The 45,545-nt window shown below is 67.1% G+C and carries 41 protein-coding genes and 1 tRNA gene; 18 read left to right on the top strand and 24 right to left on the bottom strand.

The features are described from left to right. Positions 1-221: 221 nt before the first annotated feature. The 4 genes from JE033_RS14535 to speB all read right to left on the bottom strand — a co-directional run bounded on the left by JE033_RS14535 (position 222) and on the right by speB (position 3,795). Complete coding sequence (locus tag JE033_RS14535; protein ID WP_200332574.1) at positions 222-872, bottom strand: cyclase family protein; 651 nt, start codon at positions 870-872, stop codon at positions 222-224. 1 nt (position 873) lies between these two features. Then, positions 874-2,298 (bottom strand): cytosine permease, encoded by a 1,425-nt coding sequence (locus JE033_RS14530; protein ID WP_200332572.1) that lies wholly within the window; start codon positions 2,296-2,298, stop codon positions 874-876. A gap of 2 nt (positions 2,299-2,300) precedes the next feature. Beyond that, entirely contained in the window at positions 2,301-2,759 is a 459-nt protein-coding gene (locus JE033_RS14525; RefSeq protein WP_200332570.1) for a nuclear transport factor 2 family protein, read from the bottom strand. Between the two features lie 88 nt (positions 2,760-2,847). Then, positions 2,848-3,795: an agmatinase gene (gene speB / locus JE033_RS14520; protein ID WP_090151492.1), complete on the bottom strand. Its 948-nt coding sequence runs from the start codon at positions 3,793-3,795 to the stop codon at positions 2,848-2,850. 114 nt (positions 3,796-3,909) lie between these two features. Here speB and JE033_RS14515 point away from each other — a divergent pair, with 114 nt between their 5' ends. Next, the gene (locus JE033_RS14515; protein ID WP_090151495.1) at positions 3,910-4,491 is read left to right on the top strand and encodes a helix-turn-helix domain-containing protein; all 582 of its coding nucleotides are present in this window, start codon (positions 3,910-3,912) and stop codon (positions 4,489-4,491) included. A gap of 285 nt (positions 4,492-4,776) precedes the next feature. Here the strand turns inward: JE033_RS14515 and JE033_RS14510 are convergent, their stop codons facing one another. From JE033_RS14510 to JE033_RS14500, 3 genes are read right to left on the bottom strand one after another with little or no spacing between them, the layout of a single operon-like run. After that, positions 4,777-5,895 (bottom strand): zinc-binding dehydrogenase, encoded by a 1,119-nt coding sequence (locus tag JE033_RS14510; RefSeq protein WP_200332568.1) that lies wholly within the window; start codon positions 5,893-5,895, stop codon positions 4,777-4,779. Positions 5,896-5,897: 2 nt separating this feature from the next. Beyond that, complete coding sequence (locus JE033_RS14505; RefSeq protein WP_200332566.1) at positions 5,898-7,406, bottom strand: cytosine permease; 1,509 nt, start codon at positions 7,404-7,406, stop codon at positions 5,898-5,900. Continuing rightward, a complete protein-coding gene (locus JE033_RS14500) occupies positions 7,403-7,573 on the bottom strand; it encodes a hypothetical protein (RefSeq protein ID WP_200332564.1) in 171 nt (56 codons plus the stop codon). The genes JE033_RS14505 and JE033_RS14500 overlap by 4 nt, the downstream gene beginning before the upstream one ends. A gap of 212 nt (positions 7,574-7,785) precedes the next feature. Between JE033_RS14500 and JE033_RS14495 the strand changes: the two genes are divergently transcribed. Then, a complete protein-coding gene (locus tag JE033_RS14495; RefSeq protein ID WP_176698381.1) occupies positions 7,786-8,835 on the top strand; it encodes an Lrp/AsnC family transcriptional regulator in 1,050 nt (349 codons plus the stop codon). Here the strand turns inward: JE033_RS14495 and JE033_RS14490 are convergent. The 4 genes from JE033_RS14490 to argF all read right to left on the bottom strand — a co-directional run bounded on the left by JE033_RS14490 (position 8,723) and on the right by argF (position 13,400). Next, complete coding sequence (locus tag JE033_RS14490) at positions 8,723-9,517, bottom strand: nitrilase-related carbon-nitrogen hydrolase (RefSeq protein WP_200332562.1); 795 nt, start codon at positions 9,515-9,517, stop codon at positions 8,723-8,725. The two genes, JE033_RS14495 and JE033_RS14490, sit on opposite strands and share 113 nt — an antisense overlap. 7 nt (positions 9,518-9,524) lie before the next feature. Further along, the gene (gene tyrS, locus JE033_RS14485) at positions 9,525-10,850 is read right to left on the bottom strand and encodes a tyrosine--tRNA ligase (RefSeq protein WP_234037541.1); all 1,326 of its coding nucleotides are present in this window, start codon (positions 10,848-10,850) and stop codon (positions 9,525-9,527) included. A gap of 160 nt (positions 10,851-11,010) precedes the next feature. Then, complete coding sequence (argH, locus tag JE033_RS14480) at positions 11,011-12,459, bottom strand: argininosuccinate lyase (RefSeq protein WP_200332560.1); 1,449 nt, start codon at positions 12,457-12,459, stop codon at positions 11,011-11,013. A gap of 17 nt (positions 12,460-12,476) precedes the next feature. Continuing rightward, positions 12,477-13,400, bottom strand: coding sequence for an ornithine carbamoyltransferase (gene argF / locus JE033_RS14475; protein WP_200332558.1), 924 nt, complete (start codon positions 13,398-13,400; stop codon positions 12,477-12,479). Positions 13,401-13,535: 135 nt separating this feature from the next. Between argF and JE033_RS14470 the strand changes: the two genes are divergently transcribed. The 3 genes from JE033_RS14470 (at position 13,536) to JE033_RS14460 (ending at position 15,001) form a co-directional block, all read left to right on the top strand. Next, on the top strand, positions 13,536-13,673 hold the full coding sequence (locus JE033_RS14470) for a hypothetical protein (RefSeq protein WP_176698382.1): 138 nt from the start codon (positions 13,536-13,538) through the stop codon (positions 13,671-13,673). 76 nt (positions 13,674-13,749) lie between these two features. Then, the gene (locus tag JE033_RS14465; protein ID WP_090151524.1) at positions 13,750-14,172 is read left to right on the top strand and encodes a hypothetical protein; all 423 of its coding nucleotides are present in this window, start codon (positions 13,750-13,752) and stop codon (positions 14,170-14,172) included. Positions 14,173-14,236: 64 nt separating this feature from the next. Beyond that, entirely contained in the window at positions 14,237-15,001 is a 765-nt protein-coding gene (locus JE033_RS14460; RefSeq protein ID WP_200332556.1) for an HAD-IIB family hydrolase, read from the top strand. An 84-nt stretch (positions 15,002-15,085) separates the two neighbouring features. Here the strand turns inward: JE033_RS14460 and JE033_RS14455 are convergent, their stop codons facing one another. Beyond that, positions 15,086-16,630 (bottom strand): malate:quinone oxidoreductase, encoded by a 1,545-nt coding sequence (locus tag JE033_RS14455; protein ID WP_370567986.1) that lies wholly within the window; start codon positions 16,628-16,630, stop codon positions 15,086-15,088. Positions 16,631-16,660: 30 nt separating this feature from the next. Continuing rightward, positions 16,661-17,983 carry a DNA repair protein RadA gene (gene radA, locus JE033_RS14450; protein WP_090151533.1) on the bottom strand — a complete coding sequence of 441 codons (1,323 nt, stop codon included), beginning with the start codon at positions 17,981-17,983 and terminating at the stop codon, positions 16,661-16,663. Positions 17,984-18,101: 118 nt separating this feature from the next. Here radA and JE033_RS14445 point away from each other — a divergent pair, with 118 nt between their 5' ends. Next, entirely contained in the window at positions 18,102-19,880 is a 1,779-nt protein-coding gene (locus tag JE033_RS14445) for a bifunctional 3'-5' exonuclease/DNA polymerase (protein WP_370567985.1), read from the top strand. Positions 19,881-19,922: 42 nt separating this feature from the next. Here the strand turns inward: JE033_RS14445 and JE033_RS14440 are convergent, their stop codons facing one another. From JE033_RS14440 to JE033_RS14430, 3 genes are all read right to left on the bottom strand, one after another. Continuing rightward, positions 19,923-21,086 (bottom strand): HTTM domain-containing protein, encoded by a 1,164-nt coding sequence (locus JE033_RS14440; RefSeq protein WP_234037540.1) that lies wholly within the window; start codon positions 21,084-21,086, stop codon positions 19,923-19,925. Beyond that, the gene (locus tag JE033_RS14435; protein WP_370567984.1) at positions 21,083-21,901 is read right to left on the bottom strand and encodes a DUF5819 family protein; all 819 of its coding nucleotides are present in this window, start codon (positions 21,899-21,901) and stop codon (positions 21,083-21,085) included. The genes JE033_RS14440 and JE033_RS14435 overlap by 4 nt, the downstream gene beginning before the upstream one ends. A 147-nt stretch (positions 21,902-22,048) precedes the next feature. Continuing rightward, a complete protein-coding gene (locus JE033_RS14430) occupies positions 22,049-26,044 on the bottom strand; it encodes a choice-of-anchor G family protein (RefSeq protein ID WP_370567988.1) in 3,996 nt (1,331 codons plus the stop codon). 443 nt (positions 26,045-26,487) lie between these two features. Here JE033_RS14430 and JE033_RS14425 point away from each other — a divergent pair, with 443 nt between their 5' ends. Further along, positions 26,488-28,992 (top strand): LuxR C-terminal-related transcriptional regulator, encoded by a 2,505-nt coding sequence (locus tag JE033_RS14425; RefSeq protein ID WP_234037539.1) that lies wholly within the window; start codon positions 26,488-26,490, stop codon positions 28,990-28,992. Positions 28,993-29,002: 10 nt separating this feature from the next. Next, positions 29,003-29,093, top strand: a tRNA-Ser gene (locus tag JE033_RS14420). 84 nt (positions 29,094-29,177) lie between these two features. Here JE033_RS14420 and JE033_RS14415 read toward each other — a convergent pair. Further along, on the bottom strand, positions 29,178-29,660 hold the full coding sequence (locus tag JE033_RS14415) for a DUF3817 domain-containing protein (RefSeq protein WP_200332552.1): 483 nt from the start codon (positions 29,658-29,660) through the stop codon (positions 29,178-29,180). Positions 29,661-30,110: 450 nt separating this feature from the next. On the opposite strand from JE033_RS14415, the gene JE033_RS14410 reads away from it, so the two are divergent. The 4 genes from JE033_RS14410 (at position 30,111) to JE033_RS14395 (ending at position 33,705) form a co-directional block, all read left to right on the top strand. Then, the gene (locus JE033_RS14410) at positions 30,111-30,977 is read left to right on the top strand and encodes a cation-transporting ATPase (protein WP_200332551.1); all 867 of its coding nucleotides are present in this window, start codon (positions 30,111-30,113) and stop codon (positions 30,975-30,977) included. A 61-nt stretch (positions 30,978-31,038) separates the two neighbouring features. Further along, complete coding sequence (locus tag JE033_RS14405; protein WP_090151554.1) at positions 31,039-31,284, top strand: hypothetical protein; 246 nt, start codon at positions 31,039-31,041, stop codon at positions 31,282-31,284. Then, positions 31,281-32,291, top strand: coding sequence for an SRPBCC domain-containing protein (locus tag JE033_RS14400; protein ID WP_200332550.1), 1,011 nt, complete (start codon positions 31,281-31,283; stop codon positions 32,289-32,291). The genes JE033_RS14405 and JE033_RS14400 overlap by 4 nt, the downstream gene beginning before the upstream one ends. Positions 32,292-32,328: 37 nt before the next feature. Continuing rightward, complete coding sequence (locus JE033_RS14395) at positions 32,329-33,705, top strand: MFS transporter (protein WP_200332549.1); 1,377 nt, start codon at positions 32,329-32,331, stop codon at positions 33,703-33,705. A gap of 50 nt (positions 33,706-33,755) precedes the next feature. Here JE033_RS14395 and JE033_RS14390 read toward each other — a convergent pair whose 3' ends face one another. From JE033_RS14390 to JE033_RS14360, 7 genes are all read right to left on the bottom strand, one after another. Then, positions 33,756-35,384, bottom strand: a complete 1,629-nt coding sequence (locus JE033_RS14390) for a SulP family inorganic anion transporter (RefSeq protein ID WP_200332548.1) — start codon at positions 35,382-35,384, stop codon at positions 33,756-33,758. A 42-nt stretch (positions 35,385-35,426) separates the two neighbouring features. Further along, on the bottom strand, positions 35,427-36,356 hold the full coding sequence (locus JE033_RS14385) for an HAD family phosphatase (protein ID WP_200332546.1): 930 nt from the start codon (positions 36,354-36,356) through the stop codon (positions 35,427-35,429). A 2-nt stretch (positions 36,357-36,358) separates the two neighbouring features. Further along, the gene (locus tag JE033_RS14380; RefSeq protein ID WP_200332544.1) at positions 36,359-37,318 is read right to left on the bottom strand and encodes a formylglycine-generating enzyme family protein; all 960 of its coding nucleotides are present in this window, start codon (positions 37,316-37,318) and stop codon (positions 36,359-36,361) included. Beyond that, positions 37,315-38,388 carry a bifunctional 2-polyprenyl-6-hydroxyphenol methylase/3-demethylubiquinol 3-O-methyltransferase UbiG gene (locus JE033_RS14375; RefSeq protein ID WP_200332542.1) on the bottom strand — a complete coding sequence of 358 codons (1,074 nt, stop codon included), beginning with the start codon at positions 38,386-38,388 and terminating at the stop codon, positions 37,315-37,317. The genes JE033_RS14380 and JE033_RS14375 overlap by 4 nt, the downstream gene beginning before the upstream one ends. A gap of 164 nt (positions 38,389-38,552) precedes the next feature. Then, the gene (locus tag JE033_RS14370) at positions 38,553-40,052 is read right to left on the bottom strand and encodes an arylsulfatase (protein ID WP_200332540.1); all 1,500 of its coding nucleotides are present in this window, start codon (positions 40,050-40,052) and stop codon (positions 38,553-38,555) included. Between the two features lie 139 nt (positions 40,053-40,191). After that, positions 40,192-41,022, bottom strand: a complete 831-nt coding sequence (locus JE033_RS14365; RefSeq protein WP_200332538.1) for a mechanosensitive ion channel family protein — start codon at positions 41,020-41,022, stop codon at positions 40,192-40,194. A 54-nt stretch (positions 41,023-41,076) separates the two neighbouring features. Next, positions 41,077-41,703 (bottom strand): hypothetical protein, encoded by a 627-nt coding sequence (locus JE033_RS14360; RefSeq protein WP_200332536.1) that lies wholly within the window; start codon positions 41,701-41,703, stop codon positions 41,077-41,079. A 166-nt stretch (positions 41,704-41,869) separates the two neighbouring features. Here JE033_RS14360 and JE033_RS14355 point away from each other — a divergent pair, with 166 nt between their 5' ends. The 6 genes from JE033_RS14355 to JE033_RS14330 all read left to right on the top strand — a co-directional run bounded on the left by JE033_RS14355 (position 41,870) and on the right by JE033_RS14330 (position 45,498). After that, entirely contained in the window at positions 41,870-42,550 is a 681-nt protein-coding gene (locus JE033_RS14355; protein WP_234037538.1) for a GAP family protein, read from the top strand. Positions 42,551-42,590: 40 nt separating this feature from the next. After that, entirely contained in the window at positions 42,591-43,655 is a 1,065-nt protein-coding gene (locus JE033_RS14350; protein WP_200332534.1) for an AI-2E family transporter, read from the top strand. 147 nt (positions 43,656-43,802) lie between these two features. Beyond that, on the top strand, positions 43,803-44,192 hold the full coding sequence (locus JE033_RS14345) for an SHOCT domain-containing protein (protein WP_200332626.1): 390 nt from the start codon (positions 43,803-43,805) through the stop codon (positions 44,190-44,192). A 47-nt stretch (positions 44,193-44,239) separates the two neighbouring features. Beyond that, positions 44,240-44,734, top strand: a complete 495-nt coding sequence (locus tag JE033_RS14340) for a DUF1269 domain-containing protein (RefSeq protein ID WP_200332532.1) — start codon at positions 44,240-44,242, stop codon at positions 44,732-44,734. Positions 44,735-44,800: 66 nt separating this feature from the next. Further along, complete coding sequence (locus JE033_RS14335; protein ID WP_200332530.1) at positions 44,801-45,157, top strand: YidH family protein; 357 nt, start codon at positions 44,801-44,803, stop codon at positions 45,155-45,157. Positions 45,158-45,189: 32 nt separating this feature from the next. Next, positions 45,190-45,498, top strand: a complete 309-nt coding sequence (locus tag JE033_RS14330) for a DUF202 domain-containing protein (protein ID WP_255537077.1) — start codon at positions 45,190-45,192, stop codon at positions 45,496-45,498. The last annotated feature ends 47 nt before the right edge of the window (positions 45,499-45,545 follow it).

Here is a 45,545-nt window from a genome sequence, read left to right as displayed (position 1 = left end):
CGCGCTGACAAGGGAATACATTACGGCCCCCGACCCCCGACCAGCAACACCACGCAGCATCCCGGGCGTGTCCCCGCATGAATCCGCCAATTCACCCACACGACACCCCACCGACACCCCAGCCGACACCGGGCTTGAATGGGGCAAAAGCTCGCCAAACCCGTCGGAATGCCCGTTTTCCGGGCGCGTCGCGGCCGGCCGGTCGCCCGGCTCGCGCGTTCTCACTCCACGACGGCGAGGGCGCGGATGGGAGAACCGTCGCCCGCGGCGATCCGCAGCGGGATGAGCGACATCTCGACGACCTCGGGCAGCGACGTCAGACGCGTGAGGTTCTCGACGATGACGCCGTCATTCCCCAGCCAGAACTCGTGCACCGGCATACCGGCCTCGAACGACGCTGCGTCAGTCGGATCGGGGCTGAAGCAGTCGACGCCGAGCACGCGCGCGCCGCGCGCCCAGAGCGTCCGCGCGAGTTCCAGCGACACCGACGGGTGGGCGCCCGCTGCCTCTCCCCCGAAGTGCACGTCCCACCCGGTGGCGATGCACACGATCGGCGGCAGATGATCCGGAACCGGATCGGCGAGGCGATCCGCCGTGATCGACTCCCCCGCGGCTGCCGGCGACGGGCCCACACGCAGCACCCGCGCGAGGCCCGTCACCAGTTCGAGCGGGATCTCGTCGACCGTGCGCCCGCCCACGACGGAGTGCGCCGGTGCATCGAGATGCGTGCCGGTGTGCGACCCCATGTCGAGTCGCGCCACCGCCACCCCGTCAGCGCCGACCGTGAGCGCCGGGGCGATCCTCACCTCGGGGTCACCGGGGTACACGGGCATGCCGGTGCTGACCGGGTGGCTCAGGTCGACGACGGCCATGTCAGTCTCCGAGCCGGAGCGCTGCGGTCTCGTCGGCGCCGTCGAGCAGGTGCCCGGTCGGCTGGGAATCGCGCGGATCGATGAGGCCGAGGCCGGCGCGACGGCCGATCCCGAGCATCAGACCGAGATAGAGGCCGAAGCTGATGACGAACGCGGGAATGTTCGCGCCAATGGGGCTCGGGGCGACGTACGCCAGCACGTAGGAGAGCACGGCTCCGATCACCCACACGATCACAGCGATCCAATTGACGCCGCCGCGGTACCAGTAGCGGCTCTCGGGGCGCTCATGCAGGATCTGGCGGGAGTAGCCCCGCCGCTTCAACAGGTAGTAGTCCGCGATCATGATCGCGAATACCGGCACGAAGAAGGCACTGATGATGAAGAGGAAGTCGGTGAACTGGTTCAGCAGGCCGAGGAATGTCGAGCCGACGATCGAGATGATGCCGAGCACGATGGCCGTCGGGAGGAAGCGGAGGTGCCATCTGGACTGCGCGTTCACCACCGAGGTCACCATTCCGAAGACCACCATCGTGTTGGTGGCCATGACGGAGAGGAAGATGGCGATGCCGAGCGGCCAACCGAATTCCGCGACGATCACCGACGGGTCGAACGGCGTCGCTTCGTCGCCGCGCAGGAGCACGGTGCTGAAGGCGACGAGCCCCAGGAACATGGCGATGGTCGTCGACAGCGTGTATCCGATCCCCGAGCCGACGATGCCCGCGGTGCTGCTCTTCGCATGCCGATTCATGTCGGCCGAGAGCACGGTCCAGGAGATCGCCGTCGCGATGACCATGTCGAGCGTGATGAACGAAGTGCCGCCGAGAGACGCGTCCACGGGCAGCGCCGCGAATTCGCCCGGGCTGAAAGCGCTGAAAGCTGCGGTGAATACGAAGCCCATCACGATGAGGATCGCGAGAGCGAGCCAGGGCTCGACGCGCGAAATGCCCGTATGCCCGAAGATCGCCAGCACGACGACGATCGCCTGGCAGAGTGCGGAGAAGAGCATCGGGTTCGAGAAGCCGGTCGCCTCGTGCACGAGGTAGTTCACCGTCACACCGGCGAGCATCGCCTGCACCCAGCTCCAACCCATCAGGATGATGAGATTCGCGACCGCGGGGAGGATGCTCCCGCGAATGCCGAAGGATCCGCGTGTCAGGGCCATCGTCGGAAGCCCGGTGCGGGTCCCCATGTTGCCGATGAGCACGAGCACGACGACGCCGATGAGCGTGCCGACCACGATCATGGCGCTCGCGGTGCCGAACGACACGGATGGCGTGAAGAGCGTACCGGTCAGGAGGGTGGTGACCACGAGGTTCGCGGCCAGCCAGATCATGCCGATGTGCAGCAAGGACTGGGTGCCGCGCACCGGGCCGGCGGACTCATGCTGGCCGTCGAGGGTGACGGCCATGGTCTCGGGACTGGTCATGATCAGAGCGCCGTATCGATCGCGGCGGCTGCAGCGGACTCGGGCGTTCCCGCTGCGATGGCAGACGGCACCGTGGAGAGATGTTCGTGGATCGCGATGAGCCCGTCGGGCTGAGCGCCGTCGGCGCGGAAGATGATGCTCTCGCGCTCGACGTACGAATCGGGGCCCTCGTCGGAGTCGATGCTGGTCGCGACGGTGTGGCTGAACACGGCACCGCCGGGGAACGTCTGCACCAGCCGGTCGGTGGAGGTGCACGAGGTGACGCGCCACCCGGAGGCGACCCAGCCGCCCCAGAGCGCTTCGTACTCGGCACGCGAGTCGAGCCGCGCGGCCTCGGGATGGAAGATGAAGCTCGCGTCGGCCGCGAAGCCGGCGAAGTACGCCTCAGTATCGGTCGCGGCGAACGCCTCGATGATGGCGTCGGCCGCGGCGATGACCGCTGCCTGGTCCGGGGTGTGCATGGGTGCCTCCATTGGCGTGTCTGACTGGGTGGAGCAGGCGGGGCGCGTCACGGCGACGGGCCCCGCCTGCTGGGGAGCGGATGCGGGATCAGCCGCGCGCTGCCATGGCGCTCACGAGTTCGTAGACGACGTGGCTCGCGGCCACCGCGGTGATCTGCGCGTGGTCGTACGCCGGGGCGACCTCGACGACGTCGGCACCGACGATGTGGAGGTCGGCGAGCCCGCGGATGAGACGGAGCATCTCGCGGCTGGTGAGTCCGCCGGCCTCGGGCGTGCCGGTGCCTGGGGCGTGAGCCGGATCCAGCACGTCGATGTCGATGGAGATGTAGAGCGGCTTGTCGCCGACGCGCTCGCGAATCTTCTCGAGCGTCGCGGGAATGCCGTGCTCTTCGACGAACTCGCTGGTGACGATCTGGAAGCCGAGCTTCACGTCGTCTTCGAGGTCGCTCTTGCCGTAGAGCGGCCCGCGGGTGCCGCCGTGCATGGAGGCGGTGAGGTCGATGAGACCCTCCTCGGACGCCCGGCGGAAGGGGGTTCCGTGCGTGGTGGGAGCGCCGAAATAGGTATCCCAGGTGTCGAGATGCGCATCGAAGTGCAGCACGGCGACGGGGCCGTGCTTCTTGTTGATCGCGCGCAGCAGGGGCAATGCGATGGTGTGGTCGCCGCCGATGGTGACGATCTTGTCCACGCGCTCGCCGAGCTCGGTCGCCGCCTCTTCGACCTGACGCACGGCCTCATCGAGGCTGAACGGGTTCGCCACGATGTCACCGGCGTCGACCACCTGCTTGACGTTGAACGGCGAGACGTCTTGCGCAGGGTTGTACGGACGGAGCAGGCGCGACGCTTCGCGCACGTGCGACGGGCCGAAACGCGCGCCCGGGCGGAAGCTCACGCCCGAGTCGAAGGGCACCCCCACGACGGCGATGTCGGCGGACGGCACGTCTTCGATGCGGGGCAGCTTCGCGAACGTGGCGATGCCTGCGTACCGGGGGGTCTGGCTCGCGTCGACGGGGCCTTGAGGCGTGTGAGAGGTCACGATGCGACTCGTCCTTCCAAAGTTGCGTATAAGTAAACAAGTGAGTTCTGTGGGTGAACTCGCATTCACTATAGGCTGGAGTTCGCAGAGAGGTCAACGGGAAGGCGGCACCGCATGCGACCGATCCACCCGACCGCAGCGGTCGAGGCGATTCGCATCGGCGCCAAGCTCCGATCGTCCCGTCTCGCCCAGGGCCTCACCCTCGAACAGCTCGCGCGGGCCACCGGCCTCACCAAGGGGTTCATCAGCCGCGTCGAGCGCGACGACACCATGCCGAGTGTGCCAACCCTCGTGCAGCTCTGCCAAGCGCTCTCGATGCCGATCGGCAACCTCTTCGAAGAGCCCGAGCTGCAGCTCATTCCGCTCGACACCGCACCCGCCATCAACATGGGCGGCACCGGTGCCGACGAGCGCCTCGTCACGCCGCGCTCGGAGGACCGCGTCCAGGTGCTGCGATCCACCCTCGCGCCCGAGGCGAGCGGGGGCGACCAGCTCTACACCGTCAACTGCAGCCTCGAGTCGCTGCACGTCATCTCGGGCGACCTCGAGATCACGTTCGCCGATCGCCAGGTCGCGCTGCAGGCCGGGGATACGCTGACCTTTCCCGGTCGCGCGCCGCACACCTGGAGCGCCGGATCCGCTGGCGCCGAAGCCGTATGGGTACTCGTGCCGGCCGCCTGGAGCGGCTCCGCCTGATCCGTTCGGGCGGGATCCGGCGGATCCTCGGCGGCGGATCCTGGGCGACGGATCCACGGCGGCTGCACCGCGCTCCCGCGGCCCGCGCTCCCGCGGCCCGCGTCCCCGCGCCCCCGCGGCCCGCGCCCCCGCGCCGAAAGCGCGATTCGGCACCTTCCCAAGTGGGGAACGGTGCCGAATCGCGCTTTCGAGCAGTCGAGCAGTCGCAGCGAGCAGTCGCAGCGAGCAGGGGCGAAGCGAGCAGGGGCGAAGCGAGCAGTCGCGGCGGCGAGCCGCCCGACTCCGCTACTCCCCGAAGAGGATCACGCTGCGCGTGCGCTCCCCGCGCCGCATGGCGTCGAAGGCTTCGTTGACGTCGTCGAGTCCGACACGCGCGCTGATGAGGTCGTCGAGCGGCAGCGCACCGGAGAGATAGGCTCCAGCCACGCGCGGGAAGTCGCGCGCGGGAACGAGTCCGCCGTAGTTCGAGCCGATGATCGTCTTCCCCTCATACGCGAGCAGCAGACCGTCGATCTCGACGCTCTGCCCTTCCGGCGGCAGGCCGACGAATACGGCGCGGCCGCCGGGCCGGATCAGTTCCGGCAACTGCTGCATCGTCTGCACGCGGCCGATCGCCTCGAAGGCCACGTCGGCTCCGCCACCCGTGGCTTCGCGCACCTGCTCTACGAGATCGTCGCCGCTCAGCACGGTGCGTGTCGCCCCGGCTCGCGTGGCCTCGGCGAGCTTTGCCTCCGACACGTCGACCGCCACGATCGGGTTGGCTCCCGCGAGACGCAGCGCCGAGATGATGGACAGCCCCACGCCGCCGGCGCCCACGACCACCGCGGACTCACCCGCGACCACGCGGGCGTTGTTGGCCACTGCGCCGTAGCCGGTGCCGACCGAGCATCCGATCAGGCTGGCCACGTCGAACGGCACGCGCTCGTCGATCTTGATCGCCGCGAACTCCGGCACGACGATCGCCTCGGCCATGGCACCGGTCGCCAGGTACGGGTAGGCCGCGGCGCCGTCGGATCCGTCGCTCCACCGGGTCGTGCCGTCGGGCAGCAGCGAGTCGTTCGATTTGGCCCGCGTGCACGCCCAGGGCTTGCCCCCCGCGCATTCCCCGCACCGCTGGCAGGCCTGGTGCCACGCGATGACCACGTGGTCTCCGATCTCGAGCCCGCGCACTCCGGCGCCCACGGCTTCCACGACTCCGGCGGCCTCGTGCCCCATGACTGCCGGCAGCGGCACCTGCCATTCGCCGTCGAGCACGTGCCGATCGGATCCGCAGACGCCGGCCGCGCGCACCGTGACGCGCACCTCGCCGTGCTCGGGGCCCGCCAGGGTCATCGTCTCGACCGACAGCCGGTCACCCTCGGTGCCGCGGTAGACGGCGGCGCGCACCTGCTTCGGCTCAGTCATCGTTACTTCCTTCCGGCGGCCGCGAACGGATCGGTCTGGCCGTACGCGCCGCGGCCGCGGCGCACGTAGAGCAGCCAGTTGAGGAGGAGGTAGACCGCGATCGCGATGCCGATGGTCGGCACGGTCGCCGTCGCGTATCGGAAGATCGGCAGCGTCTCGAGGGTGATGGGGTTGTACACCCAGAGGTAGAAGATCGAAGCGGTCGCGACTGCGATCATCGCGGCGAGGTTCACACCGCCGGTGAAGCGCAGCGGATCTTCGACCCCGTTCGCGTAGAGCGCCCGCACGGGAACGTTCTGGCGGCGGAGGATCAGGTAGTCGGCGATGATCACCCCGCAGATCGCGGCGATGAACGCTCCCGATATCACGACGAACGTCATGAACTGCCCGTACATGAAGCTCGGGAACAGTGCGAGCACCGCCGGGAAGAACAGGAAGACGGCGCACAGCGCCGGCCATCGGAGTCGGGAGAGCGCCCGTCCGCTCGACTGCTTGATCGCGAGGACGGTCGAATACGCGATCGACGCCATGCTGGTGACGTTCGCGAACCCGACGAACAGCAGCGTGAGGATGCCGAGCACGGGGCCGCCGAGCGGCACCATCCAGGCGGTCGGGTCTGCGGCCCCGAGCATGAGCGCTGCGGCCATGCCGACCAGCTGAGCGACCACTGTCCCGATGAAGATCCCTCCGTACGCGGGCCACAGCGCCGCCTTCGGGCCGCGCGTCAGTCGGGCGAGCGTGCCCATCACGGGCCACCACGACAGTCCCGCGCCGAGATTGAATTCAACGGCCATCGCGAAGTTCAGGGTTTCGTCCTCGAACGGGGCCAACGGCTCGGCCGCGAACAGGTCAGCCCAGGAGTGCTGCGACATGAGGAGCACCATCATGAGTGCCACGATGATGAGGAGGCCGGGTGCGACGAAGCGGTTGAGCTTGCTGATGGCGACCGGGCCGCGTGAGAGCAAGAACCAGCCGCCCAGGATGGCCGCGAGCGCGAAGATCGTGACGACGGGACCTTCGACGTTGAACTCCGTGCCGAATGCCTGGTTCGAGATCTCGGTGAACGCGCGGCCGAACATGATGCCGAGCAGCGAACTCCACCCCATCTCGGTGACGAGCACGACGGTGAACACGACGATGGCGACGCCGACCGCGCCGAAGACCGACTTCAGTGCGCGATACTGCTCCACGCCGAGACGCTGGCTGAGCAGCACGCTGCCGAGCACCATGATGGCGAGTCCGAGCGTATTGCCGAGGAGCATCGCCGCGATGCCGTCGCCGAATCCGACGAGCAGCACCGTCGAACCGCCCGTGAGAAACGCCCACGTGGCGATGGCCAGGCTGAGCGTCACCCAGCTGAAGTCGGTGGCGCGCCAGGTGCGTTCGCTCTTCGTCAGCGGTAGCGATCCGAAAGTCGCCTCCTCGGCGACAGCCGCTTCGACGCGCAGCGCCTGCGTCTCGGTGAGCTCGGAGGCTGATGCGCTGGGACGCTCGTCTGCGGCGCCGCTCACAGCACACCTGCGATCCACGAGCTGAGTGCGATGACGCCGACGACGCTCAGGAAGAGCGCGAGGCTGCCGCCGCCGAGCCTGGCGTGCACCGGGTCGTCCGCCTCGACCGTTTCGATGTGCGTCAGTCGACGCTCGAGCTCTTCAGCGAGCCGAGTATCCGTGTTCATGGGACAGACCTCCTTGTGTATCCGTGTGATCCCGCTTCCGCTCACGCGGAGAACGGAGCCAGCCTAGGTGACTTCGGGGCATTTCGTTCGTCGTCCGGTCGCACGGATGCGCAAACGGCCAGAGAACGGACAGAATGTGCGCGAGAGCCGTAGAATGGCGCTTCTGGGCTGCGCATCTGCGCAGCCCGATCGAGGCGGCTAGGGAGTCAGCGATGGAGCATCCGGTCGAATCTGCTGAACTGCGCCGGCGCGTGCTCCGCGGCCTGCGAGAGAACGGACGCGCGAGCTATTCGCGGATCGCAGCTGAGCTCGGTGTGAGTCGCCGGCAGGTGACCCAGATCGTGCAGAGCGCGATCACGCGCGGCGAGCTGCGGTTGACCGTGTCGATCAGCCCCGATCTGCTGGGGCTCGAGCGCTTCGCCTACCTGCAGCTCTCCGTTTCCGGGCCCATCGCTCCGGTCAGATCGGCCCTCGCGGCGATGCCAGAGTCGACCTTCGTCGCCGACATCAGCGGCCACTACTCGATCGACGTCGAAGTGCGCGTCGGCGCGGACCCGCACCTGCGCTCCACCGTCGACCGGGTTCGGGAGCTGCCCGGAGTGCAGGAGGTGCGCACGCATCTGTACGAGAGCATCGAGGTCAACCGGTACTCCCCGCTCCGCACCGGACGAACGTCGTTCGTCGTCGACGAGGCCGACCGTGCGCTCGTGAGTCATCTGCAGCGCAACGGTCGCGCTTCGTTCCGCGAGCTCGGAGAGGCGGCGGGCATCTCCCCCAGCGGTGCGCGTCTCCGCTTCGAGCGTCTGACGCGCGACGGAGCGGTGAAGGTCGTCGGCATTCCGGTGCGCGGCGCGCTCGCGTCGCCCGATGGAGCCGGGGCCGCCGATCGCGTGGAGACCCCGTCCATCGGGGTCGGTGTGAAGATCCGGGGCAGGATCTCGGCCGCACTCTCGAGTGTGCGTTCCCTCGACCCCGAGTTCATCGCGACCACCATCGGAGACTACGACCTCATCGTGACGCTCTCCGCCGACAGCTACGAGGAGCTCCTCGATCAGGCCGACCGGTTGCGCACACTCCCCGAGGTCGAGCGCATCGAAACGTGGGCGAACCTCAGGATCGTGAAGGAGCAGTACGGCGAGGGCGATCGGCTCAGCGCCAGCCCGCGTACACCTCTGGCCGACGATCCTGCAGATACAGCGCGCCAGCACCCACCGACGGCCGACCCGGGTCGGAGGCCTCGGGATCCGGCACATCAACGATGAGCAGTTCGGGATCGGCGCCGGACGCTCCGAGCACCGCGCCCTCGAATCCGGCGACCACGCTCAGGCCCGCGAAGATCCCTCCGGCGTGATCGGCGTAGGCGACGACGATGCGGTTCTCGGCGGCGCGAGCGCGCACGAGCAGCTCGGGCACGTACGCCGAGTCGCCGTCGATCGCCGTTGGCACCAAGAGCAGATCGGCGCCGTTCGCCGCCGCGAAACGGGCGGGCTCGGGGAACTCGATGTCGTAGCAGATCTGGAAGGCGACGCGCCGCCCGTTCCAGTCGGCGATGCGGGGAGGATCGGCAGCCGGGGTGAAGGCCAATCGTTCGTCGGCGCCCCACAGGTGCACCTTCTCGTAGCGCAGCACTTCGTCGCCGGCGGCGTCCCAGAGACCCGCGGCGATGGCGAACGTGCCGTCCTCGCGGGCGAGCGGGAACCCGGCGGCGATCGCGACCCCGGTCTCACGCGCGATGGAAGCGAGTGCGCTCGGGATATTTTCGACGCGTTCGGCGCTCAGCCATTCGGCGAGCTCGGCAGGCGCGTACCCCGTCACGAAGAGCTCAGGTGTGAGCAGCAGCTCGGCACCGGCCCTCTTAGCGTCGGTCGCGGCCGTGCGAATGGCGGCGAGGTTGGCCTCGGGGTCGAGGGGCGTCGCGGACGCCTGCAGCAGAGCGATGCGCATCGGAACCCTACTTCACCACGACGCCGGCGAGCGTCTTCTTGCCTCGGCGCAGGACCGCGATCGCGCCGTGCAGCAGATCGTCGCTCTCGAGCACGCGATCCTCGGACTCCACCGCAGCGTTGTTCACGTACACTCCGCCCTGCGAGATCGCGCGTCGAGCCTCGCCGAGGCTCTTCACGAGTTCCGTGTCGACGAGGAGTTGCGCGACCGGCGTGCCGATCGATCCGGTCGCCTGGGACAGCTCGGAGACGGCGCCGCGCAACGATGACTCATCGAGCGCGGAGAGGTCTCCGCGGCCGAACAGCGCCTCGGATGCGTCGATCGCACCCTGCACCGCCGCAGCCCCGTGCACGAGCGTCGTCACTTCGAGCGCGAGACGCTTCTGGGCTGCGCGCTTGAAGGGCTCGGTTTCGACCTGGCGCGCGTAGTCTTCGATCTCGTCGCGCGACAGGAAGGTGAAGACCTTCAGACGATCGACGACGTCGGCGTCGGCCTGGTTCAACCAGAACTGGTAGAAGGTGTAGGGCGAGCACATCTCCGGGTTCAACCAGATCGCGTTGCCCTCGCTCTTGCCGAACTTCGTGCCGTCGGCGTTGGTGATCAGCGGCGTTCCGATGGCGTGCGCCGAGGCGCCCTCGACCTTGCGGATGAGTTCCGTGCCGCTCGTCAGGTTGCCCCACTGATCGCTGCCGCCCGACTGCAGCTTGCAGTCGTACTGCCGGTACAGTTCGAGGAAGTCGAGCCCCTGCAGGATCTGGTAGCTGAACTCGGTGTAGCTGATGCCCTCGTCGGAGTTCAGCCGCTTCGCGACGATGTCCTTCTTGATCATCGTGCCGACACGGAAGTGCTTGCCGATCTCGCGGAGGAAATCGATCGCCGAGAGCGGCGCAGTCCAGTCGAGGTTGTTGACGAGCCTGGCGGCGTTCTCGCCTTCGAAGCTCAGGTATCGGGAGACCTGCTGGCCGAGCGAGTCGACCCACTCGGCGACGGTCTCACGCGAATTGAGCACCCGCTCCGCAGTGGGGCGCGGATCGCCGATGAGCCCCGTCGACCCGCCGACCAGACCCAACGGCCGGTGCCCGCGCAGCTGCAGGCGGCGCATGAGCAGCAGCTGCACGAGATGCCCGAGGTGCAGGCTGGATGCCGTCGGGTCGAATCCGCAGTAATACGCGAACGGTTCGCCCTCGAGCAGCGTCGACAGCGCTTCCGCGTCGGTCGACACATGGATCAGCCCGCGCCACTCCAGCTCTTCCCACAGGGTGGCGAAGCTGTCGTCGTTGCGCTGGGCGGCCAGGATCTCGGTGCGATCGTTCAGTTCAGACACGCCTGTCATCGTACCGCCTGACGCTCATGGAGCGCGCGTCCCGGTCTTCATGGACCGCGCGTCCGTGAGAGATCCGACGTCCGTGAGGGCTGAACATGCTCATTCGCCTCACCGGAGCCGTTGTTCCTCCCGGGGAGAGCGCGCACCGCTCGCCGCACTCATCGGAGACTCAGGCCCGGAACTCAGCGATCCGCTCGGCGAGCCGGGCGAGCTGCTCGTCGACGCGAATGCGAGCGGTGCCGCCGGCCCCCACGCGCGAGTTCACAGACCCCTCGATGGTGAGCACCTCGCGCACTGCCGGAGTGAGGTGCGCCGAGATCGACGCGAGTTCGGCATCGCTCGGTTCGTGGAGCTCGATGCCCCGCTCCTCGCAGTGACGCACGAGTTCACCGGAGATCTCGTGCGCGTCGCGGAAGATCACGCCTTGCTTCACGAGCCACTCGGCGACGTCGGTGGCCAACGAGAACCCCTGCGGGGCGAGCTCGGCCATCCGCTTCGTGTCGAACGTGAGCGTCGCCACCATGCCGGTGAACGCGGGGAGCAGTACCTCGAGCTGGCCGATCGAGTCGAAGACCGGTTCCTTGTCCTCCTGCAGATCGCGGTTGTACGCGAGCGGCAGCCCCTTCAGCGTCGCGAGGAGGCCGGTCAGGTTTCCGATCAGACGCCCGGACTTTCCGCGAGCCAGCTCGGCGATGTCGGGGTTCTTCTTCTGCGGCATGATGCTGGAGCCGGTCGAATAGCCGTCGTGCAGGCGAACGAAGCCGAACTCCTTGGTGTTCCAGAGGATGATCTCTTCGGAGAGCCTGGAGAGGTCGATGCCGATCTGCGCGGTGATGAACGCGAACTCGGCGACCACGTCGCGAGCCGCGGTGCCGTCGATCGAGTTCTCGAGCGGATCGCCGAGTCCGAGTTCGGTCGCGACGAGCCGGGGGTCGAGGCCGAGCGAGGAGCCGGCGAGGGCGCCGCCGCCGTAGGGCGAGGCGCTGGCGCGGGACGCCCAGTCGCGGAGACGCTCCAGGTTGCGGACGATCGGCCAGGCGTGCGCCGCGAGCTGGTGGGCCAGCAGCACTGGCTGAGCGTGCTGCAGATGGGTGCGGCCGGGCAGGATCGCGTCGGGGTGCGCCGCCGCCTGGTCTGCGATGGCGTCGAGCAGGTCGAGCAGCATGTCGCGGATCACAGCGGCATGGTCGAGGAGGTACAGACGCACCAGGGTCGCGATCTGGTCGTTGCGGCTGCGTCCGGCGCGGAGCTTGCCTCCGAGCTGCACGCCCGTGATCTCGATGAGCAGTCGCTCGAGCGCGGAGTGCACGTCTTCGTCATCTGCGGCGGGAACGGCGCGGCCGTCCGCGACGCGAGCTGCGAGCTCGTCGAGCGCGGCTCGCATCTCGGCGAGCTCGTCTTCGCTCAAATACCCGGCTGCGGCGAGCGCAGTCGCGTGCGCCTTCGAACCGCGGATGTCGTAGGGAGCGAGGATCCAGTCGAACTGCGTCGACTTCGACAGGGCTGCGAGCGCCGGCGCGGGGCCGCTCGCGAAGCGCCCGCCCCAGAGGGCGCCGCTCTCACCGGCGCGATTGCCGGCGGTCTCGGTCGGGGCGGACTGCTCGTGTTCGTTCGTCATCTCTGCTTCTCTCCGTCTTACGCCTGCGCCAGCAACCAGGTCATGAGTGCCTTCTGGGCGTGCAGGCGATTCTCCGCTTCATCCCAGACCACGCTCTGCCCTCCGTCGATCACTTCGGGCGCGACCTCGTACTCCCGGTAGGCGGGAAGGCAGTGCAAGAAGATCGCATCGCTCGCGGCATCCGCCATGAGTTCAGGGGTGACGCGATACGGGCCGAAGGTCTCGATGCGCTCGGCCTTCTCGGCTTCTTGGCCCATCGACACCCACGTGTCGGTGATCACGGCGTCAGCGCCCGAGACGGCACGCGCCGGGTCGGTGAAGATCTCCACGCTTCCGCCTGTCTGAGCGGCGATCCGTTCGGCGTCGGCGACGATGTCGGGACGCGGATGGTGGCCCTCCGGCCCCGCGATCCGGATATGCATGCCCGCGGTCGCGAATCCGAGCAGATAGGAGTGCCCCATATTGTTCGCGGCATCCCCGAGGTACGTCGCGGTGAGACCGGCGAGGTCGCCCTTCCGCTCCTGAATGGTCTGCAGATCGGCGAGGATCTGGCACGGGTGGAAGTCGTCGGAGAGCGAGTTGATGACCGGCACGCTCGCGTCGGCCGCCATCTCCTCCAGTCCGCGGTGGTCGAACGTGCGCCACACGATGAGCGACACCATCCGCGAGAGCACCTTCGCGGTGTCGCCGATCGATTCCTTCACGCCGAGCTGCGCCTCACCCGGGTTCACGATGATGGGCGATCCGCCGAGCTCGGCGATGCCCGCCGCGAAGCTGAAGCGGGTGCGCGTGGACGTCTTGTCGAAGAAGACGGACACGGACCGCGGTCCCTCCAGCGGACGCTCCGAGAACGGCTCTCGCTTGAGTCGCGCGGCGAGTTCGAGGACTTCGCGCTGCTCGGCGGGGCTCAGATCGTCGTCTCGGAGAAAATGTCGGGTCACCCGGTTCAGTCTAGACGCGCACCGGTGCTGCGCGAGACGAGCCGCTCGACGCCGATTCGCTCCGGGCGGGGGTCTCCTCGCGTCTCCGTCCACGGTAGGCTGAATCCGACCTGCTGCCACCCAGAGAGGCCCACGATGTTCAACAAGATCTTCGACGCCGTCGCACTGTTCTACTGCGTCGTGTTCGTCGGTACGGCTGCGGCGACACTGGCGCTCGTCGTCGTCTCCGCGGTGACCGGAGAGTCGCCGATCGATTTCTCCGGGCAGCACTAGCATCGCGCCGATCGCGCTGGGCGGTCTGCGCTGAGCAACTTCGCGCGGTGAGCGCGAGGTAGAAGAGGAGACGCATATGCGTGTCGCAGCGGCCTTTCTCGCGGATGCGGCGAACGTTCGGGAGGGAACCCTCGGCGTTCTCTCCGGCTTCATCAACACGATCAACCGCGAGGAGTACCCGGCGATGCTCGGGGCGACCCTCGTCGTGGTCGTCGAGTACGACGAGAACGAGGCGCGTCGCGGGGATCCGGATCGCTCTTTCCGCGCCCGATGCGAGCCCGCTGTCGGCGGTGCTGAACTCTTCAATGTGGAGGGCACGTTCAGCCTCGGGGGCGGCAATGACAGTTTCGGGTACATCCCGATGGTCTTCCCGCTGAACGAGGCGCGGGTGCCGTCGCCTGGCAGCTACCGCATCGTGTTCGAGGGCACCGGGCTCGAACGCGTGGACGTGCGCTTCTACGCGAACGCGACGTCGCTGCCGTCGCTGGACGACGAATAGCCGTCTCCCGAGCCGTGAGCTCCCGGCGAGCCGTCTGCGCGGCGCGACGTGGAAGAATCTTCACGTGACTCAACTCCCGCGCATCATCGCCTTCGATCTCGACGACACCCTTGCACCCTCGAAGTCCCCGCTCGACCCCCGCATGCTCGCGGTGTTCGCCCGGCTGCTCGAACGCACGAGCGTCGCGGTGATCTCGGGGGGCAACTTCCAGCAGTTCGAGTCTCAGCTGGTGACGCAACTCGACGGGGTGGCGAGCGTGACTGAGGAGATGCTCGGGCGGCTGCACCTGCTTCCGACCTGCGGCACGAGGTATGAGCGGCGCGAGCGCGGTCAGTGGGTGACGGTGTATCAGGAGGAGCTCACTGAGCGGGAGCGCAATGACGCGTTGACCGCGCTCCGCGAGGAGGCTGAGCGTCTGGGCCTCTGGGAGCGGGAATCGTGGGGGGACGTCTTGGAGGATCGCGGATCCCAGATCACCTTCTCGGCTCTGGGCCAGCGCGCCCCGGTGGAGGTCAAGCACGCCTGGGACCCGACGGGGGCGAAGAAGAGCGCCCTCCGCGCCGCAGTCGCGGTCCGCCTGCCCGGCCTCGAGGTGCGCAGCGGTGGCTCTACCTCGGTCGACATCACGCGTCGCGGGATCGATAAGGCTTACGGCATGCAGAAGCTCGTCGAATACACGGGGGTCCCGCTCAGCGACATGCTGTTCGTCGGTGATCGGCTCGACGAGGACGGCAACGACTACCCGGTGCTCGCACTCGGCGTCTCATGCCATGCCGTCACGGGCTGGGCCGAGACGGCGGAGTTCGTCGAAGCTCTCATCGCCGAGTAGCGCTGGGCGACGCCGAGCTGGGCGACGCCGAGCTGGGGGACACCGAGCAGCGCAGGGCGCCGCCCAGCACCGCTGGCGGGACGGTCAGGACCGCACTGCCGCCTGCTCGGTCGAGGCCGCTTCCTGCTCGGTCACGTGCTCTGCGGGCGCCGGTACGAGGCCGAGGACCTGAGAGGTGTGAGCGAGCGATGCCGCAGCGAGCTCGGGGTCGTGGTTCAGGCCGCCCGTCTTGAGCGCCGGGATGTGCTCGGTGAACACGGACTCCCAGGTGCTCGTGAACTGCTCGGGGAAGCATTTGCGCAGCACACCGAGCATCGCGTAGACGGCCGTCGATGCGCCGGGCGATGCACCGAGCAGGCCGGAGATCGTTCCGTCGCCGCCGGTGATCACCTCCGTGCCGAATTGCAGGATGCCACCCTTCTCGGGGTCGTTCTTCATGACCTGGACGCGCTGACCGGCCTCGATCATCTCCCAGTCCTCGGTGCGCGCGGTCGGCATGTACTCCCGAAGCGTCTCCATCTGCTTCTCACGGCTCGCGAGGAGCTCGCCGAGCAGGTACTTCTCGAGAGCGAACTCGGTGAGTCCGACCTTGAGCATCGGTCCGAGATTGTGCGGCCGGATGGATCCGGGGAGATCCCACCACGAGCCCTTCTTGAGGAAGTTCGGGCTGAATCCGGCGTACGGCCCGAAGAGCAGGCTCTCCTCGCCGTCCACGACGCGCGTGTCGAGGTGCGGAACCGACATGGGCGGTGCGCCGACCGCGGCTTTCCCGTAGACCTTGGCCTGATGCGCGCGCACGATCTCGGGGTTGCTGGTCTTCAGGAACTTGCCGCTGATCGGGAAGCCGCCGAAGCCCTTGATCTCGGGGATGCCGGAGGACTGCAGCAGCGAGAGCGCCCCGCCGCCGGCTCCGACGAAGACGAACTTCGCGTTCACGATCGTCGTGGTATAGCCGGAGCGGTTGCGCACGTACACGTCCCAGGTGCCGTCGTCGAGCCGGCGGAGCTTGCGCACTTCTGCCCCGAGGCTCAGCCCGGCCCCCTCTGAGACGAGGTGCGAGATGAGCTGGCGCGTCACAGCGCCGAAGTCGACATCGGTTCCGCTCTCAGAACGCGTCGCAGCGAAGACCTCGTCCTTCGAACGGCGGTCGACCAGCAGGGGCGTCCACTCCGCGATCTGCTCCGGGTCCTCGCTGAACTCCATGTCGGAGAAGAGCGGCTCGGTGCGCAGCAGCTCCCAGCGGCGTCGGAGGTAGTCGACGTTCTCGGCCCCGCGCACGAACGTCATGTGCGGGGTCGCATTGATGAACGAGGAGGGTTCTCCGAGGATGCCGCGCTCCACGAGTGACGACCAGAACTGACGGGAGAGCTGGAACTGCTCGTTGATGTCGATGGCCTTCGCCGCCGACAGGCTCCCGTCCTTGCCCTCCGGCATGTAGTTGAGCTCGCAGAGGGCGGCGTGACCGGTGCCCGCGTTGTTCCACGCGTTGCTGCTCTCGGTCGCGACCTCGGTGCGGGACTCGAAGATCTCGATAGACCAATCGGGCTGGACCTGCTTGATCAGCGTACCCAGCGTGGCGCTCATTACGCCGCCACCGATGAGGACGACGTCTACGGTGTTGTTGCTCACGATGTGCAAGTCTAGCTCCCTCTGATGACCCTAGAACCCAGCTTTGCGCCTCGCGCGATCCAGGGTTTCCACTGACGCGTCGACGACCCGCACGTACCCCAGCCGGGCGGCCTCCGACGAGCGCTGTGCTCCGCTCGCGACGGGCCGCACCTCGCCGGCGAGGCTGATCTCGCCGAAAGCCGCCAGATCATGCGGGAGCGGGTGGTCGGCGATCGCAGAGAGCACCGCGAGCGCGATCGCGAGATCGGCTGCGGGCTCGGCGAGCTTCACCCCGCCGACCGTCGATACGTAGACGTCCTGGTCGTGCAGACGCGCACCGAATCTCCGCTCGAGCACCGCGAGGATCATGGCGACGCGCGACTGATCGACGCCGCTCGTCACTCGGCGGGGGTTGGGGGTCGCGCTCTTGGCGACGAGCGCCTGCACCTCGACCGGCAGCGCGCGTCGACCCTCCATCGCGACGGTCGCGCACGTGCCGCTCACCGGAGCCCCCGGGCGGCTCAGGAACAGGCCGCTCGGGTCTGGCACCTCGGAGATGCCGCGATCCGTCATCTCGAAGCAGCCGACCTCGTCGGTCGGACCGTAGCGGTTCTTCAGCGTGCGCAGAAACCGCAACGACGTGTGCCGGTCGCCCTCGAAATGGCACACCACGTCGACGAGGTGCTCGAGCAGGCGCGGGCCGGCCACCGACCCGTCCTTGGTCACGTGCCCGACGAGGATCACCGGTGTTCCGCGTTCTTTCGCCGTTCTGATGAGCGCGGCCGCGACCTCGCGCACCTGAGCCGGGCCGCCGGCCCCGCCGTCGACCTGATCGCTCGCCATCGTCTGCACGGAGTCGACGATGACGAGCGCGGGATCCACGGTCTCGATGTGGCCGAGCACGGTCGCGAGATCCGTCTCGCTCGCGAGGTACAGCGTGTCGTGCATCGCCCCGGTGCGCTCGGCGCGCATGCGGATCTGCCCCGTCGATTCCTCCCCGCTCGCGTAGAGCACGCGCGCTCCAGTCGATGCGGCGCGCGCCGCGGCATCGAGCAGCAACGTCGACTTGCCGACCCCCGGCTCCCCCGAGAAGAGAATCGCCGCTCCCGGCACGACCCCGCCGCCGAGCACGCGGTCGAGTTCGCCGATTCCCGTCTGCCGGTGCCGCACGGCATCGCCCTGCAGCTCGGTGATGGGACGCGCTTCCCGGCCGGCCGCGGGCGCGGCCGCACGCGTGGTGCGCGCGAGCGATGCTCCGGCGCGAGCTTGTTCGGCAACGGTGCCCCACTGCTGGCATTCACCGCACCGCCCGACCCACTTCGAGGTCTGCCACCCGCACTCGGTGCAGGTGTATCCGCCGCTTGATTTCGCCATGCTGCGAGCCTACTGGCGGCCACGGACATCGCGGCGGCGGGAGCTCCCGCGCCGAGTCGCTGGGCCGGCCCCGAGAGCATCCGGGGCGACTGTCGGCGGTCGGCACTACGGTGAGAACGTGCCCGAACTCGCCACTGCATCCTCCGCCGATGGCACAGCCGCCCGCTGGTGCGTCATCGGTCGCGACGCGCGCGGTGGCTGGGGCGCGGTCGAGCTCGCGCCCGATGGCGCCCGTTCGGCCGCGGTCTCGATCGCGTTGGATCGGCTCGCCGACTTCGTCGAGCAGCGCGAACGGGCGGCGTCGTTGCGCTGGGTCTGGCACGACACGGCTCGCCAGTACGCGCCGCTCCTCGCTGCCGGAGTGCGCGTCGAACGATGCCACGATCTCCGACTCTGCCATCAGATTCTGCGTCACGCAGGCTCCGTGGGAGAGCCGGCGCAGCTGCGGGGCGCGCCCGAGTGGAACGCGCCGCCCGAGGCCGAGACCGCCCCGGTCGCGCCGCCGGCCGATGCGCCACCGACCCTGTTCGACGTGGTCGCCGAACCACGGCGATCCCGCGGGGTGCCCGACGGCCTGGCGGAGGCGCTCGACGAATTCGACCGACAGCGGTCGGCACTCGCCAGCGCGCGCGAGCCCGGGCGGCTCGGCCTGCTCCTCGCCGCAGAATCGGCGGGGGCCCTCATCGCCGCAGAGCTGTCGGCGGCCGGTGTCCCCTGGGACGTCGACGAGCACGACCGAGTCCTCTCCGAGGCGCTCGGCCCCCGGCCCGCTCCCGATGCGAAACCGGCGCGCATGATCGAGGTGGGAGCGATGGTGCGACGCGAACTCGGGAGCCCCGACGCCCCGCTCGACTCGCCCCCTCGACTGCTGCGGGTGCTCCGGGCGGCGGGAATCGAGGTCGACTCAACCTCCCAGTGGGAGCTCGCGCAGCACGAGCACCCTGCGATCGCACCGCTGCTCCACTACAAGAAGCTCGCGCGGCTGCTGACCGCCAACGGATGGGCCTGGCTCGACGAGTGGGTGCGTGATGGCCGGTACCGGCCCGTCTACGTTCCCGGAGGCGTGGTGACCGGCCGCTGGGCGTCGAGCGGGGGCGGCGCCCTGCAGATCCCGCGCCAGTTGCGTCCGGCGCTCCGCGCCGACCCGGGGTGGACCCTCGTCTCCGCAGACGTCGCTCAGCTGGAGCCTCGGGTACTCGCCGCCATGGCAGGAGATCGCGCCATGACCGAGGCCGGCGCGGGGAAGGATCTCTACGCCGGAATCGTCGAGAGCGGCGCCGTAGCAACGCGGCAGGAGGCGAAACTCGCGATGCTCGGCGCCATGTACGGGGCGACGACCGGAGAGAGCGGACGCCTGGTTCCGCGACTGCGCCGCGCCTACCCGGCCGCGATGGATCTGGTCGACGAGGCTGCTGCGGAGGGCGCGCGCGGAGGGCGGGTGTCGACGTGGCTCGGCCGCAGCACCCAGCCGCCCGGCCAGGAGTGGGAGCACGTGCAGTCGAGCGCGAGCATGCCGGATGCGACCGGGCGGGACGAGGCCGCTGCCCGCCGCGCCGCACGGGATCGCGGTCGTTTCACCCGCAACTTCGTCGTCCAGGGAACAGCCGCTGAGTGGGCGCTGTGCTGGATCGCCGATCTTCGACAGAGGCTCGCCGCCTTCGCGCCCGTTGAGGTGTCTCAGGCCGCTCGGGCTTCGGGGCCGATCTTCAGTCGACGCCCCCACCTCGCGTTCTTCCTGCACGACGAGGTGATCGTGCACGCACCCGTCGCCCACGCCGACGCCGTCGCAGCGGCCGTGCGCGAATCGGCGCGTGCAGCCGGTCTGCTGCTGTTCGGCGATAGCGCCGTCGAGTTTCCGCTTGATCTGCGCATCGCCGAGCGAGCCGCGAAGGAGTAGCGCCGCTCCCGCTTGCAGACGCGCCGTCGCCACCGCACCGACCTATCTCGGCGCGGCCACCTTCCGGCCGGCCCGCTTCTGCGGGGGCAGCTCGGCGCTCTCCGCGGGCTCAGCTCGATCGGAAGCGGCCGACCGCCCAGCTTCCCGAGTCGACGACCCCGCATCACCGCGCATGTGCTGTCTCCAGCGCCGCGACACCGCATCGCTGAGGTGCTTCCAGCTTCGATCGCGGATGAAGATCGAATCGATCGCGATCATCGTGAGCGAGAACCACGGCAGGCCCATCAGCACCCCGATCGCGATGTGGAAGCTCAGGATCCCGAAGAGGGCGAACAAGCGCGTCGGCCGCGACAGCAGCATCAACAGGAATGCGACCTGCAGCAGAATCGATCCCCAGGTGCCGATCGCGACGGCCGGCCCCCACGCCGTCACGATGTCACTCAGAATCGGCCACGTGCCGAACCGCATGGTCTGCAGCGGGTTGTAGACCGCGTACCCCTCGGCCCACGGCGCGCCCTGGGCCTTGTACAGCCCGCCTGACGCGTACACGAACGTGACCTGGGCGGTGAGCGCGATGAGTGAGAGATTGTGGAGCACCGTGCCGATCTGATTTCCCGAAGATCCAGCGGGGAACCACTCCTGCTTCGCGCGCCGTCGGGCATCGAGCGACCACCGGGCCGCGGGATCCGCGAAGAACATGAGGATGAGCGCGATGCGGAACATGTTGTCGCCCTGATCGCCCACCATGTCGTTCATCTCGATGAAGCTGATCCACAGTACGAAGAACAGGGGCAGCACGATCCGGAATCGCCATCCGAGTAGGAAGAGCACGGCGAGCGCCCCGAGGAAGAGGTACAGGAGCGTGAACGCGACGTCGCTGCCGGCGACGGCGTGGAACGCGCTGAAGATCCAGACCTTCGGGAAATCGCTGACCGGCTGCGCGAGTTCTCCGTTCCATGCCGATCCGGAGCCGAATGTGTAGAGGCGCGTGCCGAAGTTCGCGGCGAGCAGGCCGAGCGCGGTGCATCCGAAGACGATGCGCGTGACGGCGAGCCCGTAGAGCGACTTCTTGCCCGTGAACAACCAGCGCTCGACGAAGTCGAAGGCGCGACCGACGGTCAGTGCGACGGCCGACCAGACTGCAGCGATCAGGCTGCCGAGGAATGCGCCGAACCGGCCGGCGGGAGCGGGGCGCTGGTCGGTCATTCTGAGATCCTCTCGAACTGCGGCCGGAACACGTCGGCGAAGTTGCCCTCGTTCTGTCCCTCTTCCACGACCAGCGGTCGCCATCCGGGCAGCACGACCGATGGTTCGGGGCGCTTCGCATCGGGGTTGTGGCGTTCGGCGAACGGGATGATGTTCTGGCGACTCACGCGGTACTGCACCGACACGACCTCGTCGCCCCAGACGGCTTTCGCCACCTGCGTCGCGTAGGCGGTCGAGCGACGCTCGTCGGCCATGAACTGATCAACTGCTCCAGCATTCTTCTCGATCGCTGCAGGATCGAGCCCGGAGTTCTTCGCACCGTTCTCGAGCGCGGCACGCAACCCGACCTCCCATTCCGCGGTCATGAAGTCACCCGCGGCGGTGGTGCGCTGCACTTCAGTGAGCTCGTCGAACGACTTCTTGAAGCTCGACGCGACTTCCGTCGACTGAATGCCCGCCCGCGGCGGAGTGAGGTTGTAGCGGATCATCGAGAGCTCCACGTCTGTCGCGCTGACCCAGCCCGTCTCGGTGCGCTCTCCCGAGTCGTTCTCCACCGTGGCGCGTACGTTGAAGTGATAGTCGCCGTTCACCGGTTCGGGCGCGAAGACGCTCCAGGATTGACCGAACATGGGCAGCATGTACGAGCTCAGCGCGTTCCCCGGGATCACTTCTCGAGCGTTCGCCGAGTACGGCGCGATCCATAAGAACGATGCGAGGATGTGCCAGGCGGCGAGCAGCACTGCCGCCCAGGCCACGAGCCGGACCCACAGCTTCACTGCGGGTCGCGCGCTCGGTTGCGTCGATTCAGGGATCACACCTGCTCCTGTCTTGCCGGAAGGGAGTGCGGGCAGTCTTGGCGAACCTATCACTGAGAGAACCGCCGCGGCACCCGCGGGTCGCGCGTGTCAATGACGAAGGCGTGCGGCCGGGCTTCCCCGACCGCACGCCTTCATGAGTACCGCTTAGGTGTGTCGTGCCGCGTTGCGACGGCGAACAGTCACCGCGATACCGGCACCGGCCAGCACCAGCAGCAGCCCGGCGATGCCGAGACCGAACTGGCTCTCACCGCCCGTGTTGCTCAGGTACTTCGCACCGCCCGAGGCGTTGCTCGAACCCGAGGCGCTGGCGGAGGATGACCCGCTCGCACTGGAGGACCCGCTCGCCGTGGACGTGCCACCGGCGTCGGCCGCTCCACCGGCGTCGGCCGCTCCGCCCGCGCTGCTATCGGCGTCGGCGGCTCCGGCCGCGAGCACCGTCAGCTCTGCAGCGTCACTCGTGACCGTCGTCGTGCCATCCGTGGCGACCGCCCGGAAGAGCGTGCCGTTCTCCACGAGCTCGGCGTCTTCCACGGTGAGGGTGCTGCCGTCCTGCGACACCACCTCGTCCGTCGGGGACCAGGCTCCCACCGCGAGCGGCTGGAGGCCCTCCGTCGCCGCGTCGGACGGCGTCACCGGGGTGTACTCCTCCCAGACGATCGAGGTCGCTGTGCCGGAGAGCACCTCGACGGTGAAGACCGCGTCCTCACCCTCCGTCACCGTGCGGTCGGCCGGGTCGGAGAGCGTCAGCTCAGCACCGTCGGCATCGCCGTTCGCGTCGGCCGATGCCGCGGACGATGCATCCGCCGAGGACGTCGCCTCGGCAGCCGCCTCAGAAGCCGCATCAGCAGCCGACGACGCATCAGCGTTCGCCGCAGCCGAAGCCGCCGCCGACGCATCAGCATCCGACGCGGAATCCGCCGTCGAATCGGCACTCGCCGTCGCCGCAGCCGAAGCCGCCGCGTTCGTCTCAGCCGACGCCTCCGACGACGCATCCGCCGTCGCCGCAACCTCAGCCGCAGCGTTCGCCGTCACATCAGCAGCCGCCGAAGCGTCGCTCGTGTTATCGGCGTTCGCCGCAGCCTGCGCTGCCGCCTGAGCCGATGCCGAGGCATCGTCGTCAGCCGCCGCATCAGCCGAAGCCGAAGCCGAAGCCGAAGCGTTCGCATTCACATCGGCATCCGCATCAGCGGTCGCGTCAGCCGATGCCGCGGACGATGCATCCGCCGAGGACGTCGCCTCGGCAGCCGCCTCAGAAGCCGCATCAGCAGCCGACGACGCATCAGCGTTCGCCGCAGCCGAAGCCGCTGCCGACGCATCAGCATCCGACGCGGAATCCGCCGTCGAATCGGCACTCGCCGTCGCCGCAGCCGAAGCCGCCGCGTTCGTCTCAGCCGACGCCTCCGACGACGCATCCGCGGTCGCCGCAACCTCAGCCGCAGCGTTCGCCGTCACATCAGCAGCCGCCGAAGCGTCGCTCGTGTTGTCGGCGTTCGCCGCAGCCTGCGCTGCCGCCTGAGCCGATGCCGAGGCATCGTCGTCAGCCGCCGCATCAGCCGAAGCCGAAGCCGAGGCCGAAGCGTTCGCATTCACATCGGCATCCGCATCAGCGGTCGCGTCAGCAGATGCCGCGGACGATGCATCCGCCGAGGACGTCGCCTCGGCAGCCGCCTCAGAAGCCGCATCCGCAGCCGACGACGCATCAGCGTTCGCCGCAGCCGAAGCCGCCGCCGACGCATCAGCATCCGACGCGGAATCCGCCGTCGAATCGGCACTCGCCGTCGCCGCAGCCGAAGCCGCCGCGTTCGTCTCAGCCGACGCCTCCGACGACGCATCCGCCGTCGCCGCAACCTCAGCCGCAGCGTTCGCCGTCACATCAGCAGCCGCCGAAGCGTCGCTCGTGTTGTCGGCGTTCGCCGCAGCCTGCGCTGCCGCCTGAGCCGATGCCGAGGCATCGTCGTCAGCCGCCGCATCAGCCGAAGCCGAAGCCGAGGCCGAAGCGTTCGCATTCACATCGGCATCCGCCGCCGCCTCGACGACCGTGGTCGCGGTCGCGGTCAGCTCGCTGGTCTCACCCGTTGCGGTGAAGGTCGCTTCGCCCGGCTCGAAGTCCGCCGGGACCTCCCAGGTCGTGGTGATCGAGCCGTCCTCGCCTGCGATGACGACTTCCTCAGTGCCGTCCGGGAACACGACCGTGACGTTCTCGCCATCGGTGAATCCGCCGCCGGTGAGCGTGACCGTTCCGCCCTGCTCCACCGGGTTCGGCGTCGCATCGAGCGTTGCGCCTGCTTCCGCGATGACCTCGGTGGACGCCGTCGCCGTGAGCCCGCTCGTGCCGCCCGCAGCTGAGAAGTTCACGGTTCCGGGGGCGTAATCTTCGGGCACATCCCACGTCGCGGTGACCGATCCACCGGCACCAGCTACGACGACTTCAGTGGTCCCGTCGGGGAACGTCACAGTGACGTCCTCATCTTCGGTGAAGCCGGTGCCGGTCAGCGTGACGACGCCGCCCTGCACGACCGGATTCGGTGATGCGGCGAGCGTCGCGGCTGCCGCTTCCGCGAACGCGGAGGCGGAGCCGAGCTGCACGTTCACGGAACTGTCGCCGAGCAGCGGGAGCAGCGTGAGACTGAGGGCGCGCACGGTGAAGCCGTCCGCTCCCAGATCGCTCGTCTCCGGCTGCTGGTTGATCGTGATCGCCAGCACCTCCGTGAGCACCGGCTCGAGCGCATCGTCGAGCAGCTCGGTCACGATCGGGTTGAGGAGTCCGGTGAGCGACGGCTGGATATCAGCGACCGCCGTCGTTACGACGGGGAGGATCGCCGCGCCGATGCTCGAAACCACCGGCGTGATCAGGTCCAAGACCGGCTGGAGCACATCGCCGAGCTCGATCGGAATCGGGAGACCTGGCAGAAGCGTCACATCCGAAGCGTCGATGCCCAAGGGTTCGTAACCGGCCTGACCCAGGATCCCTCCGAGTGTGCCGTCGATGACGACCGAACCGCCGGCGACCGGAATCTCGGTTCCGACGATGGGAAGTGTTGCTCCCAGTCCGATCTCGAGATCAGCGGTGACGCCGACGCCGTACACGCCCTCAGTGATCAGTGTCACGGCCTTCGTCACCAGCGAGTTCGGACCGTCGCCGAGCAGTGCATCGCTCACGCCGTCGAGAATCGCATTGACCGTCGGCCCGCTGAGCACATCCGTGTTCGGCGCGAGGCTGCTCAAGCTCTCGCCCGGCTGCCCGCTCACCGCGAGCTCGTCGAGAGCAACGGTGATCGTGCCGTCGCTGAGATCGACCGACACACTGCCCTCGGAGTTCTCGAGCGGCGTCTGCAGAAGCTGCGCCCGAAGCTCAGTGGTCAGCTCCGTGGTGTCGAGGCCGAGCCCGTTGAGCGATGCGCTTGCGAGAGGCAGGGCGTCGATGGTGTCGACCAGATCGGAGACCAGGGTGTTCACCGCCCCGCCTTCAGCGAGGAGTGCCTCGACCGGGTCGAGCACGGTGCCGGCGAGTGCGTCGACATCGTCGACGAGTCCGCCGACGGCCGGGCTCGAGAGCTCCAGTTCGAGGCCGGAGAGGGAGTACTCCGACGTCGTTTCACCGTTCTCGGCCTCAACGCGAGATGCGAGAGCGCCGACGCTCAGGGTGGCCTCGTCGAGCAGCTCGTCGGCGACGGCATCGCCGAGCAACTGGCGCACGAGCGCGCTCGCGTCGAGTTGGGCCGGAGCGAAACTGGACGGGTCGTTGACCGGCCCGAGATCGATCGCGCCGTCGTCGGTGATGATGCCCGAGGACGCGACCGACGAGGTTGCCGAGGGCGATGTCGAGAAGCTCGAGAGCGCCCCGAGATCACCCAGCGCGAGGAGGCCGCCGTTGGTGCCGTCGCTCAGCAGCGGGAGCTCGAGACCGTTCGCATCGACCGTCGCCGACTGGAGGAGATCGAGGTCCAGACCGTTCGTGGCCGGTCCCGGCACGTCGGGGAACTCCGTCGAGGTCGAGGCAGTGCTCGCGACATCCAGCCCGAGCCCGTCGATCCACAGACCGTGCCCGTGGCCGGCCGATTCCGCCTCCGCGCTCGGCGTCTGCACGTCTGCCGCCGCGGCAGTCATTCCGAATGCCGAAGCCGAGGCGAGCGCAGTCACCGCGGCCAAACCCACTGCTATGGGACGAGTGGCTCTGCCGAACCTTCTCCTCCGCTGATCTTCTCTGTACCCCACGGGAGGCCCCCTCTTCCGTTCTGACGTATGTTCCGCGTCACTGCGAGATCCGGGGGGCGAACAGAGTCCAGCCCCCTCCGCCGAGGCTATTTATGTGTATTCCCTGAAGCTACGACTTCGCGTAGCGCTGTAACGGGAAGTGGACTTCCCTGAGAGCCTCTTCCTCTGATACTGAGGTGCAGGCGGCCACTACTGAGATGCACTCCGGGTTCGCGTGGTGTTAATCTCTCACCACAGGACTATTCACAAGCTATGGTGTTCCCAGAAGATGTTTGTGCTGAGCGAATACTCGGTACACACGGGGGTGGCTCGTCTTTCAGGGGGACGGTGTGATGCGTCACGTGCAACGAGGCAAGGTGCGAAGCGTCATGGTCGCGCACCTCGTCGACGAGCTCGGCGCCCCGGGCACCATCGTGCTGGCCGGCGGGCACGGGAGCGGACGTTCGCACATCATGCGCGCCGTTGCGAGCGCGCTGCAGACCGCAGGACGACCGGTACTCAGGTGCAGCGCACGCGAGCCGCAAGCACGCGATAGCATCGAGCACGAGCCCCCGGGTCACGTCGTGCTCGTCGATGATGCAGAGCACGCCGCGCCAGAGCTCATCCTTTCGCTCATCGACCGGATCCGAAACGGCGCCTCCGTGCTCTGCGCGGTGGCCGCCGACCTCTCGACTGACGACGAGCACCGTGCGGCTGAATGGGCGAAGCTGCTGACCCCCGAGCACGATGACGCGCCCGTCACCCGCTACGTGCACCTGAACCCGCTCACGCTGCCTGAAACGCTGCAGATCGCGGTCGAGGTGGCGACGACCCCGCTCGACTCCAGCGTGCTCGCCGCACTGCACAGCATGTCCTGGGGTCGCCCGGCGTGGCTCATCGAGGTGATCCGACTCGCTGCGCAGGGCGCGGTGATCGCCACACCCTGGCCTCGGCTGGCACCGACCCAGATCAGCGAATCGGGTATCCCGACGCTCGAGTTCGCCCACGCACTGGCCCAGAGATCACTCACCGACGCGGAAATCGCTGCAGCGACCACGCTCGCGCAGCTCGAGCCGCGCACCCTCTTCGGTCATGAAGACCTCGTCGGCAGCGCTGCCGTCGCATCCCTCGTGGCGCACGGCGTTCTGATTCAGACCCCGACCGACCCGACGACGTACGGCGTCCCCGAGCTTTTCGCGGCGGGCATGCGAGTGCGCACGAAAGCCGACATCGTGGCCTCCGCCGAGCAGCGCGCGGCTCGCACCCTGTTGCTGCAGGAGTCCCTCGGCGTCCCGCTCTCCGATCGCGAAGCGCATTTCTGCACAACGATCACCGACGGAGGCGAGATCCATCAGCAGCTCGACCCGGCGCGAGCAGACCTGTTCCGCCGAGTCGCGCTCGACGCCCTGAGCTTCGGCGCAGGAACCGAGTGCCGGGACCTGCTCGTGCGCGGCGCGGGCTTCGGCGCCACGCTCGACCCGCTCGACCGCGCGAGAGCCGCCACGGTCATGCACGGCGCTCTGGCCGGCCTGCGAAGCCTCAATGCGGTTCCCGAACACGCTTCCGGCACCGCATCGCAGCGCATCGCCGCCATCGCCCTCACGAGCCAGATCACGGCGGAATCGCCCATTCCGCAGCAGGCGCGAACCGGGGCGTTCCCCGGCGCCGACACCGGCGCGTCAGAACGCGACGCGCGATTCGTCTTCGCGCGATGGAACGAGACCGGCCCCGTCGGGTCCGACACCGAAGCGCTGCACCGCATCGCGACGACGCATCCGGCGCGAGAAGTGGCACTCCTCGCCGGTCAGCTCATCGATCTGGAGAACATCAAGCGCGGCAGGCGCCCGAGCGATCCTGCATCATGCACTGAGCGCATCGCCCGAGTCACCGACATCGCCGTATCGAGCCAGCCAGAGCTGCGCGATTTGCTCTCCGCCGCGATCGTCACCGAGGCGATGCTCGCGCTCTACCTCGGCGACACCGACGGGAGCGATGTCGCGCTCTACGCGTTGACGGAATCGCTGCCGGCGTCGACGCGGCACCGGGTCTGGCTCGGCCACCTCGGCGCTGTCGGGCAGGCGATCGCGTCGGGCGATATGGCTCGAGCGCTGCGCGAATGGGAACTCTTCGAGGCTCGACTTCCGCGATTCCTCCCGGTGCGCCTCTCAGCACTGATCCGCGATACCGGGAGCGCCATCCTCCGCACGGCGACCGGTCACGTCGATCTCGACGGGAACGGCGAGGACATCGTGGATGACTTCCCCACGCAGGTGCTCGCCTATTTCAGCGGGCGCCTGGATCGCATCGGCTCCCGCGTTCGCCGCTACGACCATCTGCACGAATCGCCGCTCGACACATCACGTGCCCTCGACATCGCAAAACTGGCCCGTGCCCACGTCCAGGCGGCGAACGAGCAGCACCCCGTGGCGTTGCTGCAGTGCGCGGATGCGCTGACGGAAGCCGGCTTCTGGGCCCCGGCCGCCTTCGCGCTTCGCGCCGCCAAGCGCATCTTCATGCGTCGGCGGGCGACCGGAAGCGTCAACCGATGCGACACGAAGCTCGCGGAACTCGAGGCGGCGGCCCGACGCGTCGATCCCTGGTTCCGGGTCGACCTGCTCCCGGCGAGCGAGCACGTGCGACTCACACCTCGCGAGTCGGCGACGGCACGCCTCGTCGCAGAGGGTCTCAGCAACAAGGCGATCGCGTCACGGCTGCGGTGCAGCGTGCGGACCGTGGAGTCGCACATCGCCCACGCCCGGGCGAAGCTCAGTGCCGGGGACCGGGGCGAACTCGCCGCACTCGTGCGCCAGGCGCAGGTGCCCGGCGAGGAGCGAGAACGGCCAGACTTGCGGAGGCAGCGCCTCGATTCGCGTCTCATCGATTCCATGCGCTAATCTCGTTAGCGGTGACGTGTCCGAGCGGCCGAAGGTGCAACTCTCGAAAAGTTGTGTAGGGTAACCCCCTACCGTGGGTTCAAATCCCACCGTCACCGCCAGTAAGACCCCCTCCTGCGTGAGGGGGTCTTTTCGTTGGGACCGATTCCGCGTCGGGACGACGTCCGCACTGGCCGGAGCTGACGTCACTCGCCCTTCGGAATCGGCGGGCCGAGCCAGAGCAGGGTGATGAACAGCACCGCGACGAGCGCGACCAGCACGACGATCGAGAGCATCACATGGCGCAGGATCCAAGCCTGCACATGCTCAGGAAAACTTCGCGGATTCTCGCCGCCGGGCGCGAGCCGCCAGGTGCCGTTCAGCAGGCCCTTCCGATCGATCATCATTTCGAACGGTACGGTCGCGAACGGCACGATCGCGAGCAGCAGTCCCGTCGCACCCAGGGCGAAACGCCATCGTTGATTCACCCACACGAAGACCGTCGTCACGCCGTAGCACAGGAACACGAAACCGTGGAGGCCGCCCGCAACGGAGACGATATCGGCGGTGTCCGTTGCACGCAGAATGAGTGCCGCGATCAGCCCCGCCCACGTGAAGGCTTCAGCGATCGCGAATGCCCGGAAGAGCCCTCGAGGACTGGCGCGCAGTGCGCGCGTGTGACTACTCATGTGGCTGGGCCTCCATCATTCCGCCCACGCAGGTGCGGGGCTTTCCATGCGCTGCATCGAGCATACGGGAGCCCGATCGGCGCACTTCCCAGCCGGGCTGGGCCTGCAGCGGCTATGTTGGTGAGCACCAAGGGGAGTACTCCCGCGTGGTGGGTTCGTCAATACGGATGATCAGTGTCATCCCGGACCGCCAGCTGCTTGCAGTGGAGGAGACCTTGACGATGTCCCACGTCACCCCTTGGAGCGCTCTGATGCAATCCGCCGCCTTCGGCAACGCCGCACACCACGCCGCGCCCATCTTCGCCGCACCCCCGCCGGCCATGGCCGGCCATCGGTGCGCGCCTCGACGCGTCGGCGTGATCCGGTGACCCCGTCGCATGCTGCGGCGAGCGCGAAGCCTGCCTCCCCCGATCCTCCCCTCCATTCGATCTGCACGGCAAAGGACCACTCATGAGCAATATGAAGAAGATGTTCAACCTGGCGAAGAAGGCGATCGACTCGCGCGGCGCGGGCGAACGCGGTGCGCAGCAGGGCGGTTCGTCCCGCGGTGCGACCGATTGGCGCGCGATGGTGCACCGGGCTGCCGACGCGGTGACGGGAGAACCGCGCCAACAGCAGAGCCGACCCTCGGCTCCTGGGGCAGACGTTCGACCGGATCCGCACCGGCCCCGCACTGCACCGCCTGCGGTGAGCCCGCAAGACCGCGCGGCAATCGCTCGATACAACTATCTGCTGGAGACGGCTGAGCCCGGGCAGCTCGAGCAGGTGCACGCGGAGGCCTTCGCCAAGCTCACTCCGTCGCAGCGAGCACTGCTGCAGGAGGACCTCAACCGCAGCCTCGCGCCAGGCGAGCGCCCCGTCTCGACGGCGCCCGCCGATCTCGCTCGTGCCGCGACGAGGAGCGAAGCACGCAACCCGGGATCACTGCGCCGCTTGCTCTCGGGTGCGTCGGGCGCCGCACGCGGCGGCGGTGGTCGCGGGGCGCTCGCGGCCGGCGCCGGCGCTGCCGGCCTGCTCGGACTCGTGGCGGGCGGCGCGATCGCGACGTCGATCGGCGGTTCGCTCCTCGCTGAGGCCGCCGGTGCTGGTATCGACTTCGACGCCCTGGCCGGAGGGCTCGACCCCGAGGCGATGATGGGTGACTTCGCGGCGGGCGATGCGCTTTCGGGACTCGGCGATGCGGTGCCCGGGGTGGAGGATGCCGTAGCCGGCGCGGGCGATACGGCAGGATCCGCACTCGACGCTGCGCAGGGCGGGCTCGGATCACTGGGCGAGGCGATCTCGGGGTTTGACGTGCGCGGGTTCTTCGACCGTTGAACCTGAGACCGGCAAGCAACCGGGGTTGACACGAGTTGCGCAAGCAACGTAAGTTGACGCCATGGAATCCTCGCAGATCGCGGCGCGCGCCGCCGACCTCAGCGATCCGCGCGCGGGACTGCGCGCGGTCACCTCGCTCCGCGCCCTCGCCGACACGCTCGAACTCCGGCAGGTGGAGGCAGGGCTGCTCGCCGGCATGAGCTGGCAGCAGATCGCCGACGCGCTCGGAGTGACCCGTCAGGCCGTGCACAAGAAATACGCCAAGCGCATCGATCCCGCGATCGTCATCCCCCGGAGGCACGCATGAGCAAGTTCACTCGGTCAGCCGACACCTCTCACCGTCTCTCGCTCGCCGCGATGGAGGAGGCCTCCCGCGTCGGACTGCGCACCGCCGACATCGAGCATCTGCTCCTCGCGCTCACCATCGACCGAGATCGGGCGGGCCGGGTCCTGCGCCGTCACGGCCTCACCCTCGAAGCCGCTCGTGCCGGCGTCGCCGCGCAGCACTCCGCGCAGCTCGCCGGCCTCGGCGTGAGCGTCGGTGAGCCAGACTCCGGCCGCATCGTCTTCCACGAGACCGACGGATACACGTGGAGCGACCGCGCGGGGCGCATCTTCACGGCTGCGAATGCCCGCGGCAATGCTGGGGACGCGGTCGCGGTGCTCACCGAGCTGCTCGCGGAACCCAGCGGCCTCATCGAGGCGGTGGTCCAGGAGGTCGGTGCGAGCCGGGCGGCGATCGAGCACGACCTCGTTTCTTCCGGCAGCGCGGCATCGATCGACGAGCACGCCGAGAACCGTCCGCGCTCATCGAGCCCCCTGGCCGGCACCACCGAGGGCTTCATCCCCGCCCCGACCGCCGAGGTGTGGTCGCTGCTCGCCGATCCTGCCCGCATACCCGAGTGGGAGCCGTCGATCGCAAGCGTCGCCGCGAGCCCCGAGGGCACGACGGATCAGCTGGGCGGAAGCTGGCGCGCTCGCGCGACCACCACCCGCCCCGATGGGACGGAGCTCAAGGTCGCCCCCGCGTTCCGACGAGTGCGCATCGGGCTGCTCGCGCGCGAACCCGAGCGGCGCGTCGTCTGGAACCTGGCGTTCCCCGACGCTCCGCGCGCGAACTCCAGAACCATCGACATCACCCTCGAACCGGAGGCTGACGGAACACGAATCAGGATCGCGTTCTCGTGGGATCGCGCGGGCGATCGGCCGCGACGACACCGCGTGCTCGGGTTCGTGCTGCGCCCGGCATACCGCGTCATCATCTGGGTGCAGCTGTCGCAGCTCGTCAGCGGCATCAGCCGCGTCTTCCGCTGAGCCACCGGCACACCCCTGGGCGACGTATCCTGCTCACATGACCGATACGCGCCTGAGCGCACCGCAGCGACTCGTCACGACGATCGCGATTCTCGCCTCGTTCGTGACCTCGCTCGACATGTCGGTCACGAATGTGGCGCTCCCCCGCATCTCCGAAGAGCTCGGGGGAGGTCTCAGCACGCAGCAGTGGGTGGTCGACGCGTACCTCGTGACGCTGAGCGCGCTGATGCTCCTCGCCGGATCGATCGCCGACGCGTACGGTCGCGTCTTCATCATGCGTATCGGGCTCATCGGCTTCGGTATCGCTTCGCTCGCCGTCGGGCTGGCCGTCTCCCCCGAGATGATGATCATCGCGCGCGCCCTGCAGGGAGCGGCCGGCGCATTCCTGCTCCCGAGCTCGCTCGCGCTCATCACCTCCCGCATCTCCGGCGCCGCGCAGGGGCAGGCGATCGGCGCCTGGACCGCGGTCACGACGGGCGCGATGATCGTGGGGCCTCTCCTCGGTGGCGTATTCACGGACTACCTCTCCTGGCGCCTCGTATTCCTCATCAACGTCGTTCCCATCGGCCTGACCCTCTGGATGCTGAAGAAGCTGCCCGATACCGACGACCGTCAGCGCGGGGTGCGCATCGACTGGCTCGGCGGCGCGGCGGCCGCCATCGGACTCGGGCTCGCCGTCTGGGCCCTCATCGAAGAGCCCGCGCACGGCTGGGAGAGCCCCGTGATCTGGGTTCCGCTTTCGGCCGGCACAGCACTCCTTCTCGCCTTCCTGTGGTGGCAGACGCGGGTGAGCTCACCGATCCTGCCGCTGTCGCTCTTCCGCGTGCGCAACTTCTGGACCGGCAATCTCGCCACGCTCTTCATCTACGCGGCGCTCTCGCTCAACGGCTTCGTCATCGGCGTGTATCTGCAGAACCCGAACGGGCCGGCGCTCACCGCCACCCTCGCCGGGCTGGCGAGCCTGCCCATCACCATCCTCATGGTGCTCCTGAGCTCCAAGATCGGAGCCCTCGCCGGCAAGTACGGCCCGCGCCTCTTCATGACCGTCGGCCCGTTGCTGCTCGGCGCCGGCGCCCTGCTGCTCCTGCTCGTCGGGGATCCCTTCTCCTACTGGTGGCAGGTGCTGCCCTCGATGGTCGTCATGGGCTTGGGGCTCTCCATCATGGTCGCACCGCTCACGGCCGCGATCCTCGGCGCTATCGGCCCCGAGCGCAGCGGCATCGCATCCGCCGTCAACAACGCGATCTCCCGGGTTGCCGGACTCATCGTCATCGCACTCCTCGCGACGATCGTCGGCGGGCAGCTCGACCTGCGCGGCTTCCACTCGGCGGCGATCGTCACGGGCGTGCTGTTCTTCGCGGGAGCGATCGTCTCATTCCTCGGAATCCGCAACCCGCGGGAGAGCGCCGAGTAAGACGAACATCGATCTGTACGGGACGGGGCGCCCGCCACACGTGCGGATCGTCACCGCGCCGCAGACGATGGGCCGGCCTCGACATCGGCGTGGGTACGCCCCTCACTGGCGAGTTTCTGAAACCACCCCGTTTTCGCCGCTACCCCGACGGCGCGTTCTGGGAGACCGGCGAGGTGCAGAACGACACCACGCGCAGCGAGTTCACTGTCGAGTGCGGCGAGGGTGTCGAGCACCGTCATGGTCATGATCTCTACGCGCTTCACGTCGAGTATCAGGATGTCGACGGCCCCCGGCGCGGTGTGTACGAGATCGAGAATCGCCTCAGCATTCGCCCGCACGTTCGCCGTGTACAGACCTCTGGCGATGTGAAGGATGAGCACGTTCTCCCTTCTGCCCATCTCCTCGACACTCGGTGTGTTCAGCTCGCGCAGCACGAGAATGAGGGTGATGACCACTCCCGCCGCAACGGCGAACAGCAACCCCGCGGTCAGCCCCAGCATGGCGACGACGAGTGCGACCCAGAAGTCGATCGGACTGATTCGAGACCAACGCACCAGCAACGGCACGTCGATGAGAGTCGCGACGGCGACGACGACCATCGATGCGAGCACCGCCTGCGGCAGCATCGAAAGGACAGGGCCGAGAAAGAGCGCGACGAGGATGGCGAACGTCACGGTGATCAGTGCAGCGAGCTGCGATCGTGCTCCGGCTCCCTGATTGACGGCACTTTGCGAGAGCCCGCCGGCAGCCGGCAGCGTGGCGAAGAATCCCCCCACGGCGTTCGCTGCGCCGATTGCGAGCAACTCCTGATCGGCATCGATCGGTGCCTCATGCGGGTTTCTCAGGCTCCTCGCCACGGTCGCTGACTCGAGGAAGACCATCACAGAAATCGCCAACGCTCCGGGGATGAGCTCCACCAGGTGGGTGAAGTCCGGAAGCACGGGAACGGGAAGTCCGGAGGGCACGGGATCGATCACCGCAATGCCGAGAGCATCGATGTTCGTCAGCCACACCAGCAGGATCCCGGCGGTCGCAACGACGATCGTTCCCGGCACGCGGGGCGTGAAACGCTTCATCATCAGCATGACAAGTATCGAGGCGATCGAGAGGGCGACCGTTGCAGAATTGACGCTTTCCAGAGCGCCGATTGCCGCCCCCAGTGAGTGGATGAACCCCTCTGCCACCGGCACCGCGTCCTCGCCGAGCAGTGTGGGAAGTTGACTGATGAGGACCGTCCCGCCTACGCCGATTTTGACTCCCAGAATCGTAGCCACACTGATGTTCTCGACGATCCCTCCCAGGTGCAGCAGTCGTGCGACGAGGAGAATGCCCCCCACCAGGAGTGACAGCGTCACGAGCGAAGCGAGCTGATCCTCGACTTCGTTCACGACACCCGCGGTGACGAGCGTGGTCGCGGTGAGCGTTGCGACTGTCGACGTCGTGGACACGCTCATGGCTCGAGAACCGCCGAGGAGCGCATACACGAGCATTGGAACGATGCACGTGTACAAGCCCACCTCAACCGGGAGCTTGGCGATCGTCGCGTATGCCATCGCCTGCGGCACGACGACCGCCCCCGCAGTGAGGCCAGCGACCACGTCATTCGGCACCCAAGATCTGCGGTACCCGACGAGCGATGAGAGGAATATTCGGGGACGGCCGGAAGCAGTGGTCACCATGTTCGGCTCATTCGCTCTGGATCGGCTCGCGGTGACAGGGCCTCACGCCCGCGGCGTCGAGGCGACAGCGAAGATCTGCTCCCAGTCGTCAGCCATACTCACCGTGACCCAACCCAGCCTCTCCGCCACCGCGGTGATCGGCTCGGCGTCCTGAAACGTAGCTGCTGTGCTCTCATAGGCGTACTCACGATCGGCATCGTCGTGGTCGATGAGAATGGCCAGTCCGCCGTGCTCGGAAGCCTGCGCCCATTCGAGCATCTCCCGGTCCCCGCCGGAATTGCCTGCGGCAAGTATCGGGGGTCGCCCGGTCTGCGACTGAATGTTCGCAACCTTGGCCGGCCCCTCGTTCGCAGCGCCCATCTGATGCACCGTGCGTTGCAGTACGGGGCGATCCCGTTCGTCACGGGTGAATGAGTACCCGATCATGGTGCCTACAACGAGTTCTGGCGGGACTCCATAGAGGCGTAAGCTGACGCGCCGCACGAATTCCGTTCCTCCCCCGGTAACGATGCCAACCGTGAATTCGTGCGCTCGCAGCTCGGCGATGAGTTCGAGCATCGGCTGATACACGAGAGACGCGAGCGGGACATCACGCGCAGGGTCGCGATATCGCTCCGCGAAGTCGTCCACGGCAGCAGCGAACTCCGCCGGCGTTCGATCATCGAAAAGCGCGGCCAGAGCGCCAGCGATGCGAGGGAGCCCAATTTCGCTGATCTGTGCGGTGTCATTGTCGAGCACGGCCGCGAACTCCGGTCGAAGGGCGAGCGCAGGATCATTGACAGCGGCTCTGCGTAGGAAGTCGAGGAAGAACCCGTACTGGACGTAAGCAGGGCGTTCGCACCACATCGTGCCGTCGTTGTCGAGGTAGGCGACCCGGTCGTCGACCGGCACCGCGTCGATTCCGTCGAGAAAGCTCAGGATCGCCTCGCGCGCAGGCCCGGGGCGCCAGGAGGGAAGTCGCTGCGTGGTCATGTCTACTCCTCAGGTGTGGATCGGGACCAAGCACAGCGAAAGCCCACGTGACTCATGCCGGTATCGATCATCTGCGGCCGTCGTGCTGCCGGCCGGTATCGCAGGCAGTAAGAATCCGCGCACAGGTGCGAACCGCCCTTGATCACCTTGCGCGGCACTCGGAATTGGGGCTGCGCCGGGTCGTAGCTGTCGTCGACCGAACCGCCCCGAGGATTGCTGGGTGCGCAGCACGTCGATGCCACCGCATCGGGGTGGCGTGCGGTCCACCAGTCGTCGGTCCATTCCCAGACGTTGCCGGCCATATCCCACAGACCGAAGCCGTTGGCGGGAAACTGCCCGACCGGCGCGGTGCGCTCGAAACCCGACTCCCCGCTGGATCGCCAGGGAAAATCGAGCCCGTCCCAGGTGTTGGCCATGATGCGGCCTTCAGGTCGCGCCGTGTCGCCCCAGGTGAATTCGGCGCCGTCGAGCCCCCCACGGGCCGCGAACTCCCACTCCGCTTCGCTCGGCAGTCGGGCTCCGACCCACTGCGCATATGCCTGAGCATCCTCATGACACACATGGACCACCGGGTGATCGCCGCGGTCTTCCTGCGAAGAAGCGGGCCCCTCCGGATGATTCCAGCTGGCACCGGGCACCCAGGTCCACCATTGGCTCAGGTTCCGCAAGTCGACCGGACCTGATGTCGGCGTGAACACCATCGACCCGGGTGCAAGGTTCTCGGCTGGGGCACCCGGAAAGTCGTTCGGGTCAAGGGGCCGCTCCGCCACGGTGCGATACCCAGTGTCCCGCACGAAGTCGGCGAACTGACGGTTCGTCACCTGATGCCGGTCGATGCCGAAGCTCGTGACCGTGACGGGGTGCGTCGGAGCCTCCTCGGGATAGTGCTGATCGGAGCCCATCGTGAAGGTGCCGCCCTCGAGCTCCACGACCTCGTGGCCGTTGCGCTGATCCGTGGTCATTGCGTCATACCCTTTCCCGCAGATGCGTCGAGAACGATCAGATCGTGACGGATGAGTCGTCGGAGAAAATCGGGCGCACCCGCTCTGAGGTCTGCGACGCTCGTGCGCCCGTCGATTCGGTCGAACATCGCAAGTTCCTCCGGCCGCGCGAACAGCACGAGGTCCGGATCCGTATGGGCGTCGTTCAGCAGCGCTGCCGAGAATCCCGGCGGAATCCGCTCCGTGATGATTCGCGCCGTCGGCATCCGAATAGGCTGCCATTCGGCCGCACCGGCGGAGGTGACATCGATCTCCGCCGCCGTGGTGTCGGGATGCTGGCCATCATCCGCGAATGCGATCACCGCGTGCCTCAACATGGTCCCCCGGAAGAGCTCCAGCGCGGCGTATTGCTCCGCCGGCGGAAGGTCGGCGATACGTCGGCTGTGCGGCGTTTCACTGATCGAGCCGCAATCCGGCAGGTACGGCGCCTGCCGAACCCAACGTCCGAACCGCAGGCCCGCGTCGGCGAGCAGACCCAGCAGCTGTGGGACGGAGTAGGCACGGTCTCGCGGGTTGAGCAGGGCGTCAGCGAGCGCGTCGTCGTCAGAGAAGTCGCGCGTGGTCCGCAGCAACCGGCCGATCGGATGCTCTCGCGGAATCTCGCGCAACGTTGCGACCAGGTCGGCGATGTCCTCGCTGGAGGTTCCCACGCCGAGCCGTCGACAATACTCCTGGATCAGGTAGACGCCGGCACGGCCGTAGGGTGCGTACACCATGAGTGTGATCGCACCATCGGGAGCGAGCACCTTCCGAAGTGCCCGCAGCCCGAACTCGGGATCCTTGAGATGGTGGATCACGCCAGTGCAGACGATCTGATCGAAATCGGCGCCGAGATCGGCCACGTCCTCGATCGCCAGTCGATGCAACGTGAGATTGCGCACGCCGCGTTCCTCAGCGAGTCGCCGCGACTCGTCGATTGCGGTGGTGCTGATATCGATCGCGACAACCTCGGCATCGGGGTCGAGTAACGCATGCCGAACCGCCTGGCTGGTACCGCATCCGGCCACGAGGAGGCGACGTCGCTCAGGCATCGGCCGTCGTGGCCAGATCAAGTGGTGCGCGGCCCGCCGGTGCAGCGGAGGCCGGGGCGCTACGGAGCCGAGGACCGTCGGGGGCGGGTAGGCGTGCTCATCGTAGAATCTCTCGATCTCATCCGGTGCCGCGCCCCCGAGGCCAGTGCTCCGCAGCGTCGTCGTCACGAACTCATCATTCCGCTCTTGAGCTTCTCGATCACTTTATCGACGCTGAATGATGCCGGCTCCTGCCGCGGAGGGAACTCGGCGAGGGTCTGCAGGAGCTCCGCGACGTACATCTGCGCGGGAACGAGCAGATACGCATGACTGATCATCCAATCCAAGTACGTATTGGACGTGATGTCCGCGCGCTCGAAGGGATCAGTACGCAGATTGAATATTTTCGGAACGCGCAGTTCGGTGTAGGGCTCCATCCAGACCTTGAGCGTTCCCGGCGCTCGCTGCTCCAGAAAGACGATCTTCCAGTTGTCGAATCGCAGCGCTGTGAGGTCCCCGTCATCAGAGACGTAGAAGAAGTGCTGTCTGGGGCTTTCCGTCACCTCTCCGGTGAGATATGGAAGCTGATTGTATCCATCGAGGTGGGAGTGGTACCGCGTGCCGTCGAGCTCTGCGCCCTCCTTGAGCTTCTCCGCAATCCGAGTGTTTCCGGCCGCGGCGAGCAACGTGACGAACCAGTCGTTGTGACTCGCGATATCGTTCAGCACGGTGCCGGGCTCGATCCGCCCCGGCCAGCGCACCACGCACGGCACGCGATAGGCGCCCTCCCAATTCGAATCCTTCTCGTTGCGGAAGGGCGTCATTCCGGCATCGGGCCAGGAATTCATGTGGGGTCCGTTGTCGGTCGAATACAGCACGATCGTGTTTTCGGCGATGCCGAGGCGGTCGAGCTCATCGAGCACCTGCCCCACAATCTCATCGTGATAGAGCATGGTGTCGTGATAGGGCGACTGCCATCGCCCTGCGCGGCCCAGGTCCTCATCGCGAGTATGGGTGCGGAAATGCATGTGAGTGGTGTTGAACCACGTGAAGAACGGCGTGTCCGCTTCGACCTGTCGACGCATGAAGTCGATCGTCGCGTCCCGGAACTCTTCATCGCACGTCTTCATCCGCTCCTTCGTCAATGGGCCGGTATTTTCGATCCGCTGAGTACCGTCGGCTTCAGCCCACGATTTCAGAACGCCCCGTGGCCCGAAGCGTTCGTGAAAATTCGGGAAGTCTTCGTGACTCGGGTAGTCCGGATCCTCCGGCTCCTCTTCCGCGTTGAGATGATAGAGATTCCCGAAGAACTCATCGAAGCCGTGCATCGTCGGAAGATGCTCGTCCCGATCGCCGAAGTGGTTCTTGCCGAACTGACCGGTCGCGTACCCTTCCTCCTTCAATGCGGTCGCGATGGTCGGATCTTCGTCCGTGATCCCGATCTTGGCCCCGGGGAAGCCGACCTTTGTCAGGCCGGTGCGGTAGGGGTTCTGACCGGTGATGAATGCGGCGCGACCGGCGGTGCAGCTCTGCTCGCCGTAATAGTCCGTGAAACGTGCGCCTTCGTCCGCGATTCGATCGATATTGGGAGTGTGATACCCCATTATCCCGTCGCTGTAGCAGCTCAGATTGCTGATTCCGATGTCGTCACCCCAGATAACCAGAATGTTCGGCTTGTCCGTCATGTCGATTCTCCTTCAGCTCATCTCGCGGTCGGTTTCTGTGACGTTACTCGCGCGCCCCGGCGGAGCATCGGGGTCATCACCCTCGAGAGGTGATACCCCGCCCTCCCCGCGTTCCCACGTTGACGCTCGGCACATGGCATCAGAGTGAAGCTGGCGGAATCAGCGCCGGATCTGGTCGCTCGCTCGTGACGACAGCCGGAATTCCCTCGTTATGCAGTCGTTTTGCCACAGCGGTGAGTACCGCTGCAGTCGCCGGTCGCTCGGCCCCGGGGGCGTGCCAGAACTGCACGACGACGCACTGCCGCTCCGGCTCGGACGTCGTGAGCAAGAGCCGGGGTTGCGGCTCATCGAACTCGGCAGCGACCGAGCTGATCGCTTTGCGCACCAAAACCTCAAATGCCTCGAGACCTCCGAATCGGAGTTCGGCGCGTATCTGAAACTCCGACCGCCGCCGCCCGGAAGTCGAGTGGTTCACGATCGGGCTCTCCAAGATGCTGGCATTCGGCACGTGCACCGTCAGCCCATCGTGTGTCACGAGAATGACTGAACGTCCATTGAGTTCGCGCACGATGCCGCGGTGATCATCGAATTCGATGTCGTCGCCCACCTTGATCGGATTGCGGGTCTGCAGGATCACCCCGGCGGCGAAGTTCGCTGAGACTCCGCGTAGTGCGAGGAAGATGACGGCAGCAATGATGAGCGCGACCGCGACCAATGGCTGAATGGATGCGCCGAGGAAGACGAGCGCAACACCGACGCCTGTGAGCACAACTGCGTATCGAACGATGCGGGCGATCAGAATCGTCACACCAGGGCTGAAGCCCTTCACACGGTGTGTCAATGCGATTACGCCCCGCCGAGCGTAGATCGAGAGAATCCATGCCACGAGCAGCGTGAGTGCTGCGAACACGACGTCCCACACGGATACTGTGGATCGCGCCACGAGATCGTCGAGGGGTGGAATGTTCATGACAGGGCCTCTCTCCTGCAGCGCTCACATACAGCGGGGCGCCAGATCGTTCCTTCAGATCTTGATGGGGAATGTGAACGTGATGATCATCCCCGTCAGCGAGGCGACCGTCGCCAACGCGAGGAGCAGTCCAGCGATTCGGCTGGGAATGCTGCGCTGCGCCAGAGCGGTGAGAAACAGCACAAGCGCGAATAGCACCGTCATGAGCGAGTAGTTGTCTCCCCGCTGATTGAATATCAGAGCGTCGGCGAACTTTCGATCGGCGCGCTCCGTCAGTGCCCGCGCTTCCTGGGCGCCGTCCGGAACATACTCCGTGCGCGCAAAGGGACCGTTCTCGCTCATGCCGTCAGCTCGCCAGGCCTCGAACGCTGTTATGAGTCGGGGTGTGAACCGCTGCTCGATGTATCTCGCTCGGACTTCGTCGCCCGTCAGGTCAGCGACGGCCCACTGTGCGTACACCGTGAGATCGAACTGCCGAGCGTCCCGCGCCTCGCCCTCAAGATTGCCGGCCTGAATGCGGGCACTTGAGGCCTCACTGAATGCGATAGACATCTCCCCGCCCCATTTCGAGGCTTGAAATCCGCACCACGCCGTCAACACCGCGGTGATCGAGAGGAGCAGCACGGCCATGATCTCTTGGCCGCGGCGAACCCCTGACGAGCCGACTTCCTCGCTCCCCATCCTGATACTCCCTTCCGTCAGCACTTTCAGTACGCGCATTGTCGCCCGTCAGGGGTGATCGCCGCGGACGCGGTCACTCGCATCGGGTGATGATGCATGCACGTGCTCGTTGGGACCGGGGCGCGCGAGCCGACCGCAAAGTCGGATGGTCTGGATCGAGGGCACCATGGCGGAACTCGTGAGTTCGGTGATAGGCGAGCTGCTGCCACTGGCGGTGGGCGTCGCTATCAGTCCTGTTCCCATCATTGCGGTCATTCTCATGCTGTTCGCATCACGAACGACGGCAGCCGGCCTCTTTCTCGCCGGATGGCTGATCGGTGTCATAGCGATCGCCGCCATCTTCACCGTGATCGGCGCGTTTCTGCCTCGATCAACGCTCGGCGAGGTCCACCCGATCGTCGGAGTCATCAAGTTCGTGCTCGGGGTTTTACTCCTGTACCTTGCCACGCGGTCTTGGCGTCGTCATGCCCCGGACCCGAAGGATCCGCACATGCCGAAGTGGCTCGACGCGATTGACTCGATACCTGCTCGCCGGAGCTTCGCGCTCGGATTTCTTCTCGCTGCCGCGAATCCGAAGAACCTGCTGCTGGGAATCGGTGCTGGCACCTCGATCGGCGCCGAAAACCTAACGGTTGGCGATCAAGCGCTGGCGATTGTTGCATACACGCTCATTGCGGGCTCGACCGTGCTCATCCCCGTGCTCGTGCACCTGACGGCGGCGAACCGCGCCACTCCGCAGCTTGCAACCGCGCGCACGTGGCTCACGCAGAACAACGCCACGATCATGGCCGTGTTGCTGCTCATCAACGGCGTCACCCTCATCGGGAAGGGGATCGCGAACCTCTAGACCCGCTCATTCGGGATCGGTGCCACGGAGGCCGCACATCATGATGAATGCGAATCGCAATCGGGAAACGACAGGCGCGGAGGCGGCATCTCGTTCGCCCGTTCGTATCCTCATTGCCTGCGCTGCCGCCGTCGTAGCGTTGGCGGGAATCCATCTCGCGCGCGGCGTCGTGACGCCACTGCTGCTTGCGCTCGTCCTCGTCATTACCCTCGAGCCGATGCGCCGTCGTCTCATCGAACGTTCAATGCCACATTGGCTCGCCGCCGCGGCCGTCATCGCCACTGCCTGGTCAGTGCTGATTGCGTTGACCGTGCTGAGCGTCGCGATCGTCGCCATGTTCACCAGGGTCCTCGAGGCGCACGCGTCTGAGATTACGCTGGCCCAGCAAGACGTCGGCGCATTCCTCGAGTTTCTCGGGTTGACCCACGGCATCGATGACCTCCTCGCCGACTGGCTCAGCCCGCAAACCGCGGTGCTCCTCGCCTCTCGTTTGACACTTGTCCTCGCTGACGTCGTACTCGCCATCGCGTTCGTGCTGATGTACGTGGTATTTCTCGCGCTGGATGCTCCGCGCATCGATCGCATCGCAGCCGAATTCGGCCGTCGCCAAGCGACTCTGCTCCAGTCGTTGCGAGCGTACGCCCGCTCAGTTCGCCGCTTCATGCTCGTGAACACAGTGTTCGGTGCGGTCGTCGCGGTGCTCGACGGGCTCCTGCTCTGGGCGATCGGAGTGCCAGCGCCGTTCGCCTGGGCTGTGTTGGCCTTCATCACGAATTACATCCCGAGCGTCGGATTCCTCATCGGTCTCGCGCCCCCGGCGATCCTGGCGTGCGTGCTGATCGATTGGCAGACGGGTCTCCTCGTGGTCGCGATCTACTGCGTGATCAACGTCGTGCTGCAGACATTCGTGCAGCCGAGGTTCGTGAGTCGCGCAGTTCAGCTCAACCTCACGATCACCTTCCTTTCGGTCGTCTTCTGGGTCCTGGTCCTCGGTCCGATCGGCGCAGTGCTCGCTGTCCCGATGACGTTGCTCGCCCGAACACTCCTTCTCGACACCGGTGAGGAGTCGAAGTTCGCGCGCTGGGTGACGGGCGACGAGCGCTGAGCGCGCTCAATCGACTTGGCCATCGAGTAGGCGCGTACGCCGCTTCGCGCATCACCCGTTTCGGGTGTCATCGCTCACACGAGACGAATTCTCAGGATGAGAATGAGCACGAACCACACCGGTTCCACCGACGAAAGGCGGATCACCATGAGTTTCTGGGGCAGTCTCTGGGACATCATCTGGATCTTCTTCTGGAGCTTTGCATTGCTCGCGTACCTGATCGCATTGTTCACCGTGATCGGAGACCTGTTCCGCGACCGAGAGCTCAACGGATGGTGGAAGGCACTCTGGTTGATCTTCATGATCTTCCTGCCGTTTCTCACCGTTCTCGTCTACCTCATCGCCCGAGGCCGCCACATGGCTGAGCGCAACCAGAAGCAACTCCAGGAGGCGCAGGCGGCGACCGATCAATACATCAGAAATGTCGCGGGAGGAGGAAGCGCCGCTGACGAGATTGCCAAGGCGAAAGCGCTGCTCGACGCAGGAACCATCACTCAACAGGAATACGACGCGATCAAGGCGAAGGCGCTGCTCTAGAGCACACGAGCGCGCTGCCGCCTACCCACTACGAAGGGAAAGAAACTGTGGCCGATCTCATTGTCATCTCATTCGACACGCTCGAAGATGCGGAAGGTGCATTTGAAGAAGTACAACGCCTGAATAGCGACCTGGTCGTCGAACTCGCGGGTCTCGCGCTCGTCACCGTCGACGATGCCGGCAAAACACGAGTGCGCACTCCCGACTCAAGCACCATGGTGGGCACACGAACCGCGAACGGTGCACTCTTCGGAACGCTGCTCGGCGTGCTCTGCTTCGTACCGGTCGTGGGCCTCGCGATTGGAGGCGCGCTGGGCGCGCTTTTCGGAGGGCTGGAAAAGGCCGGAATCACCCGAGAGTTCCGGGAACGAGTCAATACCGCTGTATCGGAACAGCGACCGACGATCGTCGTCTACGCGCTCAAGCTCACCGAGGACAAGTTCGGCGAAGCGCTCGCCCCGTTCCGCGGCTCGGTGGTGCAAACCTCGCTCTCCGAAACCCAAGAGAAAGAACTTGCCCACGATCTCACCGGAGCGCCCTGACGCGACGCCGAGCGGAGCGATGCTCTGACGCAAGACCTCCACCGGAAGGCATCGGAGCATCACACCATGAGTCGTTTTCCACGAAACGTGTATGAGCGGGGGTCTGATCCAGACCCCCGCTTCAGTCTGGCCAATGAGCGGACCTTCCTCTCGTGGATCCGCACCGCGCTCGCACTGATGGCTGGAGGCGTTGCTCTCGCCGCGCTCCCACTGGGAATTCCACGCGGCTTGCTGATCGCCAGTGTTGCGATTCTCCTCGGTCTCGGCATTGCCGCGCCAATCTACGGATGGTTCTCGTGGATGCGAAATGAGCGCGCCATGCGTGAATCCAGGCCTTTCGGCGCGCCCTCCCCGGCGATCGCCATCGTGTTGGGGCTCGTGCTCGTGGGAATCCTCGTCGGCACGGGGTTGGCTATTTCGTGAGCCGGCCGACTGCTACGGACGAGGGCCGCCAGATGGAGCGGACGATGATGTCTTGGTTGCGCTCGACGTTGGCGCTGATCGTGGGCATTACTGTGACCATGCATCAGGTCGCCCCGGACTTCGGTGTTGTGCCGGCGTCGCTGCTCGGTCTTGTGGGGACCGCGCTATCAATCGTCTCCTATTCCACCGCCCACGCGCGTTTCATTCGTTCGGGCGGAGGGCTGCCCAACGGTACCCGTTTCGCCCAGCACTCGAGCCTCCCCCTCCTGCTCCTCGCACTCGCCGCCGTAGTCGGCGGCCTCTGCGCGACACTGTTCGCCGCTCGCATGCTGCTCATGTGACGCTCGGCGCGAGACGCGGCTCGCTGCATGTCTGCAGCGAGCCGACG

It is taken from the genome of Leucobacter sp. L43 (assembly GCF_016597785.1).
Lineage (GTDB): Bacteria > Actinomycetota > Actinomycetes > Actinomycetales > Microbacteriaceae > Leucobacter > Leucobacter alluvii.
This window is presented reverse-complemented; position numbering and strand designations above follow the sequence as displayed.

Excerpts from the sequence above, each read along its gene's own strand:
- JE033_RS14410 (WP_200332551.1), top strand. The coding sequence starts at position 30,111 with ATGAGCAATATGAAGAAGATGTTCAACCTGGCGAAGAAGGCGATCGAC.
- JE033_RS14380 (WP_200332544.1), bottom strand. The coding sequence starts at position 37,318 with ATGACCACGGATCAGCGCAACGGCCACGAGGTCGTGGAGCTCGAGGGC.
- JE033_RS14405 (WP_090151554.1), top strand. The coding sequence starts at position 31,039 with ATGGAATCCTCGCAGATCGCGGCGCGCGCCGCCGACCTCAGCGATCCG.
- JE033_RS14345 (WP_200332626.1), top strand. The coding sequence starts at position 43,803 with ATGAGTTTCTGGGGCAGTCTCTGGGACATCATCTGGATCTTCTTCTGG.
- JE033_RS14535 (WP_200332574.1), bottom strand. The coding sequence starts at position 872 with ATGGCCGTCGTCGACCTGAGCCACCCGGTCAGCACCGGCATGCCCGTG.
- JE033_RS14355 (WP_234037538.1), top strand. The coding sequence starts at position 41,870 with ATGGCGGAACTCGTGAGTTCGGTGATAGGCGAGCTGCTGCCACTGGCG.
- JE033_RS14330 (WP_255537077.1), top strand. The coding sequence starts at position 45,190 with ATGGAGCGGACGATGATGTCTTGGTTGCGCTCGACGTTGGCGCTGATC.
- JE033_RS14365 (WP_200332538.1), bottom strand. The coding sequence starts at position 41,022 with ATGAACATTCCACCCCTCGACGATCTCGTGGCGCGATCCACAGTATCC.
- JE033_RS14390 (WP_200332548.1), bottom strand. The coding sequence starts at position 35,384 with ATGGTGACCACTGCTTCCGGCCGTCCCCGAATATTCCTCTCATCGCTC.
- JE033_RS14495 (WP_176698381.1), top strand. The coding sequence starts at position 7,786 with ATGGAGCATCCGGTCGAATCTGCTGAACTGCGCCGGCGCGTGCTCCGC.
- JE033_RS14440 (WP_234037540.1), bottom strand. The coding sequence starts at position 21,086 with ATGACCGACCAGCGCCCCGCTCCCGCCGGCCGGTTCGGCGCATTCCTC.
- JE033_RS14360 (WP_200332536.1), bottom strand. The coding sequence starts at position 41,703 with ATGGGGAGCGAGGAAGTCGGCTCGTCAGGGGTTCGCCGCGGCCAAGAG.
- JE033_RS14400 (WP_200332550.1), top strand. The coding sequence starts at position 31,281 with ATGAGCAAGTTCACTCGGTCAGCCGACACCTCTCACCGTCTCTCGCTC.
- JE033_RS14525 (WP_200332570.1), bottom strand. The coding sequence starts at position 2,759 with ATGCACACCCCGGACCAGGCAGCGGTCATCGCCGCGGCCGACGCCATC.
- JE033_RS14385 (WP_200332546.1), bottom strand. The coding sequence starts at position 36,356 with ATGACCACGCAGCGACTTCCCTCCTGGCGCCCCGGGCCTGCGCGCGAG.
- JE033_RS14335 (WP_200332530.1), top strand. The coding sequence starts at position 44,801 with ATGAGTCGTTTTCCACGAAACGTGTATGAGCGGGGGTCTGATCCAGAC.
- JE033_RS14500 (WP_200332564.1), bottom strand. The coding sequence starts at position 7,573 with ATGAACACGGATACTCGGCTCGCTGAAGAGCTCGAGCGTCGACTGACG.
- radA (WP_090151533.1), bottom strand. The coding sequence starts at position 17,983 with ATGGCGAAATCAAGCGGCGGATACACCTGCACCGAGTGCGGGTGGCAG.
- JE033_RS14530 (WP_200332572.1), bottom strand. The coding sequence starts at position 2,298 with ATGACCAGTCCCGAGACCATGGCCGTCACCCTCGACGGCCAGCATGAG.
- argH (WP_200332560.1), bottom strand. The coding sequence starts at position 12,459 with ATGACGAACGAACACGAGCAGTCCGCCCCGACCGAGACCGCCGGCAAT.
- JE033_RS14465 (WP_090151524.1), top strand. The coding sequence starts at position 13,750 with ATGCGTGTCGCAGCGGCCTTTCTCGCGGATGCGGCGAACGTTCGGGAG.
- tyrS (WP_234037541.1), bottom strand. The coding sequence starts at position 10,850 with ATGACAGGCGTGTCTGAACTGAACGATCGCACCGAGATCCTGGCCGCC.
- JE033_RS14375 (WP_200332542.1), bottom strand. The coding sequence starts at position 38,388 with ATGCCTGAGCGACGTCGCCTCCTCGTGGCCGGATGCGGTACCAGCCAG.
- JE033_RS14470 (WP_176698382.1), top strand. The coding sequence starts at position 13,536 with ATGTTCAACAAGATCTTCGACGCCGTCGCACTGTTCTACTGCGTCGTG.
- JE033_RS14350 (WP_200332534.1), top strand. The coding sequence starts at position 42,591 with ATGATGAATGCGAATCGCAATCGGGAAACGACAGGCGCGGAGGCGGCA.
- JE033_RS14515 (WP_090151495.1), top strand. The coding sequence starts at position 3,910 with ATGCGACCGATCCACCCGACCGCAGCGGTCGAGGCGATTCGCATCGGC.
- JE033_RS14395 (WP_200332549.1), top strand. The coding sequence starts at position 32,329 with ATGACCGATACGCGCCTGAGCGCACCGCAGCGACTCGTCACGACGATC.
- JE033_RS14415 (WP_200332552.1), bottom strand. The coding sequence starts at position 29,660 with ATGAGTAGTCACACGCGCGCACTGCGCGCCAGTCCTCGAGGGCTCTTC.
- JE033_RS14370 (WP_200332540.1), bottom strand. The coding sequence starts at position 40,052 with ATGACGGACAAGCCGAACATTCTGGTTATCTGGGGTGACGACATCGGA.
- JE033_RS14510 (WP_200332568.1), bottom strand. The coding sequence starts at position 5,895 with ATGACTGAGCCGAAGCAGGTGCGCGCCGCCGTCTACCGCGGCACCGAG.
- JE033_RS14425 (WP_234037539.1), top strand. The coding sequence starts at position 26,488 with ATGGTCGCGCACCTCGTCGACGAGCTCGGCGCCCCGGGCACCATCGTG.
- JE033_RS14490 (WP_200332562.1), bottom strand. The coding sequence starts at position 9,517 with ATGCGCATCGCTCTGCTGCAGGCGTCCGCGACGCCCCTCGACCCCGAG.